This window comes from Xanthomonas sp. LMG 12460 (assembly GCF_009192895.1).
Taxonomy (GTDB): domain Bacteria; phylum Pseudomonadota; class Gammaproteobacteria; order Xanthomonadales; family Xanthomonadaceae; genus Xanthomonas_A; species Xanthomonas_A sontii.
This window is the reverse complement of the sequence record NZ_NKUH01000063.1, coordinates 1-41,203: the sequence shown is the minus strand read 5'-3', so window position 1 is coordinate 41,203 and position 41,203 is coordinate 1. Positions and strand designations below refer to the sequence as shown.

The window sequence follows — 41,203 nt, the reverse complement described above, 5'->3', positions numbered from 1 at the left end:
GCCCCCTCCGCCACCGCCCAAGCCGGAGCCCGAGCCGCCCAAGCCGCAGGAGCGCCTGCCGCCCAAGCCGCTGCAGGCCGCCGAGCCGACGCCCAAGCCCGAGGCTGCGCCCACACCGCCAGGCGACCCGCTCACCGCACCCGCCGGCCCGGGCGACAACGCCTTCGGATTGCAGGCCGGTGCCGGAGGCGGCACCCGTATCGGCGGCCAGGGCGGCGGCGGCAGCCCGTTCGCCAGCTACGCCGCCAGCGTGCAGCGCGCCGTGCAGCAGGTGCTGCAGCGCGACGAACGCACGCGCAAGGGCCGGTACACCGCCACCGTCGCGTTGTGGCTGAACCCTGACGGCAGCATCGGCCGGTTGCAAGTGCTGCGCTCGGCCGGTCGGCCGGAACTGGATGCGGCGATCGTGCGGGCGCTGCAGAACCAGCCGTTGCCGCAACCGCCGCCGCCCGCCCTGCCCCAACCCATCCAGTTGCGCATCGGAGCCCTCGCTCCGGGCTGACTTCCGCGTTTCACATCCAGGACTTCGCGCATGACGCTTCCGCTCCCTTCCCTCCGTCCTTCCCGACTGCGCATGGCGGCGCTGGCGCTGCTGCTCGCGCCCGCCGCGGCGCTGGCGCAATCGGCAGCGGCCTCGGTCGATCCTGCGCAGCTCAATCCGCAGGTCACCCTGCGCCTGATCGACCTGCTGGTGGCCAAGGGCGTGCTCACCCGCGCGCAGGCCGACGACCTGATCCGAGAGGCCGCCGCGCTGCCGGCGGCCGCGCCTGTCTCGCCCGCCGGCACGCCGGCCTACGCCACCGCACCCGGCGCGGTGGTGGTGCCGTACGTTCCCGAGCCGGTGCGCCAGCAGATCAAGGACGAACTGCGCGCCGAGGTCACGGCGCAGGCCAAGTCCGAAGGCTGGGCGGCGCCCGGGGCGCTGCCGGAATGGACCCAGCGCCTGCGCCTGTACGGCGATCTGCGGGTGCGCGGCGAAGGCGTGTTCCACCCCGACGGCAACTACGCCTTCTTCCCAGACTTCGGCGACATCAACGCCGGCTCCGGATTCGACGTGGTCGGCGCCAACAACGCGCCGTTCGTCAACACCACCCGCAACCGCAGCCGCATGCGCCTGCGCGCGCGCCTGGGTGTCAGCGCACAGATCGCCGACTGGGTCCAGGCCGATCTGCGCCTGGCCACCGGCAGCGACCGCAGCCCGGTGTCCACCAACCAGACGCTCGGCAGCGGCGGCAATCTTTCCAAGTACTCGCTGTGGCTGGACCGCGCTGCGCTGCAACTGACCCCGCTGGAGGCGCTGTCGCTGTCCTTCGGCCGTTTCGCCAATCCGTTCTGGAGCAGCGAACTGGTATTCGACAGCGACCTCAACTTCGACGGCGTGGCCGCCCGCTACGACCTGGCCGCCTCCGATCCGGACGCGACGTTCGCGCCCTGGGCCAGCGCCGGCCTGTTCCCGGTCTACAACACCGACTTCGACTTCGGTTCCACCAGCACCAGCAAGACCCGCAGCCGCGACAAGTGGATGTACGGGGTGCAGGTCGGCGCGAACTGGCGCTTCGCCGATGCCACCGCGTTGCGCGTGGGGCTGGGCTATTTCGAGTACGACCAATTCGAAGGCAAGCGCTCGTCGCCGTGCCTGGCGCCGACCTCGGCCGACAGCTGCGACAGCGACGGCTCGCGGCCGCAGTTCCAGCAGTTCGGCAACACCCTGTTCGCCCTGCGCGACATCGTCGCCGACCCGTCCAATCCCAACGGACCGCAACTGCAGTACTACGGCTACGCCAGCAAGTTCGGCGTGGCCGACCTGCACGCGCAACTGCAGTTCGCGCAATTCGATCCGGTCATCGTCTCGGTGGAGGCGGACGTGGTCAAGAACACCCGCTACGATCCCGCGCGCATCCTCGCGCTCGGTCCGGTCAACAACCTCGGCAACCAGGGCGTGTTCGAAGGCGGCGACATGGGCTACGCGCTCAACCTCACCGTGGGCCAGCCCAAGCCGATCCAGCCTGGCGAGTGGAACGTCAGTCTCGGCTACCGCTACCTGGAGTCGGATGCGGTGCCCGACGGGTTCACCGATTCGGATTTCCACCTCGGCGGCACCAATGCGCGCGGCTTCATCGTCGGCGGCACCTATGCCCTGGCGCGCAAGACCTGGCTGGGGCTGCGCTGGCTGAGCGCCAACCAGATCTCCGGTCCGCCCTACGCGGTGGACGTGCTGCAGCTCGATCTGGGCGCGGAGTTCTGACATGCGCGGTCCGTCCGACTTCCGCCTGGTCTTCGCGGTCCTGTCCGTGCTGCTGGCGATCGCGCCGGCGCAGGCCCAGGAGGGCAACGAGGCCCGCCTGCGCGACGCGTTGCGGGACACCAGCGCTCGGCTGCGCCAGGCCGAGGCCGCACTGGTGCAGCAGCAACTGGCCACCGCCGCCGCCGAGCGCGAGCGCGATGCCTTGCGCGCGACGCCGCCGCCGCGCAGCGCCGACCCGGGCCGCGAGGCGGCCCTGCAACGCCAGTTGCAACAGCTACGCCAGGAGCACGACGCGGCGCTGAGCCAGCAACGCAGCCAGCAACGCAGCCAGCAGCAGGCGCAGCAGCAGGCCGCGCAACGCGCTGCGCAGGACCAGCAGGCGCTGGCGGCGCAGCAGGCGCAATTGCGGCAGGAACGTGCGCATGCGCGCGACTGCGCCGCGGCCAGCGCGGCGCTGTACGCCAGCGCCCGCGAACTGGCCGCGCTGTACCGCGATCCGGCCTTCGTGCGCTTCGTGCGCAGCCATGGCCGCGAGTTGTTCGGGATGGCCAGGGTGACGCGCGAGAACCGGGTCCGCCAATTGGAAGACCGCCTGGCCGAACAGGACGCACAGGCCCAGGCCTGCGCAGCGCCCGCGCCGCCGCTGCCGGTCGCGGCGCAGCAGGACGCCGCGCCGTGATCCAGCGCGTCGCCCTCGGCCTGGCGCTGGCGCTGGCCGCACTGCCGGCGCATCAGGGCCTTGCCGCGCCGCCGCCGGCCACGCCGTGCGTGCAGGTGCGCGTCGGCGAGGACGTTGCCGGTCACCTGGATTGCCTGAACCAGGCGCTGCAGGCGGCCGCGACCCGCGCCCGCCCAGCGGCCTCGCCGCTGACGCGTGCGGCGACCGCGCTGGATCCGCTGCAGCGCGGCCAGCCGACCCCGGCCGCGCTGCGCCAGCGCTACGGCACCGCGTACGGCCGATCGCTGCAGCCGCAGCGGCCGCCGCCGCCCGCGTTTTCCACCCCGTTCGCTCCGGCGCATTGACGCGCCGCCACCGAGACCGCCGCCATGCCCCGCATCCACCGCCATTCCCGCCGCCCTCTGCGCCCGCTGTTGCTGAGCGTGGCGATCTCGGCCGTTCTGGTCGGACGCGCCGAGGCGCAGAGCAGCCCGTTCGTGCGTCGCGGCGCGGATCCGGGCACGCAGGCCGCGGCGGCGGCGCAGCGTCAGGGACTGCAGTCGGCGGCCGCCAGCAAGCTGGCGCAGACCTCGCTGCAGGCCTTCCAGCGCGCCGCGCAGACACGCCAGGCGCTGGATGCGGCGCAGGCGAGCGCGCGCGCCGCGGCCCAGGCCGCGCAGCACACCGGCGTGCCCGACGGCCTCGGCAAGGGCGGGCTGCAGGTGCCGGACGCGGTGGTGATCGATCCGGGTCCGGTGCGCAGCGACGACCCGCGCCTAGGCCAACGCAACATCTGGCTGGGCGCGCGCGCGCCGACCCAGCAGAGCGTCGACGGTGCCACCCAGGTCACCATCCAGCAAACGCAGAAAAAGGCCATCCTCAACTGGGAAACCTTCAACGTCGGCAGCCGTACCCACCTGCAGTTCGACCAGTCCGCCGGCGGCGCCGACGCGGCGCAGTGGATCGCGCTCAACCGGGTCAACGACCCCAGTGCCGCGCCGAGCCGGATCCTGGGCAGCATCCAGGCCCCTGGCCAGGTGTATCTGCTCAATCGCAACGGCGTGCTGTTCGGCGGCGCCAGCCAGGTCGCCACGCACTCGCTGCTGGTGTCCTCGCTGGATCTGTTCGACGCCAACCCGGCGCGCAGCGATCAGGCGTTCCTGGCCCGTGGCCTGTTCGGCAGCGCCGGCCAGAGCGGCGTGGTGCTGAGCGGTCTGGACAGCCTGGCCGCGGGCCGCACGCCCGGCGATATCCGCATCGACAGTGGCGCGCGCCTGTCCAGCGGCAGCCAGGGCTACACGCTGATCGCCGCACCGAACGTCAGCAACGCCGGCAGCGTGACCGCGCAGGACGGCCAGGCGCTGCTGGCGGCAGTGCTGGGCCTGCGCCAGTCGCAGGAACTGCAGCAACTGCTGGGCGGCGCCAGCGGCAGCGTGGCGCCGCTGGGCTTCGGCGACTTCGTCTCGCCGGTGGGCAGCGACCGCTCCGGGGTCGGCCGGCTCGACAACAGCGGCATCGTCGCCGCCACGCGCGGCAACGCCACCCTGGTCGGCTATCAGGTGCAGCAGCGCGGCCTGGTCCAGGCCACCACCAGCATCAGCCGCCCGGGCAGCGTGATGCTGCTGGCGATCGACCAGGACAACCAGTTCGGCGGCGGCGCCCTGGTCAACTACAAGGGCGGCGCCCTGGAGCTGGCGCCGGGGGCCGTCACCGCGATCCTGCCCGAACGCGACGGCGAGACCACCACCTCCAGCCCGGCGTCGGACCTGGCCTTCCTCGGGCCGAAGATGGTCCTGGCCGGCGCGCAGATGGCCCTGCGCGGTCAATCGCTGACCTTCGCCCCCGGCGGCAGCGTGGATCTGCTCGGCCTGGGCCGGGAAACCACGCTGCTGCGCGGCCGCGCCCTGCTCAACAACCGCATCCTGCTCGACAGCGGCGCGCAACTGGATGTGTCCGGCATCGCCGACGTGCAGATGCCGATGGACCGCAACCTGGTGCAGATCCCGCGCGTGGGCCAGAACGAACTGGCCGATGCGCCGCTGCAGCGCGATGGCGCGTTGCTGCGCCAGTCGCTGCGGTTCGACCGGCGCGCCAGCGGCGTGCGTGCCGACGGCCAGGCCTGGGTCGGCAGTCCGCTGTTGAACGCGCAAGGCTATGTCGACCAGGTGCCGCGCGATATCGATCAGATGCTGCTGAACGGCGGCACCATCAACATCGGCGCGCGCGACCTGGCGATCGCGCCGGGGGCGCAGGTGAGGCTGGACGGCGGTTATGTGCACATGCTCGGCGGGATCGTCGAAACCCCGCGCCTGCTGGGCGCCGATGGACGCCTGTACGACCTGGCCGATGCCGATCCGTCGATGCGCTATTTCGGCATCGCCGGCAGCCAGAGCCTGGCGCACACGCGCTGGGGCATCAGCGAGACCTTCGCCAATCCCCTGCTCGGCAGCCGCCGCTACTACGAAAGCGACTACCTGCAGGGCGGCGACGCAGGCGCGCTGAACATCGAACTCGGGCGCCATTCCAGCGGCAGCGGGCAGGAACTGGGCGTGGCCGTGTTGGCCGGCGATCTCTCCGCGCAGGCCCTGGCCGGCCGCTACCAACGCGCCAGCGGCACGTTGCCGCACGGCGGCGCCCTGCGCATCGACAGCGACGTCGGCCTCTACAACAGCGGCATCGGCGCCTCGGTGAACGGCGACATCAGCCGCGATCGGCGCAGCTGGCAGATCGTCGACAGTGCGGTCGCGTGGCCGCAGGGCCTGGATCTGCCCACGCCGGCGGCGGACCTGCCGGGCGCCACCGGCCAGGCCCAAGCGCGCGACAATCCGCTGTTCTGGTCGCAGCTGTCCACGCGCATGCTCGACGGCAGCGGCGTGCAGAGCGTGGCGATCGGCAATGCGCCGGTGATCGAGGTGGCGCCAGGTACGGCCTTGCAGGTCGTCGATGGCGGCACGCTGTCGCTGCAGGCGCAGCGCCTGCAGATCGACGGCACGCTGACCGCGCACGCGGGCAGCATCGCCCTGCAGAGCGCCGGCGGCATCGCCACCGTGCAGGACCCGCGCCAGGGCGGCAATGCCCTGCTGGGACGTGGCGACCTGCTGCTGGGTGCCAATGCGCGCCTGGACGTGAGCGGGCGCTGGGTCAACGACGACCGGCGCTTCGGCCAGGACGCGCAGGGCAGCGCCTTCGTCGATGGCGGACGCATCGCCCTGGACGCGCTGCAACTGCGCCTCACCGATCCGCTCAGCGGCACCGACAGCGACCAGAGCGGCGCGATCAGGGTGGCCTCGGGCGCGGTGCTCGACGCCTCCAGCGGCGGTTACGTCGATCGCAACGGCGCCTTGGCCATGCGCGAGGGCCGCCCGCTCGGCCATGGCGGCGACATTGCGCTGCGGACCTACGTGCGTCCGCAGAGCGAAAATCCCGGCGCACCGACCTACACCGCCGATCTTGCGCCCGGCGACGGCGCTGGGTTGCTGCAGTTCGACCCGGCCAGCCTGCGCGCGGACAGCTTCGCCGGCGGCGGCACCCTCAGCCTGCGCGCCTTCGGCATCCAGATCGGCGGTGCCGCGCCCGCCGACGCGCGCGTGCTGCAGCTCGATCCCGGGTTCTTCGCCGGCCAGGGCTTCGGCGGCTACGACCTCGCCGCCGAGCAGGACGCCACCGTCGCGGCCGGCACCCAGGTACGGGTGAGCCAACGCAATCTGCTTCCCGACCTGCAGGCCTTGCGCGGCGCCGCCAGCGGCCGCGATGTGGTCGGCGGTGCGGCCCAGCCAGGCGGCAACGGCTTCGCCACGCTCGGCACCCTGGACGCCTTCTATCGACCGGCCACCGATTTCGCGCTGCGCGGCGGCGATTTCCTCGGCCGCGTCGCCGGCGATCCCAGCCGCAGCGGCGCCAGCGGGCAAGTCCGTCTGGACCAGGGCGCGCAGTTGTCGCTGGACCCCGGCGCGACCGTGCGCGTCGGCGGTCGCGGCCAGGTCGCGATCCTCGGCGGCATCCAGGCCAGGGGCGGCGACATCAGCGTCTCCGCCGACACCTCGGCCGATGCCGGCCTGTCCGCAGCGCCGGCCGTGGACCGCGGCCGCGCCCACGCCGTCCCCGGCAGCGTCGTATGGTTGGGTGCTGAAAGCCACCTGGACGTGTCCGGCATCGCCCTGCTCGACCCGCAAGCCGCCCTGAAACCCACCGCCAGCGGCCTGCGCCAGCCGCGCAGCGGGCGCGTCCTCGATGGCGGCCACATCACGCTCAGCAACGACAGCGGCGCCATCGCGGTCGCCAACGGCGCGCAACTGGACCTGTCCGGCGGCAGCGCCTTATTCGACTTGCCCACCGGCAACAGCGTGCTAGGCGGCGGCGAGACGTTGCAGGCGCAGACGGTGGGAAGCGCAGGCGGGCGCCTCGATCTTGCTGCCGGCACCGGCCTGTTCTTCGACGGCCGCATCCGCGCCGGCGGCGGAACGGCGCAAGACCGCGGCGGTACCCTGGCATTGCAGGCGCTGCAATTGCGCGAGGGCGCCACGCCACTGCTGCCGGGCCCAAGCGGCATCGTGTTCACGCAGAACGACAGCCGCATGCCCGCCATCGCACAACCGGGGACGCCGCTGCCGGCTGCGGCCACGCCCGGCCCGCTGTATTTCGCGGCCGAGCGCCTGCGCGACAGCGGCATCGACACCCTGCTGGTCGGCGACCAGGCGCCCGGCGTGGCACCGCGCCCGCAGGTGCCGATCGGTTTCGCCGGCGACGTCGATCTGGCGGTCGCGCGGGCCATGGTGTTCAACGCGCCGCGTTATGCGCTGCTGCCAGACGCTGCCACCGGCTTCGGCGTCCTTGCCGCGAGTAGCCAGGTCACGTTGCGCGCGGCCTACGTCGGCCTCAACGGCTGGCAGTCGCCGGGCAGCGCGAACGCCCGCTTGACCGAACGGGCTGCGCCGGGCGCCACCGCGCTCGAAGTCAGCGCCGCACACATCGACCTGGGTGGCCAGTTCGCCCTGGACGGCGTCGCTGACGCGCGCCTGTCGAGCAGCGGCGCAGTGCGGTTCCACACCCCTGCGGCCTACGCGTATCTGGTCGACGCCAACGGCGTGGCCACCCCACGCGCCGGGGAACTGCTGACCGCCGGCAACCTGACCATCAGCGCCGCGCAGGTGTATCCCGGCAGCGGCGAGACCTTCCTGGTGCGCGCGCTCGGCGCGCCCGGCGCCGACGGCAGCCGCGCCGACACCCGCATCGCGCTGCAGGCGCAAGGCACGCTGCCGGCGCTGCCGCTGTCGGCCGGCGGCACGCTCGCGCTGGACGCGACCCGGATCGACCAGGACGGCCGCCTGCGCGCGCCTGGCGGTCGCCTGCTGCTGGGCGTCGCCGCGCCCGACGATGCCGCCGCACGCGCGGTGTTCGGCGACCGTGCGCTCACCGCCACGCGCGAGGTACGGCTCGGCGCGGGCAGCGCTACCTCGGTCTCGCTGCAAGGCCAGGTGCTGCCCTACGGCGCCACCGTCGACGGCAGCCAATGGCGTTACGACGGCAGCGCGCAGGGCAGCAGCACCGCGCTCACCGCGCCGCCGCAGAAGCAGATCCGGGTGGACGCGGACAGCGTGACCCTGGCGCCGGGCGCCAGCGTGGACCTGTCCGGCGGCGGCGACCTGCAGGCCAGCGAATGGGTGCCGGGCACCGGCGGCAGCCGCGACCTGCTCGCGGCCAGCAACACCAGCTATGCCAGCGGCAGTGCGGTGCAGGTCCCGCTGTATCCGGACGCACGTGCGGTCTACGCCATCGTGCCCGGCGCACAGAGCCCGGTCGCGGCCAGCGACGCCGCGTTCGAACGCAACGGTGGCGCCCCGGCGCTCGGCAGCGCCGTACATCTGAGCGGCGTGCCCGGCCTGGCCGATGGCGACTACACGCTGCTGCCGGCTAGGTACGCCACCCTGCCTGGCGCCTACCGCGTGGTCGCACGCAGCGGCAGCGACGATGCCACCGCCGCACAGAATTTGACTGCACCAGACGGCACCGCGGTGGTCGCCGGCTACTTCGTCGACACCCTGAGCGGCACTCGCCACGCCCGCAGCCAGTTGTTCGAAGTGCAATCGGCGGCGACCTGGGGCCTGTATTCGGAATACACCACGACCAGCGCCACGTCGTTCTTCGCGGCACAGGCGGCAGGCCGCGGTGCCGCCGCACCGCAACTGCCGCGCGACGGCGGACAACTGGTGCTGGCCGCCGGCAGCGCGCTCGGACTGGGTGCCAGCCTGGCCACTGCCGCGGCCAGCGGCGGCAACGCCGCGCAGGTGGACATCGCCGCGCGCGCGCTGCAGGTCCTGGGCAGCGGCCAGAGCGCGGCGCCCGGCTACGTCGGGGTCGATGCCGCCGCGCTGAACGCATTGAACGCCGGCAGCCTGCTGCTCGGCGGCACCCGCACGCAGACCGACGCCGGCCTGCGCGTGCAGGTGACCTCGGAACGGCTGCGGGTCAGCAACGACGCCGCGACGCCACTGCGCGCGCCCGAACTGCTGCTGGTGGCCGGCGGCACCGGCGATGCCGATGCCGGCCTGCGCGTGGACGCCGGCAGCATGCTGCAAGCCCAGGGCGGCAGCGGCGACCGCGATGCCGTCACGCTGTCCTTCGGCGAGACGGGCGGCGCCAGCGGCGACGGCGCGCTGCTGCGCCTGTCCAGCGTGGGCCCGGCATCGATCGTGCGCAGCAACGTGCCGAACGCGGAGCAGGCCCGCGCGCGCCTGCAGGTCGGCGCCGGCGCGCTGCTCGAAGGCGCCGCCGCCCTGACTCTCGATTCCACCGGCGACACCGCGATCGACGCCCGCGCGCTGCTGCGCGGTGAGCGCATCGATGCCAGCGCCGGACGTGTGCGCCTGGATCCACAGGCCGCCAGTGGCGCAGCCGATGGCCTGGTGCTCGGCACCGGCAGCCTGGCGCAGTTCGCGCAGGCGCGCCAGATCGGCCTGCACAGCTATGGCGACATGGAACTCGCCGGCGGCCTGGACCTGCACGTCGGCAGCGCGCTGACCCTCAGCGCCGGCCGCTTCCTCGGCGACGGCGGCGACGTCACCCTCGGCGCCGATCAGCTGACCCTGTCCAATCAGGGCGGCAGCGCCACGGCGAAGACCGCCGCGGCCGAGAGCGGACGGCTGCACCTGCAAGGCCGCGAGGTGACGTTCGCCGGCGGCGACAAGCAGCTCGGCGGCTTCGCCAGCGTTGCGGTCGATGCGACGCAGACATTGTACGTGCGCGACCGCGGCCAGTTCGACTTCGGCGGCCGCGACGTCGACCTGCGCACGCCGCTGCTGCTGGCCGACGCCGGCGCCGACCAGGCACTGCGTACCGGCGGCGCACTGCGTCTTCAACGGACGTCGGGCACCGGCAGCGCCGCGCAGCCGCTGGGCGGCAGCGTGAGCCTGATCGGTGCGACGCTCGACAGCGACGGACTGATCCGCGCCAACTCCGGCGCGATCGCGTTGCGCAGCACCACGGGCACGCTGAACCTGCACGACGGCGCCACCCTCGACGCCAGCGGGATGGCAGACACCTTCTACGGCACCGTCCGCTCGACGCCAGGCGGCACGATCGCCGTGCAGGCCGACGTCGGCGACGTGCGCGCCGACGCCTCCACCCGCCTGATCGTGAGCGCCAGCGGCAACGCCGATGCCGGCGGCGTGGCCCTGGCCGCCCCCCAAGGCCGCGTGACCCTGCCCGGCACCCTCGACGGACACGCGCAACAGGGGCACGGTGGCCGCTTCGCACTCGATGCCGCCAGCGCCATCGCCCTGGATCCCCTGTCCGCGCAACTGGCCGGCGGCGGCTTCGACGACAGCATCGACGTGCATGCGCGCAGCGGCAACCTGGACTTGAGTGCGGGATCGACGCTGCGCGCGGCGACGGTGCGGCTGACCGCCGACGGTGGCGCCGACCGTCCCGGCACCGATCCAGACGACGGCAACGTGCGCATCGCCGGCAGCATCGACGCCTCGGGCGCGGCAGGCGGCAGCATCGCGTTGTGGGGCCGCCACGGCGTGGCCGTCGATGGCCGCCTGCTGGCGATGGGCAGCGCGGCCGACCGGCGCGGCGGCAGCATCGAATTGGGCACCGGCGGCCGCTCCGACGGCACCCTCAACGCCGACTACGGTTACCAGAACGTGCAGGCCGACGGTGCCGGCCGAATCGCGCTGGGCGCCGATGCGCTGCTGGACGTCTCCGGCGGCAGCGCCGGTGGATTGTCCGGCGGCAGCGTGCAGATCCGCACGCCGCTGCTCGCCGAGGGCGAGGTCAATGTCGGCGTCGCCGAAGGCGCACGCATCCGCGGCGCGCGCGAGGTCGGCCTGGAAGCGTACGCCGTGTGGAGCACCACCGACGCCAGCAGCGACCCAGCCAAGCATTTCGACGGCATCGTCGATCCGGCCGGCTGGTACGACGCGCAGGGTGCGCTGCTGCCGGGCAGTTGGACCGACCTGGCCGGCAATGCGGTGGCTGCGCCGACCACGCCCGCGCAGGTCGCCGATTACCTCAGCCGTTATGTCTTCGTGCCCGACGCCGCCAACGCCGCGCATCGCGGCTTCTACGGCTACGCCGACGATGCGGCGGGCGCGCCCGGCACGCTGATGGGCTTCGTGCAGAAACCGGGCTTCGCATTCGAGGCGCGCCTGGCCAACCTGCCCAACCTGCGCGCGCGCCCCGGCATCGAACTGCGCAATCCCGACCCGGACATCAACGGCGGCGAGATTCGGGTGATGAGCGCCTGGAACCTGGGTTCCGGCGCCGACCGCGATCGGCTCGACTTCCGCTACAACGGCAACGCGCCGGTGCTGAGCCTGCGCGCGCAGGGCGCCGTCAGCCTCCAGGCCAGCCTCAGCGACGGCTTCTACCAGTTGCGCAATCCGTTCGGCGGCGGCGGCCCGAAGGCGCCGTACAGCAGCGCCGAAAGCGCCTACCAGGCGCTGCTGGACAACGCCTTCAACAATGCCTTCGTCAGCATCGACGGCCTGCTGCCGGCGCCAGCCTCGGATCCGGGCGCCGACCAGGACGAGGCGCAGCAGTACTACGGCCAGTACCTGCAACTGCTGAGCATGCTGCAACAGCCGCAGACCCTGGGCGGACTGCCGACCAATCTGCTGGAAGGCGTGATCTACAGCTATGCGCCCGAAAACGGCTATCCGGTGCAGGACTACCCGGATCAACCGCAGGCACCGCAGGCGCCGACCTCGCCGACCGACTATGCGACCTATCTGGCCGGCTACCAGCGCTACCTGCTTGCGCTGTTCGACTACAACACCGAACTGTCCAATGCCGGGGTGTTCGGGTTGGCCACGCTCGCCCTGCCTTCGGCGCCGGTGCTGGGGCCGCTGTTGCCGGCGGCAACCCACAATACGCCGTCGCTGCAGGCCGCGGCGGACAACCCGTTGCCGCTGGCGACCAGCAGCCTGATCGGTGGCGACAGCAGCCGCTATCGCATCGTCGCCGGCGCCGATTTCGCCGCGGTGCGGCCGGATGCGCTGCGCAGCGGCAGCGACGCCGACGTGGTGCTGGACGGCCACCAGCGCTATCAGGAAAGCGGCAAGAAGGACGTGCTGCTGCCCACGGTGGTGCGTACCGGGATCGGCAGCATCCAGATCGCCGCCGCGCGCGACCTGCGGTTCGCCGATGCCGACGCGCCGGCGAGCCTCTACAGCGCCGGCCGGCCCGCGCCCGACAGCGAGGACGCCGCGGATCTGCGCATCGTGCGCAGTGACGACGGCAGCCGCAGCGCCGACCAGGTGGTCAGCGCCCAGGCCACCGCCGAAGCCGCCGGCGACCTGCGGCTGCAGGCCGGCCGCGACATCCTGGGCAATCGCCAGGTCTTCGATCGCGACGGCAGCCGCACCGGCGTGGCCGGCAACTACGTTGGCCAGTACTGGTGGCCGTGGCTGCAGGTCGGCAACCCGCTCGGCAACGACGGCAGCACGCCGCGCGCCGGGCTGATCAACTACGGCGGCTTCGCCCAGGGCGTGATGAGCAGCGGCGGCGACGTCGCGGTACAGGCCGGGCGCGACATCCGCGAGCTGTCGGTGTCGCTGCCCACCAGCTACCGGTTGACCGCTCAGGGCCGGCAGACCTACGGCGGCGGCGACCTGCGGGTCGACGCCGGACGCGACGTGCTGGGCGGCGACTACTTCGTCGCCCGCGGCCGCGGCACGCTCACCGCCGGCGGCAGCCTCGGCAGCGCGTTCGCGCTGCAGGGACAGGGCTACGACGCCGCCGGCACGTTGCGCAGCGTGAGCAGCGCGGTGGACCCGGTGTTCGCGGTGCAGGATGGGCAGTGGAGCATCCGCGCCGGCGGCGAGGCCGACCTCGGCGCCATCGTCAACCCCAGCTACGTGATCGCCTCCGGCGGCGTCGCGGCGCTGTTGCGCGACGGCGGCCGCGCCGTCACCGACTACGGCAACGCCTCGTCGGTGGAGATCCAGTCGCTCACCGGCGACGTGCGCCTGGGCACGCTGAAGTTGCCGGCGCTGCTGTTCGGCAACGGCGAACGCGATACCGAGCGCCAGGCAGACAGCCTGATCCTGGGCGGCAGCGTGTTCGACACTGTGCTGCCGGCGCAGTTGCGGGCGATCGCGCATGGCGGTGCTGTGCAGTTCGAAGCCAGCGCCCGGCTGTCTCCTTCGGCGCAGGGCCAGCTCGAGGCGATGGCGCAAGGCGACATCCGCCTGTTCGACGACACGCTCAGCGCCAGCAAGAGCAAGTATCAGTTGGCGATGCTGGACGAGGCCGGCGGCTACGACGGCAACGACGCCGCCGCAGGCAGCGGCACGCCACTGGACCTGCACCGCGACGATGCGCAACCGGTCCGCCTGTACAGTCGCAATGGCGATCTGATCGGCGGCCACGCCGCCGACGGCTACCTGGTCGATCCGCTGACCCTGCGGGTCCCGACCGCGGCCGACATCCGCGCCGGACGCGACATCGTCAACCTCGACCTGCGCGCGCAGAACGCCAGCGCCTCGGACGTCACCCGCGTACAGGCCGGCCGCGATCTGTACTACACCCCGATTCAGGGCGGACCCCGCGATACCGGCACCGGCGGCGCGGTGCACTGGGGATGGCTGGAACTGGCCGGACCAGGCACGTTCGAAGTCGAGGCCGGCCGCAATCTCGGGCCGCTGACCTCCGCCAACGAGGCGCTCGCCGCCAATCTGCTGCACGACCGCAATGCCGGCGGCATCCGCACCACCGGCAACCGCCGCAATGCCGGGCTGCCGAGCGCCGGCGCAGACCTGGTGGTGCGCTACGGCGTGGCCAACGGCGAGGACATCGACGCCTTCGCCGCGCTGTATCTGGATCCGCAAGGCGCGCACAGCACCGCCACCTACCAGCAATGGCTGCTCGCCTTCGTGCAGGCGCAGGACGCGGCCTTCCCCGCTGCGGCGCCAACGGCCGCGCGCAGCGTCCTGGCCCAAGAGACGGGCGAGTCCGCCAGCGCCTGGCAGCGCTTCGAGCGACTGCCCGTCGACAAGCGCCGTCTGCTGGTGGAGCGCGTGTTCCTGGACGTGCTCAAGCGCGTCGGCGAGGGCTATGCGGATCCGGCCAGCGCGGACTACCAGAAGTACGCGCGCGGCTATGCGGCGATCGAAGCGTTGTTTCCTGCGCGGTTCGGCTACACCCGCAACAACCTGGAAGGCGGCAGCAACGGCGCCGCCACGCTCAGCCTGACCGGCACGCTGGACATGCGCGGCTCGACCCTGCAGACCGAACGCGGTGGCGACATCCGCATCCTCGGGCCCGGCGGCGGCCTGCAGGTCGGCAGCGTGCTGGCGCCGCCCACGGTGGTGGACAGCCAGGGCACCGTGCTGATCGGTCCGGCGCAACAGGGCATCCTGGCGGTGGGACGCGGCGACATCGGTGTGTTTACCGACGCCAGCGTGCTGCTGGCGCAGAGCCGCGTGTTCACCCAGCGCGGCGGCGACCTGATGATGTGGAGTTCCAACGGCGACATCAACGCGGGCAAGGGCAGCAAGACCAGTGCCGAGCGTGCCCGAGTGCGCTACCTGTGCGACCAGGACCAGTACTGCATGCTCGATGCCAGCGGCCAGGTCAGCGGCGCCGGCATCGCCACGCTGCAGGCGTCGGTCGACGATCCGCGCGGCAACGCCGTGCTGGTGGCCCCCCGCGGCACCGTCGATGCGGGCGACGCGGGCATCCGTGCCAGCGGCAATCTGATCGTGGCCGCACAGTTCGTTGCCAATGCGGACAATATCCAGGTCCAGGGCGACGCGGTCGGCGTGGGTAGTGCGCGCAGCGTCAACACCGGCGCGCTGAGCGCGGCGTCCAACGCCGCAGCGGCGGTCTCCGATGCGGTCGGCGATCTGGCCGCACGCAGCGCTCCCGGGCCAGGCGAAGCGCCGGCGATGATCACCGTGCAGGTGCTGGGCTTCGGCGATTGCGCCATCGACGATCCGCGCTGCCAGCCGCATCCTTGATCCGGATGCGGCATTGCCGACGCGCCAGTCAGGGCGGCAACGCGCGGCCGATCCAGGCCGACCGGATTTGGAAACGATGCCGGCTGCCGGACAGCACGGTGCGATCGCGGGGCCGGTATCGCATCGCCCCGCAAAAATCAGCGACGACCATCGCGACCGCCAACGTGCATGACATCTGCACGACATGCTTCGCCGTCACGCACCGCGCGGCGTCCCGCATCGCGGTCGATGGTGCATTCCGTATACATGGAACGCGCACAATCAAAATATCAGAACCTAAATCGTCATTTTCTTCTAGTTCATTATTTCATAAAGGTGATACGCCGCTATTTGCAGAATGCGCATCACAGGTAAGGAAATGTTCCCTGGAATGTCGCCACCGCAACATCTGCGCCGCACATGCTGATCTCGCGCCAGGAAGAAGGCGCAAGCACGCAAGGTAAAGAATTCCCCCGGATTCATTCCGTCGTTTTCTCAACCAAGGAGAACAGCAAGTGCGCAATCTCACCCTTTCCCGTTTCAGCGCGATCGCCGTGGCGATCGCGGCCATGTCCACCGGCTCAGCGATGGCCGCCGAGAACCTGTATGGCGGCGGCGCGACCTTCCCGGCGCAGCCGTACGTCGGCAACACCTACACCGCGGTCACTCCGAACGCGCGCCTGTCGACCAATGCCGGCAATACCGCCGGCAGCGGCTCTACCACCGCCGCCCTGGGCAGCGGCTCGGTGTTCCTGACCTACAGCAACGGCAGCAGCAACAAGGTGTCGTATTGCCAGACCGGCAGCGGCTTCGGCAAGAACACCCTCGCCGGCAGCACCGCCGCCAACCAGGCCTGCAACGACTTCAGCACCTCGCCGCTGGGCCTGAGCGCCGCGGCCTCGGCGCCGGACTTCATCGGCACCGATGCGCCGTACAGCACCTCCGACTACAACGCCTTCCTCAATGGCGGCAACGCCGCCGGCCGTGTCGGCATCGTCCAGGTTCCGACCCTCGCCGGCGCCATCGCACTGCCGCAGAGCACCCCGACCGCCAGCTTCAACCTCACCGCGGCGCAGGTCTGCCAGATCTATTCCGGCCTGGTCAGCGACTGGAGCAGCGTGTCCGGCAGCGGCACCAGCGGCCCGATCAAGATCGTCTACCGCACCGACGGCAGCGGCACCACCTTCGCTTTCACCAGCTACCTGGCGCGCACCTGCAACGGCACCAGCAACGTGCCGTCGGGCTTCACCTTCACCCCGAACCAGACCTTCAACTCGGCGCTGCCGGGCGGCGTCAGCGGCGTGTACGGCTCGCGCGCGATCGGCGCCAGCGGCAACAACGGCGTGGTGACCTCAGTGCGGGTGACCAACAGCAACGCGCTGGGCTATGCCGATGTCGGCGAAGTGCTGCTGCAGGCGGCCCGCTACGTCACCGTGGCCGGGTTCGATCCGAAGAACTTCGGCAAGGACTCCAGCGGCAATCCGGCGCCGGTGACGCTGGCGGCGTCGGCCCTGCTGAGCGGCCGCGTGCTCGACGGCGCGACCGTCAACGCGGTGCCGGGCAGCGGCTCGACCGCGGTGAAGAACTGCGTGCGTCTGGTCAACCCCAGCGCCGCGATCACCAACGCCTACCCGATCGCGGCGATCACCTACCTGGCCGGCTTCACCAGCGGCAACGGCAGCACCGCGCATGTGCAGGCGGTGAAGGATCTGTTCAACATCTTCTACAACACCAGCACCCGCCCGGCGCTACCGGATGGTTTCGCCTACCTGGGCGGCATCACCGCCTCGGCGCAGAACACGGTCAATACCTGCGTGCAGTAATCGCGCAGCGCAACCGAGCGCATGCGCAGCCGGTGGGCCTTCGTGCCCGCCGGCTTTTGCGTGCGCGTTGCGCCTGCGGCAACTCCGGCGGATGTCAAAACCCGTGCGGCAGGCGCACCCGCGCGCACAGCCCGCCGCCCGCGCGGTTGGCGAACTCCAGCGTGCCGCCGTGGGCCTGGCAGATGGCCGCGGCGATCGACAGGCCCAGTCCGCTGCCGCCGGAATGGCGTGCCCGCGAATCGTCGGCGCGCCAGAAACGGTCGCCCATCCGCGCCAGCGCTTCCTCGTCGACGCCAGGACCGCGATCGGCCACGAGGATCAGCACGCCATCGGCATCGGCCTGCGCCTCCAGCGCCAGTTCGCCGCCGGCCGCGGCGTAGCGCAGCGCATTGTCGATCAGCACCGACAGCACCTGGCCCAGGCGGTCACGGTCGGCGCTGATGTGCAACTGCTCCGGAATGCGCACCTGCACCTGCATGCCGGCCTCCTGCAGCGGCTGCGCCGCCCAGGTCAGGCGTTCGCGGACCAGGGCGCCGAGTACGAACCGCTGCGGCTCCAGCATCAGCTGGTTGGCGCGGGCCATCGACAGCAGGTGCAGGTCGCCGACCAGGCGATTGATCTGCTCCAGCTGGCGCTGGACCATACGCAACTGCTCCTCGCTGCTCGGGAACACCTGGTCGAGCATGCCCTGCACCCGCCCCATCGCCGCGTTGAGCGGGGTGCGCAGTTCGTGCGCCAGCATCGCGCTGGACTCGCGCACCTCGCGCTCGTACCGCTGCAGCTGCGTGCTCATGCCATTGAAGTCGGTCGCCAGCCCGGCCAGCTCGTCGGGGGCGCCAGGCACCACCCTGGCGCGCGCGGCGAAATCGCCATCGCTGATCCGCCGCGCCGCCTCGGCGACGTTGGAGAACTGCCGCGACAATGGCCGCGAAGCGAGCAGACCGCAGACCACGATCACCGGGATCGACGCCAGCACCATGCCGGCCAGCAGCCACCAGTCGCGGCTGGCCAGCCCGGGCAGGAAGTCGGCCACGTCGTAATAGGTTTCGAACAGCTCCCACAGGCGCCGCGCATTGCTGTGCGGATCCTCGCGCAATTGCAGCATCTCCTGCCGCGCCTGCGGCGGCAGGCGGCTCAGGGTGGAGACGTCCCAGATCGCGAAGCGCAGCACCATGCCCAGCGCGATCGCGATGATGGTCAGCACCGCCAGCGCGCTCATGCGCAGGCCTACCCATTGCCACAGCGGCGCGTGGCGCTTGCGGCGGAACCAGGCCCAGTTCATCGGAAGCGGTAACCGATGGCGCGCACCGTCACCAGCAGCCCGGTGACCTGCTCGTGTTCCAGCTTCTTGCGCAGGTTGTGCACGTGCGCATCCACCACCCGCTCCAGCGCATCGCTGTCGGGCAGGCAGATCTCCAGCAGTTCGCTGCGGGTGAAGGCCTTGAACGGCGTCTTCATCAGCGTCGCCAGGATGTTGAATTCGGTCGGGGTCAGTTCCAGCGCCACCTCGTGGCCGTCGGGATCGCGCACCGTGGCGCGCACCGCCGCGGTGTCCACGGTGAGGCGCTCGTGGCGCAGCGGCTCCTCGCTGGCGCGCGCCGGCCCGGCGCGGCGCAGCACCGCAAACACCCGCGCCACCACTTCCTTGGGGCTGTACGGCTTGACCACGTAGTCGTCGGCGCCGTAACGCAGCGCGCCGAGCTTCTCCGGTTCGTCGCCCATCGCGGTGACCATGATCACCGGCGTGTCGCTGCTGCGGCGGATCGTGGACAGCACCTCGGTGCCGCTGAGCCGCGGCAGCATCACGTCCAGCAGCACCAGATCCGGCTTCCACTGCGCATGCACCGCCACCGCCTTCTGCCCGTCCTCGGCGATGGTGACCTCGAAGCCGTCGCGGCGCAGGTAGGCCTCGAGGATGCTGGCGCTGTCGGCATCGTCTTCGACCAGCAGGATCTTCTTCGCGTGCATTGCCCGGTGCCCGTGTTTGGCGTCTTGATGGAATCTTGAAGATTCCTAGAAGGCGGCTTGAACATGCCCGCCGATGCTGGCAGTCGAGTTCGATCACCCGACCGTTGCCATGATTCTACCGTCCCTGCCGCTTCACCCGTGTCGCACCCGCGCCCTGCTCGGGCTTCTCGCACTCGCCTTGGGTGGCTGCTCTTTGGCGCCGGTCTACCAACGCCCGCAACCGGCCCTGCCGCCCACCTTCGGCGCGACCAACGCGACCGCGGCCGCCGCACCTGATCGCGGTGAGAGTGCGCTCACCGACCAGGAACAGCAGTTCGTGCGGACATTCTCGCCGCAGCACGACCTGACCCCACTCGTCACCCTGGCGCTGGCCCACGATCCGGACTTCCGCAATGCCGTGCTGACCGTGCAGCAGGCGCGCGCCCAGTACCGCATCGAACGCGCGCAGCAGCTGCCGCAGCTCGGCCTTGATGCCCAGGGCACGCGTCGCAGCTACGACGACGCGGCCACGCAGGCGCGCTATGGCCAGAAGCTGAGTACCGTCGCAGTCGGCGTGGATGGCTTCGAACTGGACCTGTTCGGCAAGCTGGCCTCGCTGTCGGCGGCGGCGCAGCAGCGTTACCTGGCCTCCGAAGACGGCCGCCAGGCGGCGCGCGGTGCGCTGATCGCCGAGGTGCTGCGCGCCTACACACTGGAGCGTGCTGCCCTGCAGAGCCAGCAGCAGGCGCAGACCATCGCCGAGCGCAGTGCGGCGCTGCTGGCGATCGCCACGCGCCAGCAGGCGGTCGGGCTGATCTCCCGCGATGCGCTGGACCGCCAGCGCCACGACGACGACCAGGCGCAGGCGCGCGCGCAGCAGGTCACCAGCGATCACGCCGCCGCTCGCCGCGCCCTGCAACTGCTCGCGGGCTACGCCACGCCGGACGGCGCCGGCACCTTGCAGGACCTGCTGCCGGGTGCCGGGCAGGACGATGGCCGCACCTGGCGCGACCTCGACTCGCAGTTGCTGCTGCAGCGCCCGGACATCCGCCAGGCCGAGGCCGAACTGCGCGCGCGCAATGCCGACATCGGCGCCGCACGCGCTGCCTTCTTCCCGTCGATCCGCCTGAGCACCTCGCTGGGTACCGCCAGCGAGGCATTGAACGGCCTGTTCATGCCCGGCAGCCGCACCTGGAGCTTCGTGCCGCAACTCGTGCTGCCGCTGTTCGACGGCGGCCGCAACCGCGCCAACCTGGATCTCGCGCAATTGCGCAAGGACGGCGCGGTGGCCGACTACGAGAAGACCGTGGAAGCGGCGTTCCGCGAGGTCGCCGATGCGCTGGATGCGCTGCCGGCACTGCAGCAGCGCGAGCGCGGCGAACGCACCAATCTCGAGCGCGAACGCCAGCGCGTGGCGCGCCTGCAGCAGCGCGTGGCGCAAGGTCTGCAGGACCGCCCCGAGCTGCTGGCCGGCGACATCCAGGCCGCGCAGGCCGAACTGGCGCATCTGCAGGCGCGCCAGGACCTGTTGCTCGATCGCATCGCGCTGTTCCGCGCGTTCTACGGCGTGCCGCTGCCGCACGCGCCCTGATGACCTTTCCCCCGCACGAGGTTGCTCCGATGAAACATCTCCTGTCCGTTCTGTCGCCCACGCTGACCGTGGCGGTGCTGGCGCTGCCGCCTGTCGCGCACGCCGCAGACCCCGATCCGGCTCCCAGCGCCGGCCTGTTCGGCGACCGCACCCAAGTGAGCGTGGGCGCCGGCGCCATGCTGACCCCGCGCTATGCCGGCTCCGCCGACGATCGCGTGCAGGCGGTGCCAGTGCTCTCGGTACAGCGCGGCATCCTGTTCGCGGACACGCTGCGCGGCGCCGGCGTCCAGTTCCAGAACGCGCACGGCTTCTCCGCCAGCCAGTCGTTCGGCTACGACCTGGGCCGCCTGCAGCGCAACAGCAGCTGGCGCCCCGGCTCCAAGCGCCTGGCCGGCATGGGTGACGTGCCCGGCGCGATCACCGCACGCAGCCTGGTCATGCAGCAGCTCACCCCGTACCTGGCGCTGGACGCCGAGGCGGAGTTCGCGCTGAAGGACGGTGCGCGCCGCAACCGCTACCGCGCCGGCGCGCGCTTCACCCTGATGCAGGCGGCGGCCGACAACGTGACCCTGGACCTGGACGCGCACGTCGGCGACCGCCGCTTCAACCAGGCGTACTTCGGCGTCACCGAGGCGCAAAGCCTGACCAGCGGATTCCAACCGCACCGCGCCGATGCCGGCGTGTACGCCTACACCGTCGGCGCCGAATGGGATCACACCCTGTCGCCGCACTGGACCGCCTCGCTGCTGCTCAACGCCACCCGCTACGTCGGCCCCGCCGACGGCAGCCCGGTGGTGCGTCGCCGCGCCGCTGCCGGCGGCGGCGCCACCGTCACCTACACCTTCTGAACTTTCTCGGGACACCGCCGATCATGACCCTGCGCCCCACCCTGCTTCTCACGCTGTGCCTGCCGCTGGCCGTGCTGGCGCTGTCCGGCTGCGGCCGCGAGGCCGCACCGCCCGCCGACGCGCCGCGCGCGGTCAAGCTGGAAACCGTCGGCAGCGATGCCGCGCGCGACAGCACCCGCTACCTCGCCCAGGTGCGCCAGCAACAACGCGCCGATCTCGGCTTCGAAGGCGGTGGTCGCATTGCCGCCATCGCCGTGGACGTGGGCGACCGCGTCCACGCCGGCCAGGTGCTCGCACGCCTGGACCCGGAACCGAACAGCCTGCGCCTGCAGCAGGCCGAGGCCGGCGTCGGCATCGCCGCGGCAGACCTGCAGCAGCAGCAGACCCAGCTCGCCCAGCAGCAGGCCATGTTCGACGACGGCGCCGCCTCGGCCGCGACCCTGACCGCGGCCAAGAGCGCCTTCGCCGCGGCGCAGGCGAAGGTCCGCAGCGCGCAGTCGGACCTGGCGCTGGCGCGCCGCGCGGTGCGCCAATCGGAACTGCGCGCACCGTTCGACGGCAGCGTGGTGGCACGCCTGCAGCAGCCCGACAGTCTTGTGAGCGCGGGCCAGCCGGTCCTGCAACTGGACGGCGCCGATCGCGCGCAGGTGCTGGCGACGCTGCCGGCCGATCGCGCTGCGGCACTTCAACCGGGCCAGAGCGTCCTCGCCTACCGCAGCAGCGCGCCGCAGCAGGCGCTGCCGCTGCGCCTGCGCAGCGTGTCCGAACGCGTGGACGGCGGGGCCACCGTGCAGGCGCTGTTCGACAGCACCGGTGCCGACGCGGCGCAGCCGCGCAGCGGCGAATCGCTGCTGCTGGCCCTGCCCGACAGCGCCGCCGATCAGGCGCCGAGCGTGCCGTTGAGTGCGCTGATCCCGAGCATGGCCGACGGCCAGACCATGCTGTTCGTGTACCGCCAGGACAGCGGCAGCGTGCGCCGCCGTCAGGTCGTCACCGGGCACGCCGAGGGCGGCCGCGTGCAGATCCTGCGCGGCCTGGCTCCGGGCGAGCGCATCGTCGCCGCCGGCGCCGCCTTCCTCCACGACGGCCAGCACGTCGTGCCGTTCCGTCCCACCACCCGCCTCGGCACCACCTCGCCATGAACCTGACCCGCGCCACCCTGCAATCGAGCCGCCTGGCGCTGTTCAGCGCCGCCCTGATCCTGATCGGCGGCATCGTCACCTTTCTCGGTTTCCCCTCGCAGGAGGAACCCAGCGTGACCGTGCGCGATGCGATCGTGCAGGTCGGTTACCCCGGCATGCCCAGCGAGCGCGTGGAGAACCTGCTCGCGCGTCCGCTGGAGGAACGGCTGCGCGAGGTCAGCGGGCTGAAGAAGATCGTCACCACCATCCATCCCGGCAGCGCCATCGTGCAGGTCACCGCGCAGGACAGCGTCAAGGACCTGCCGGCGTTGTGGCAGCGGGTGCGCAGCAAGGCGGCCGAGGCCGGTGCCGAGCTGCCCGCGGGTACGCAGGGGCCGCTGGTCGACGACGACTTCGGCCGCGTCGCCATCGCCTCGATCGCGGTCACCGCGCCCGGCTTCAACACCGCCGAGATGCTCGGACCGCTGCGGCAGATGCGTGCGCAGCTGTACGCCGTGCCGGGCGTCGAGCGGGTCACCTTCCACGGCCTGCAGGACGAGCGCGTCTATGTCGCCTTCGACCGCACCAGGCTGGGCGAGGCCGGCCTCACCCCGGCCGCGGTCGCGCAGCAACTGCGCGCGCAGAACGTGGTCGCCGGCGGCGGCCTGGTCGCCGCGTCGGGCATGGCGATGACCGTGACAACCTCCGGCGAGGTGCGCGATCTCGACGACCTGCGCAATGCCCCGATCGCCACGCAGGGCGCCGACGGCCCACGGCAGATCCCGCTGGCGCAACTGGCGCGGATCGAGCTGATGCCGGTGGATCCGCCGGACGCCGGCGCCATCTACCAGGGCCAGCCGGCGGTGGTGGTGGCGGTGTCGATGGCGCCGGGCAACAACGTCGCCGAGGTCGGTAAGGCGCTGCGCCGCACCCTGGGCGAGACCGCCAAGATGCTGCCGGTGGGTTTCGCACAGCACGTGGTCACCTTCCAGGCCGACGTTGTCGAGCGCGAGATGGGCAAGATGCATCACGTGATGGGCGAGACCATCGTCATCGTGATGGCGGTGGTGATGCTGTTTCTCGGCTGGCGCACCGGCCTGATCGTCGGCGCGATCGTGCCATTGACCATCCTCGGCGCGCTGATCGCGATGCGGGTGCTGGGCGTGGAACTGCAGACCGTGTCCATCGCCGCGATCATCCTGGCGCTGGGCCTGCTGGTGGACAACGGCATCGTCATCGCCGAGGACATCGAGCGGCGCCTGGCCGCCGGCGAGGAACGCCGCGCCGCCTGCGAGGCCGCCGGCCGCAGCCTGGCGATCCCGCTGCTGACCTCTTCCCTGGTGATCGTGCTGGCGTTCTCGCCGTTCTTCTTCGGCCAGACCAGCACCAACGAATACATGCGCTCGCTGGCGATCGTGCTGGCGGTGACCCTGCTCGGCTCGTGGCTGCTCAGCATCACCATCACCCCGCTGCTGTGCATGTACTTCGCCCGCGCGCATGTCGCGCCGGCCGATGGACATGGCGACAGCTACACCTCCAAGCCGTACCGGCTGTACCGGCGCACGATCGAGGCGCTGCTGGCGCACAAGGCGCTGTTCCTGGGCAGCATGCTCGCCCTGCTCGCCCTGGCGGTGACCGTGCTGGCCTCGGTGCCGTACAGCTTCCTGCCCAAGTCCGACCGCCTGCAGTTCCAGATGCCGGTGACCCTGCAACCGGGCAGCGATGCGCGCGAGACACTGCGCACCGTGCAGTCGATCAGCCAGTGGCTGGCCGACCGTCGGCAGAACCCGCAGATCGTCGACAGCATCGGCTACGTCGCCGACGGCGGCCCGCGCATCGTGCTCGGGCTGAACCCGCCGCTGCCGGCGGCCAACATCGCCTACTTCACCGTCAGCGTGCGGCCGGGCAGCGACATCGATGCGCTGATCGCCAAGGTGCGCTCCCACCTGCGCCAGGCCTACCCGGCGGTACGCGCCGAGCCCAAGCGATTCTCCCTGGGCTCGACCGAATCCGGCGTGGCGATCTACCGGGTGATCGGCCCGGACGAAACGCAACTGCGCCGGATCGCCGCCGGCATCGCCGACGCCCTGCGTGCCCTGCCCGGCACGCTGGACGTCAGCGACGACTGGGACAGCCGCATTCCGCGCTACGTGGTGCAGGTGGACCAGGCCAAGGCGCGCCGCGCCGGCGTCGCCAGCGAGGACATCGCCCAGGCGCTGCAACTGCGCTATGGCGGCGTGGACGCCTCGGTGATCCACGACGACGGCAGCTCCGTGCCGATCGTGCTGCGCGGCGACAGCGACCCGCATGCACGCGGCGGCAATCCCGGCGACACGCCGATCTACCCGTCCTCCGGCGCCGCGCCGCTACCGCTGGCGGCGATCGCCGACATCCAACTGAGTTCGGAACCCTCGACGATCCAGCGCCGCAACCTGAGCCGCGCCATCACCATCACCGGCCGCAACCCGGACCTGACCACCGACCAGGTGGTGGACGCACTGGCCGACAAGGTCGCGGCGCTGCGCCTGCCGCCGGGCTACCGCATCGAGATGGGTGGCGAACTGGAGGACGCCGCCGAAGCCAACCAGGCGCTGCTGCAATACATGCCGCATGCGCTGGGCGCGATCCTGCTGCTGTTCGTGTGGCAGTTCAATTCGTTCCGCAAGCTGTTCATCGTGGTCGCCAGCATTCCGTTCGTGTTGATCGGCGCCACCCTCGCCCTGCTGGTCACCGGTTATCCGTTCGGCTTCATGGCCACCTTCGGTCTGCTCGCGCTGGCCGGCATCATCGTCAACAACGCGGTGCTGCTGCTCGAACGGATCGAGGCCGAACTGGCCGATGGCCTGAGCCGGCACGAGGCGGTGATCGCCGCAGCGGTCAAGCGCCTGCGCCCGATCGTGATGACCAAGCTGACCTGCATCGTCGGCCTGATCCCGCTGATGCTGTTCGCCGGGCCGCTTTGGACCGGCATGGCCATCACCATGATCGGCGGCCTGGCCCTGGGCACGCTGGTGACCCTGGGGGTGATTCCGGTGCTGTACGACCTGCTGTTCGCACGCCGCGCCGGCAAGCCGGCGAAGGTCGCGGCATGAAGCGGCGGCGCTGGCACCGCGCGATCCTGGCCTGTGTCGTGCTGTGCATGGCGCTGTGCACCGGCGGCTGTGCCAGCATCACCCTGCAACGCGTGGATGCGGCGCGCTACATCCAGGCCAAGCGCGGCGACGCGCTGAGCACCGCGCGCCCCAGCGATGCCGCGCTGCAGACGCTGAACGTGGCCGGCCTCGACGCGGCGCGCTGCACGGCGACGGTGCCGCCATGCATCGACCGGTTGCTCGGCAATGCCGACATGGACCAGGAGCGCACTCTGGCGACGGCGGCGGAACTGTCGCTGCTGGCCGCGCAACGTGCCGCCAGGCAGCACCCGGCCAGCGATGCCACGCTGGCCGCCTGGCTGCAGACCGCGCGTTACGCCTACGCCTACCTGTTCTTCAGCGCACGCACGCCAAGCGAACGCGCTTTCGAGGAACGCCAGACCCAGGTGCGCGACTACTACAACTACGCCGTGCAGCAGTCGGTGACCGCGTTGTTCGCCCGCTACCGGCGGCATCCGCCGGCCACGCACGAGGCCGGCGCGCAGATCGCCGCCCTGCCCGACTGGACGGTGACGCTGGATGCCAGCGGCGTCGGCAACCCGCAGGACATGCCGATGCCCGAGACGATGCTGGCGGCCAGCGGCCTGCGTTTCGACGGACTGCGCAGCGTGTATCGGCGCGATGGCTTCGGCGCGGAGATGGTCGCGGTCCTGCCGCAGCCGGCGGCGGAGGCCATCCGCAGCACCGACGCCACTCCTGTCTACAGCGACATGCCCACCCCCAACCTCACGGTATTGCTGCGTTTCGATGGCCGCACGCTCAAGCAGGTGCTGGCCAGCCACAGCGCGCACGTGGAAGTCCACGACCCCTCGCTCGGCGATCGGGTCACGATGGGCGGTGTCGACGTGCCGCTGGCGGCCAATTTCAGCGCCGGCTACGGCGTGTGGATGGCGCGCGCCGGTTTCGCCGCGCAATCGCTGCGCACCCTGCTCGGCCTGGGGCACGGCATCGACCGGCCGCACGTGTTCCTGACCCAGCCCTACGATCCGAACCGGCGCGTGCTGGTGCTGCTGCACGGGCTGGCCAGCAGCCCGGAAGCCTGGGTCAACTTGGCCAACGACCTGCTCGGCGATCCGCAGGTCCGCGCGCGCTATCAGATCTGGTTCGTCTACTACCCGACCAACCTGCCGATTCCCTACACCCACCTGCAGGTTCGCAACGCCCTGGAGCAGACGCTGGACCAGTTCGATCCGCAACGCCGCAGCGTCTCCGCACATGACATGGTGCTGATCGGACACAGCATGGGCGGCGTGCTGGCGCGCTTGATGGTGTCTTCCAGCGACGGCGAGCGGCTGTGGCGAACCCTGTTCGACGGGGCGGCGCTGGATCCGCAGGCGCGCCAGGCACTGCACGCCAGGCTCGGACCGATGCTGCAGTTCGCGGCGATGCCGGAAGTGTCCGAGGCGATCTTCCTGGCCACCCCGCAGCGCGGGACGCCCGAAGCCGCCGGCACGGTGGGCGAACTGGCACGCGCCGTGATCGGCCTGCCACGGCGCGTGCTCGACCAGTTCCAGGACATCGCGGGCAAGAACATGCTCGACGGGCTGCCCAACAGCATCGACAGCCTCAGCGACCACGACCCTTTCATCCTCGCCGCGGCGCAGTTGCCGATCTCACCACAGGTGACCTATCACTCCATCATCGGGCAGGAGGATCCGCGCGTGCCGCTGGCGCAGTCCAGCGACGGCATCGTGCCGTACTGGAGCGCCCACCTGCCCGGCGCCGCCTCGGAAACGGTGATCGTTTCCGGGCACAGCGTGCAACGCACGCCGCAGGCGATCCTGCAGATCCGCCGGCTGCTGCATTGAACTGGCGCAGCGCTAGCCCCTCATCGATGCAGCAACAGCCCCACTGTCCCTAAGGGAGAAGGAACCAAAAGCCCCTCTCCCACCGGGAGAGGGGTTGGGGTGAGGGTACGGGGCGCGCAGCGCCTGCACCAATCTGCCCATGCGAGGCGACGCCCGGACCCTCATCCGCCCCTACGGGGCACCTTCTCCCGGAGGGAGAAGGGAGCAGCCAAAGCCCCTCTCCCCTCGGGAGAGGGGTTGGGGTGAGGGTACGGGCGCCGCTTCGCACACCCCGGATGCAGGCATGAAAAGAACAGCAGCACCACTCGCTCGAAGAAGCCAGCGATCCACCCGGCTTCCAGCGCATGCTTGCCGCATCTCGCAGCCACCGCACGCATAAAAAAACACCCGGCAGTGCCGGGTGTTTTCGAAAGTGGCGTCCCCACGGGGATTCGAACCCCGGTCGCCACCGTGAAAGGGTGATGTCCTAGGCCTCTAGACGATGGGGACGCGGATAACGATGTTGCTTTGCGGACGGCCTATGTCCGAAAAGTTGGTGGAGCCAGCCGGGATCGAACCGGCGACCTCTTGCATGCCATGCAAGCGCTCTCCCAGCTGAGCTATGGCCCCACGTGTACTGGCAGAAGCGGAATCTTACCCGACTTTCTTCCGATGTACAAACCCCGCACTAAGTGCGTTCGGCAGAGCCGAACCCGGATGCGCGCGAGGAATTCCTGCGAAAAATGGCGTCCCCACGGGGATTCGAACCCCGGTCGCCACCGTGAAAGGGTGATGTCCTAGGCCTCTAGACGATGGGGACGCTGTGTAACGATGTCGCCTTTGCGGACGGCCTATGTCCGAAAAGTTGGTGGAGCCAGCCGGGATCGAACCGGCGACCTCTTGCATGCCATGCAAGCGCTCTCCCAGCTGAGCTATGGCCCCACGTGCTGCGAGGAGCGGAATATTAACGATCGTGATCGGCACACGCAAGCGTTTTTTTCGGAACGTTCGCGACGCCGCACACGCCCTCGCAACGACCGGCTGCATCCGCGCGCACGCCTGCATTGCGCGACGTCTGCGCCTCACGTCCAACGATGGAGGCGACCTGCGGAACTCGCCGCACACGGCGCCAATCCGCCTCCGCAGCCCTCCGCCACTCGTGTCGATGATTGCCGATATCGGCACAACGGGTGGATTTGCGCGCCCCTTGCGCGGTCGGCAGGAACCGAATGCTTCGCCTAACGTGCGACCCACATATAGAGATGTGCTCGGGAAGTACCCATGGCCACTGCCATTCCCCCCGCCTCCTCCAACGACGGCAAATGCAGATGCGCTGGCGGCGCGGCCGAACTGTCGGCTATACTCCGCGGCCGCGCCGAAGTGGCGGAATCGGTAGACGCAGCGGACTCAAAATCCGCCGCCCTTAAAAGCGTGTGGGTTCGAGTCCCACCTTCGGCACCAGGACTGACGGCAGCTTCGGCTGCCGTTTGTTTTTTGCGTGACCGCCGCGGCGCGCGTCGACGTCGATCACAGGTAAACGCTTCATCTTCCTGCGCGCGTTTGTCTAGGCGGTGGCAGTGACGGTCCCGCTATACTTTCCGTTCCCAAACCTTAACGAGCAAGCGATGTCGGCATTGCGGGGCCTGCGTATCCTGGTGGTCGAGAACGACGAAATGAACGCCACGCTGCTGGAGTTGCAGCTTGCCCAGGCCGGTGCCGAGGTGGTCGGCATCGCCGCATCCGTGCAGCAGGCCCTTGCGCTGATCGACAGCGAGCGCCCGGACCGGGCGGTGCTCGACTTCCGCCTCTCCGCCGGCGAGACCAGCGAACCGGTCGCCCGGGCGCTGAGCGAGCGTGGCACCCCCTTCGTACTGGCCACCGGCGTGGCCGCCGACGCGCTCCCTCCCGGTTTCGCCGCCGGCGTGGTGCTGACCAAGCCCTACCTGTCCGAGCAGCTGATCAAGGCGTTGCAGGACGCTCACGCCAAGACGACCGCACGCCCCTGAGAATCTTCGGTCGTAAGCCCGCCGCCTGGCGGGAACGCTTCGAGGAACTCCGCCATCAACGTCAAGGACTGTTCGCCGCCTCCTGTCCGGTTTCCCGCCGGCAGCGCCACGGGGGCCTTGCTGCGCGCCATCGATTGGCGTGAGCACGAACTGGGCCCGATGGAGCACTGGCCGCGGAGCCTGCTCACCGCACTGTCGATCTGCCTGAACTCGCGGTTCCCGATGGCGGTGCGCTGGGGCGAGCGCCAGTTCAACCTGTACAACGACGCCTACGTGCCGATCCTCGGGTTGCGACACCCGCAAGGGTTCGCGCGGCCGATGGAAGAGGTATGGCCGGACGTCTGGCCCGAGGTGCGGGCGCAGGCCGACCAGGTGATGGCCAGCGGCGAATCGACCTGGAACGAACATATTCCGTTGACGATGATGCGCAACGGCTACGGCGAGCAGGTGTATTTCACCTTCTCCTACAGCCCGCTGTTCGACGACGAGGGCCGCATCGCCGGCGTGCTGTGCGTGTGCACCGAGGACACGGCGCGGATCACCCTGGCGCGCGAACGCGACACGCTGCTGAAGGCGCTGGACGCGCAACGTGCGCAGATGGCCGATGCCTTCGAGCAGTCGCCGGCGGCGCTGGCGATCCTGCGCGGCCCGGATTACGTGATCGAGACCGTCAACCGGCGCTACCAGCAGCTGGTCGGACCGCGCGAGGTGGTCGGCCGGCCACTGACCGAGGCCATCCCCGAAATCCAGCAACAGGGCGTCATTGGCCTGCTCGACAACGTCCGCACCAGCGGCGTGCCGTTCATCGACGAGTCGATGACCTTCCAGCTGTGCCGCAGTCCGCACGAAGCGACCTCGGACACCACGCTGGAATGCGTGTACCAGCCGATGCACGACGCCGAGGGCCGGGTCAGCGGAATCCTGGTGCATGGCATCGACCGCACCGAACAGGCGCGCGCGCAGGCGCACGACAGCTTCCTGCTGATGCTCGAGGACACCCTGCAGAACCTGCACAGCACCGAAGCCATCTGCGAGACCGGTGCCGCCCTGCTCGGCCAGCACCTCGGCGCCAATCGCTGCGCCTACGCGATCGTCGAGGCCGACGAGGACGAGTTCGACGTGCGCGCCGACTACGTCGACGGCGCCTCGCACCTGACCGGGCGCTCGCGCTTCAGCGATTTCGGCAGCGACCTGCTGGACTGCATGCGCGAAAACCGGCCGTGGGTGGTGCAGGACACCGAGACCCACCAGCCGCCGATGCGCCTGGACGACCAGAACTACCGTCGTCTAGGCATGCGCGCCGTGCTGACCGCACCGCTGCACAAGGCCGGCCGCCTGGTGGCCGCGATCGGCGTGCACCAGGCCCAGCCGCGCGTGTGGACCTCGGCCGAGATCGAGCTGGTGCGGCTGGTGGCGGCGCGCTGCTGGGAATCGATGCAACGCGCGGGCGCGCAAAGCGCACTGGCCAGCAGTGCCGCGCGCCTGAGCGAACTGGCCGATGCGATGCCGCAGATCGTGTTCACCGCCATGCCCGACGGCCACGTCGACTACTTCAACCGCCGCTGGTACGAGTACACCGGGCTGCCGGTCGGCGAGGCCGGCTACGACAGCTGGCGCCATGTGCACACCGAGGAAGGCCTGGCGCGGGTGATGGAGGTGTGGCCGGAAGCGCTGCGCAGCGGCAAGCCGTACGAGATCGAGTACCCGCTGCGCCGCCACGACGGCGAGTACCGCTGGCATCTCGGCCGCGCCCTGCCGATCCGCGACGACAGCGGCCGCATCGTGCGCTGGATCGGCACCAACACCGACATCCACGACCGCCGTCTGGTCGAGCAGCGCCTGCAGGAAAGCGAACTGCGCTTCCGCCAGCTGTGCGACAACGCGCCGGTGATGATCTGGATGTCCAATGCCGACGGCGACTGCGAATACATCAGCCGCCAGTGGTATCTGTTCACCGGGCAGAGCGAGCAGGAGGCGCTGGGCAGCGGCTGGCAGGAAATGATCCATGCCGACGACCTGGCCACGGTCGGCCGTACCCTCGCGCGCGCCTGCGCCGACCGCCGCGCCTACACCGTGGAATACCGCCTGCGCCGCCACGACGGCGAGTACCGCTGGTGCGTGGACACCGCCACGCCGCGCTTCAGTTCGTCCGGCCAGTTCCTGGGCTTCATCGGCTCGCTGCTGGACATCGCCGAGCGCAAGCGCATCGAGAATGCCACCACCGCCGAGCGTGCGGCGCTGGAGATGATCACCACCGGCAAGCCGCTGAGCACGGTGCTGGAGGCGATCGCGCGCGGCATCGAGTCGCAGAGCGATGTCGGCCTGCGCTGCACCATCATGCTGGTCGACGAGCACCGCCAGTGCCTGCTGGAAGGCGCCGCGCCGAGCATGCCGCCCGCCTTCCGCAAGGCGGTGCAGCGCCTGCCGATCGACCCCAACACCGGCTGCTGCGGGCGCGCCGCCTATCTGCGCCGGCAGGTGCTGTGCAGCGACGTGCGGGTGAACCCGCATTGGCAGGCGTATCTGGCGACCGCCCTGGAGGCGGACATCGTCGCCTGCTGCTCGACGCCGATCCTGGCCAGCAACGGCGAAGTGCTGGGCGTGGTCGCGCTGTACTACCCGTTCGTGCACTACCCCAACCCGCACGAACAGGATCTTGCGCGCTCCGCCTCGCACCTGGCAGGCATCATCATCGAGCGCCGCGGCACCGACCTGCGCCTGCAGCAACTGCTCGCCGCCGAGCAGAGCGCGCGCAGCGAGGCCGAACGCGCCAGCCGCATGAAGGACGAGTTCCTGGCCACGCTCAGCCACGAGCTGCGCACGCCGCTGAACGCGATCCTGGGCTGGTCGCGGCTGATGCAGGACGATGCGGTGCGCCAGAAGGACCTGACCAAGGGCCTGGAGGTGATCGAGCGCAGCGCGCATTCGCAGGCGCAGATCATCGACGACCTGTTGGACATGAGCGCCATCCTGTCCGGCAAGGTCCGCCTGGAGGCCGGCGAGCTGGACCTGCGCGCACTGCTCAGCGAGACCATCGATGCGGCGCGCCCCGGCGCGCAGAACAAGGGCATCGACATCGTGCTGGTCGCCGACGAAGCGACCGCCCTGCCCTATCTGGGCGATCGGGTGCGGCTGCAGCAGGTGCTGACCAATCTGATCGGCAACGCCATCAAGTTCACCCCCAGCGCCGGCACGGTCACGGTGACCCTGGACAGCACCAGCACCCACGTCCGCATCGCCGTCGGCGATACCGGCATCGGCATCGACCCGGCGTTCCTGCCGCACGTGTTCGACCGCTTCCGCCAGGCCGACGCGAGCAGCACGCGCAGCGCCGGCGGCCTCGGCCTGGGCCTGGCGATCGCCAAGCAGCTGGCCGAACTGCATCAGGGACAGTTGTCGGTCAGCAGCGACGGCGTCGGCCTCGGCGCAACTTTCACCCTGCTACTGCCGCGCAACGACGTGCAGAGCCTGGATCCGATCCGCCGTGGCAACGACGTCGCGCTGTCCGGCGGCATGCTGCGGCGCGACGGCATTCGCCTGGATGGCGTGCGCGTGCTGGTGGTGGACGACGACATGGATTCTCGGGGCGTCACCCAGCGCTTCCTGCAGGAAGCCGGTGCCGTGGTCGAGGCCGCGGTCTGCGCCGACGATGCCGAAGCGCTGCTGCGCGAACGGCCGTATGCGCTGCTGGTCAGCGACGTCGGCATGCCGCGCCGCGACGGCCACAGCCTGATCCGCAGCATCCGCGCCCGTGGTGCCGGCGCAGCCAGCCGCATCCCGGCCATCGCGCTGACCGCCTACGTGCGCAGCGAGGATCGCGCGCTGGCCCTGGAGGCCGGCTTCGACGCGCACCTGGGCAAGCCGGTGGATCCGGTCAAGCTGCTCGGGCTGGCCGCATCGCTGGTGGCGCCGGTACCGGCCGCGCTCGCCACCGACCAGAGCCAAAGCGCCGAATCGGCCTGAGTCGGCGCTGCGCGGCCGCACCGTGTGGCCGGCACTGGATGCACCGGCGCGAGCGCGCCGGATTTTTTCTGCTGGAACCTCAGCTGCGCTTGGCGCGCGCGAACGCGTCGGCCAGCGCGCTGTTGACCGGCGCCGCGGCAGCCGGCCGCGGCTTGGCATTGCCGCCGCCCGCATTGCCACGCCCGTCGCGCTCGCGCCGCGGCGGGCCGCCGGCGCCACGTGCGTCGCGGTCGCGGTCGGCCGGACGCGCCGGCGCCGGCGTGTCGTCCAGGCGCCGGGTCAGCGCGATGCGCTTGCGCGCCACGTCCACTTCCAGCACCTTGACCTTGACGATGTCGCCGGCCTTGACCACGTCGCGCGGATCCTTGACGTAGCTGTCCGAGAGCGCGGAGATGTGCACCAGGCCATCCTGGTGCACGCCGATGTCGACGAACGCGCCGAAGGCGGCGACGTTGCTGACCACGCCTTCCAGCACCATGCCCGGCTTGAGGTCCTTGATGTCCTCCACGCCGTCGGCGAAGCGCGCCGCCTTGAACTCCGGGCGCGGGTCGCGGCCCGGCTTTTCCAGTTCCTTGAGGATGTCGCGCACCGTCGGCAGGCCGAACTTCTCGTCGGTGAACTGGTCCGGCTTGAGTCCGCGCAGGAAACCGCCATCGCCGATCAGCGCCTTGATCGGCTTGCCGGTGGCACCGACGATGCGCTCGACCACCGGATAGGCTTCCGGGTGCACCGCCGAAGCGTCCAGCGGCTCCTCGCCATCGGCGATGCGCAGGAAGCCGGCGCATTGTTCGAACGTCTTGTCGCCCAGCCGCGGCACCTTGAGCAGGTCCTTGCGGCGCTTGAACGGGCCGTTGTCGTCGCGGTGGCGCACGATGTTCTCGGCCACGCTCGACGACAGCCCGGACACGCGCGACAGCAGCGCCGCCGAGGCGGTGTTGACGTACACGCCGACCGCGTTCACGCAATCCTCCACCCTGGCGTCCAGCGCCCGCGCCAGGCGGTACTGGTCGACGTCGTGCTGGTACTGGCCCACGCCGATCGCCTTGGGCTCGATCTTGACCAGTTCCGCCAGCGGATCCTGCAGGCGCCGCGCGATCGACACCGCGCCGCGCAGCGACACGTCGAGCTGCGGGAACTCCTTGGCGGCGAACTCGGACGCCGAATACACCGAGGCGCCGGCTTCGCTGACCACGATCTTTTCCAGCTTCAGCTGCGGGTTCTGCTTGATCAGGTCCGCGGCCAGCTTGTCGGTCTCGCGGCTGGCGGTGCCGTTGCCGATCGCGATCAGTTCGACGCCGTGCTGCGTGCACAGCTGCCGCAGCGTGTGCAGCGACTGGTCCCACTGCCGGCGCGGCTCGTGCGGATAGATGGTGTCGGTGGCCAGCAGCTTGCCGGTGGCGTCGACCACCGCGATCTTGCAGCCGGTGCGGATGCCCGGGTCCAGGCCCAGGGTCACGCGCGGCCCGGCCGGCGCCGCCAGCATCAGATCCTGCAGGTTGTCGCCGAACACCGCGATCGCCTCGGCCTCGGCCTTTTCGCGCGCCTGGTTGAACAAATCCAGCAACAGGTGCATGTGCAGCTTGGCACGCCAGGTCAGACGACAGGCATCCAGCAGCCAGCGGTCGCCCGGGCGGCCCTGGTTGGCGATGCCGGCGCGCAGCGCGACGCGGCCTTCGGCGTACTGGTGGCCGGCTTCGGCCTCGCTGCCGGGATCCAGCTCCAGATACACGATCTCCTCGCGACGCGCGCGGAACAGAGCCAGCAATCGGTGCGAAGGAATCTTGGCTAGTGCTTCGGCGTAATCGAAGTAGTCGCGGTACTTGGCGCCTTCCTGCTCCTTGCCCTCGGCCACGCGGGCGCGGATGACGCCCACCTCGCCCAGCCAGGTGCGCAGTTCGCCGACCAGTGCGGCATCCTCGCCCCAGCGCTCCATCAGGATTGCGCGCGCGCCTTCCAGCGCGGCCTTGACGTCGGCCACACCCTTGTCGGCATCGACGAAGCCGGCGGCGAAGGTTTCCGGCACCTGGCTCGGATCGGCCAGCAGGCCGTCGGCGAGCGGTTCCAGCCCGGCCTCGCGGGCGATCTGCGCGCGCGTGCGCCGCTTGGGCTTGTACGGCAGGTACAGGTCTTCCAGTCGCGACTTGGTGTCGGCTGCGACGATCTCCGCACGCAGTTCGTCGCTGAGCTTGCCCTGCTCGGCGATGCTGGCGAGCACCGCGGCGCGGCGCTCTTCCAGTTCGCGCAGATAGGTCAGGCGCACTTCCAGGTTGCGCAACTGGGTGTCGTCGAGCCCGCCGGTGACTTCCTTGCGGTAGCGTGCGATGAACGGGACGCTGGCACCCTCGTCGAGCAAGGCGATGGCGGCGCGCGCCTGCGCCGGCTGCGCGCCGATCTCGGCGGCGATGGTGTTGGCGATCTGCTGGGCGAGCTGAGTGTCGTGCATTGCGTCCGGCCGAAGCCGCCTTGCGGAAAACCCGCATTTTCGCAGTGCGCGCGCCGCCGGGGAACCCGTTGACAGGCGCGCGCCAAGCTGGCGGCGTCAGGTGACGCCGTTCGGCCCGTCCAGCACCATGCGCACCTTGCGGATCAGTTCCTGGCGGTTGTACGGCTTGGCCAGCACCTCGAACTCGTTGCCGCCGGCATCGGTACGCTCGATCGAGGACTCGGCATAGCCGGTGGTCAGCAGCACCTTGATCTTGGGCCGGCGCCGCCGCGCCTCGCGCGCCAGCATCACCCCGTTGAGGCCGCCGGGCATGATCAGGTCCGAATACAGCAGGTCCACGTGCACGCCGGTGTCGAGCAGCTCCAGCGCCTCGCGCGCGTTGTACACCACGTGCGTGGCATAGCCCTGGTCGCCCAGGAACAGCCGCGCCAGTTCGGCGATGTCCGGCCGGTCCTCGACGATCAGGATGGTCTCGTCGCCTTGGCGATCGAACGGACGGCGCGTGCGCGAATCGCGCGGGGCCATGTTCTCGACGTTGTCGTCGATCGGGAAGTACAGGCGCACGGTGGTGCCGTGGCCCTCCTCCGAATACAGGCGCACCGCACCGCCGGACTGCTTGGCGAAGCCGTAGACCATGGACAGACCCAGGCCGGTGCCCTTGCCCTCTTCCTTGGTGGTGAAGAACGGATCCAGCACGCGCGCCAGCACCTCCGGCGGCATGCCGCTGCCGTTGTCGGTGATCGACACGCACACGTAGTGGCCAGGCAGCAGGTTGTCGTAGGTGGTGGGTTCGTCCGCGCGCACCGAGACGTTGCGGGTCTGGATCACCAGACGCGGCGCCGCCTGGTCGGCCATCGCATCGCGCGCATTGATCAGGATGTTGAGCAGCGCCACTTCGGCCTGTGTCGGGTCGATCCGGCAGTTGCGCAGGTCCGGCGACAGTTCCAGCGAGAACGCGATGCCGTCGCCCAGCGTGCGCTCGGCCACATCGCTCATCCCGGCCACCAGGGCATTGAGATTGAGCACGCGTCCTTCCAGCTTCTGCTTGCGCGCGAACGCCAGCAGCTGCTGGGTCAGGCGTGCGGCCTGACCAGCCGCATCGCGTGCGCGGTCCACGCTCTTGCGCAGCAGCGACGGATTCAGCGGGTCGCTCTCGACCGCGTGCTCGATCAGTTCCAGATACCCGGACATGACCTGCAGCAGGTTGTTGAAGTCGTGCGCGATGCCGCCGGTGAGCTGGCCCAGCGCCTCCATCTTCTGCGCCTGGCGCAGCGCGTCCTCGGCATCGCGGCGGCGGCTCACGTCCAGCTGCGAACCGAAGAAATACACCAGCTCGCCACGGTCGTCATACACCGGAGAGATATACAGCGCGTTCCAGAAGCTGGAACCGTCCTTGCGGTAGTTGAGGATCTCGACCGCCACTTCGTCATGCGACTTGATCGCATCGCGGACGCTGCGCACCGTCTCGCGATCGGTGTCCGGCCCCTGCAGGAAGCGGCAGTTATTGCCGATCAATTCCTCGCGACCGTAACCGGTCATTTCCAGGAACGCGCGGTTGACGAAGATGATCGGATTGTCCGGCTGCCGCGGATCGGTCACGATCATCGGCATGCGCGTGGTCTGCACCGCAGCGAAGAAAATATCGCTGCGCTGGTTGGACATGTCGGTGGGGGCGTTCGGGTCGACGGTCGTCGGCGGCGCCGAGGTGTTGCTGGTTTCTGGTGCGGGCATGGTCGGTGGCAGGTCGATGCGAACCGTCGCTGGCCCGCCTAGGCGAGCGGCCACACCGGGGTTCGCACGCCGGCGTCAACGCGAATAATACCTGTGCAAGCGTTCTACCACGATATCGTCCTGCAGCGACTCCAGCGCCATGATCCGCACCTGCCGATCGCTCAATGCCAGCACGCGCTCGACATAGATCTCCGGGCCTGCCTCGGTTTCCTTCATGGACTTGCGGAACCCGTAGGGCACGACGCCCTTCTCTCCGTCCTTGCTGCCACCGATATACAGAACGACCGACATGACGCTTCCTCTGCAGGGAATTCGTGGAACTGGCGCGCACCATACACAGCGCCATGTGAGGGACTTCTGCACCGAGATTAATCGCGGCTGTTTGCCCGAACATGACGTCCGCGGCGGCTCACGCGGACTTAACCGGACCTGCGCCTAAGTCGCACATCCTTTCTGCGCCGGGGCGTCATGGATCTCAAGAGCGGTTATCCCTTCTGGTCGGTCCGCAACGGCCTGATGCAGAGCTTTCCGCAGCTGCGCGACGACGTGCGCTGCGATGTCGCGGTCGTCGGCGGCGGCATCACCGGCGCCTTGATCGCCGAGGAACTGAGCGCGCACGGGCATGCGGTGACGGTCCTGGAGCAGCGCGACATCGGCTGGGGCAGCACCGCGGCCAGCACCGCCCTGCTGCAGTACGAGATCGACACCCATCTGATCGATCTGGCCAAGCGCTATGGCGAACCTGCCGCCGCCCTCGCCTACGGCGCCTGCGCGCAGGCGCTGGAGCAGTTGCGCGACCTGGTCCGGCCGCTGCGCGATGTCGACTTCGGCTGGAACGACAGCCTGTACTACGCCAGCAAACGCCGCCACGTGCGGGTGCTGCTGGAAGAGCTGGAAGTGCGCGCGCGACACGGCCTGGACGTGGAATGGCTGGACGCGCAGACGCTGGACGCGGACTACGGCCTGCAGGCGCACGGCGCGATCCTCAGCCACCAGGCGGCACGGGTGGATCCGTACCGCCTCACCTATCGCCTGCTCGGCCGCGCCTTCCGACGCGGCGTCGGCGTCTACGACCGCACCCGCATCGCGCGGATCGTGGTCACTGGCCGCGGCGTGACTCTGCACACCGATCAGGGCGCGCAGGTGCGCGCCGGCCATGTGGTGATGGCCGCCGGCTACGCCAACCAACACTGGCTGGATCAACGCGTGGCCCGCAACCGCAGCAGCTATGCCTTCGTCAGCGACCCGCTAGAGCCCTCCGTCCTCGGCCCATTGCGCGACACCATGATCTGGGAAAGTGCGCGGCCGTATCTGTACCTGCGCAGCACCGGCAACGGCCGCATCGTCGCCGGCGGCGAGGACGACAGCGTGGACGTGCCGGCGCGCCGCGACGCGCGCGTGGACAGCAAGGCGCGCACGCTGTCGCGCAAGATCGCCAAGGTGATGCCGGGACTGGAGCTGCAGCCGACCTTCGCCTGGGCCGGCACCTTCGCCGAGACCGAGGACGGCCTGCCGTTCTTCGGCCCGCACCCGCAGCACGGCCCGCGCGTGCAGTTCGCCATGGCCTACGGCGGCAACGGCATCACCTACAGCATGATCGGCGCCGGCCTGCTGCGCGCCCAGATCGAGCGGCATGCGCACCCGCTCAAGCGCCTGTTCGGTTTTTCCCGGCTCGACTGACCCGAGCCACCAACACGCGCCACTGGTACATCCGTACGAGTGGCTTCAGCCGCGACCGGGGCGTTCCCGGGAACGCCCGTCGCGGCTGAAGCCGCTCCTGCGCGGCAACGTCGTGCATTGCGAAAGCAGCGGTTTGCGGACGCCACGCGTTCAACCCGTCCCCGGCCACCAACCCCGACCGTACAGCGCATAGCGATCGGCGGCGCGTTCCAATGGATTGCGCACGCTGACCCCGCCGCAGGCCAGGTACACCGGCAGGAACAGCGGCCCGAGCAGCATGTACTGCAGCACGTGCGCACGTTCGTGGTCGCCGAGCCGTACCGCAGGATGCCGGCAGCGACCGGCAGCGTGTTCGTAGGTGGCGCAGGCCACGTCCAGATCGTCTGCGCTGAGCAGGATCACGTTGCCCAGCGTCATCGCCCCGCGTGGCCGCATCGGCACGCGTTCGAACACCAGCGCCAGTTCGCGTCGGCTGAAGCGCAGGCGCGCACCGAAGGCCAGCGCGATGGTCCCGACGAGCATGCCCAGGACAGTGTTCGGCGAGGTCCAGAGAACGCCGACGGCGATGCCGGCACGGCGCCAGACCCGCGACAGCGGCCGCGTCAATCGGCTTCGTTGGGAATCAGCAGCCACAGGATCAGATAGACCAGGATGCCGGGGAAGGCGGCCGAGACGATCGACCCGACCACGTACAGCACCCGCAGCAGAGTTGCATTCCAGCCGAAGCGGTGGGCGATCCCGCCCATCACGCCCGCGATCATGCGGTCGTTCAACGAGCGCGACAGCGAACGGGGTTGCGACATGGCAGCGGCTCCAGCGACGGCGGCCGGCTCACTCTACGCGCGCCGGCGCGGGCGCGGCGTGACGGCGCAATGCCGCCAATTGTTGCTCGAACCAGGCCGCCGCCTCCTGCTCCGGCCGGCCAGGACAGGCGACACGGTAGGCGCTTCCGCTGACGCTGCTGCGGCTGGCGCCTCGCGCGATGAACTGCTCGGCGCTGTCCACTAGGTCGCGCGAACGCAGTGCCGCATACTTGCGCTGCAGATGCGCCTCGGCCTCGCGACCGGAGTACCAGGTCCCGTTGCGTTGGAACCGGCACGGCGAGGACTGCAACGCCGCCAGCAGTCCGCGGATTTCACGGTCGGCCGCGGCCGCAGGCGCAGCGATGCCGCGCTCCACGCTCAGGCAGGCCAGCGCCACCGCCAAGACGACGCCAGCAAGACGCGCCCCTGGCGGCACGACGCGTCGCCGCTGGCGCTCAGTGCCCGCCATCGCGCTCGGCCAGCCACTGATGCAGCGCCGCCGGCACTTCGCGTTGGGCGCGGCCGGAGACGTAGATACCGATATGGCCGCCGCGGAAACTCAGTTCGGCGTAGTCGCGGCTGCCGACCACGCCGCGCAGCGCCCGCGACGCGTCCGGCGGCACCAGGTGGTCCTGCTCGGCATAGACGTTGAGCACCGGCATGGTGACCCGACCCAGGTCCACCGTGTGCGCACCGATGTGCGCGCGCCCGTGCATCAGCGCGTTGTCCTGATAGAACTGCTTGACGAACTCGCGGAAGGTCTCGCCGGCCAGATCCGGCGAATCGAAGATCCATTTCTCCATGCGCAGGAAGTCCTCCAGCGCCCGCGGATCGTCGAGGATGTCGAGCAGGCCGACGTACTTCTGCAGGTTCAGGCGGAACGGCTTGAGCATCAGGTAGCTGACGTTCATCAGGTCCGCCGGCACGTTGCCCAGCGTGTCCACGAACAGGTCGACGTCGACCTG

The 41,203-nt window shown here is 70.4% G+C and carries 22 protein-coding genes, 5 tRNA genes and 1 pseudogene; 15 read left to right on the top strand and 13 right to left on the bottom strand.

Going from position 1 to position 41,203, the window contains the following annotated elements:
* The 6 genes from CEK66_RS20800 to CEK66_RS13525 form a co-directional block, all read left to right on the top strand.
* Positions 1-502, top strand: a 502-nt coding sequence (locus tag CEK66_RS20800; RefSeq protein ID WP_152237255.1) for a TonB family protein, incomplete at its 5' end; no start/stop codon positions are given.
* Between the two features lie 30 nt (positions 503-532).
* Positions 533-2,245 carry a putative porin gene (locus CEK66_RS13545; protein ID WP_152237254.1) on the top strand — a complete coding sequence of 571 codons (1,713 nt, stop codon included), beginning with the start codon at positions 533-535 and terminating at the stop codon, positions 2,243-2,245.
* A 1-nt stretch (position 2,246) separates the two neighbouring features.
* A complete protein-coding gene (locus tag CEK66_RS13540) occupies positions 2,247-2,924 on the top strand; it encodes a hypothetical protein (protein ID WP_152237253.1) in 678 nt (225 codons plus the stop codon).
* Complete coding sequence (locus CEK66_RS13535; protein WP_152237252.1) at positions 2,921-3,268, top strand: hypothetical protein; 348 nt, start codon at positions 2,921-2,923, stop codon at positions 3,266-3,268. The genes CEK66_RS13540 and CEK66_RS13535 overlap by 4 nt, the downstream gene beginning before the upstream one ends.
* 24 nt (positions 3,269-3,292) lie before the next feature.
* Positions 3,293-15,364, top strand: a complete 12,072-nt coding sequence (locus CEK66_RS13530) for a filamentous haemagglutinin family protein (RefSeq protein ID WP_152237251.1) — start codon at positions 3,293-3,295, stop codon at positions 15,362-15,364.
* A 494-nt stretch (positions 15,365-15,858) separates the two neighbouring features.
* Positions 15,859-17,166: a substrate-binding domain-containing protein gene (locus tag CEK66_RS13525; RefSeq protein ID WP_152237250.1), complete on the top strand. Its 1,308-nt coding sequence runs from the start codon at positions 15,859-15,861 to the stop codon at positions 17,164-17,166.
* 94 nt (positions 17,167-17,260) lie between these two features.
* On the opposite strand, the gene CEK66_RS13520 is transcribed toward CEK66_RS13525, so the two are convergent.
* Both CEK66_RS13520 and CEK66_RS13515 read right to left on the bottom strand, forming a co-directional pair.
* Entirely contained in the window at positions 17,261-18,448 is a 1,188-nt protein-coding gene (locus tag CEK66_RS13520; protein ID WP_152237249.1) for an ATP-binding protein, read from the bottom strand.
* Positions 18,445-19,134 carry a response regulator gene (locus tag CEK66_RS13515; protein WP_152237248.1) on the bottom strand — a complete coding sequence of 230 codons (690 nt, stop codon included), beginning with the start codon at positions 19,132-19,134 and terminating at the stop codon, positions 18,445-18,447. The genes CEK66_RS13520 and CEK66_RS13515 overlap by 4 nt, the downstream gene beginning before the upstream one ends.
* 73 nt (positions 19,135-19,207) lie before the next feature.
* Here CEK66_RS13515 and CEK66_RS13510 point away from each other — a divergent pair, with 73 nt between their 5' ends.
* The 5 genes from CEK66_RS13510 to CEK66_RS13490 are packed head-to-tail and all read left to right on the top strand — an operon-like array spanning position 19,208 to position 27,633.
* Complete coding sequence (locus CEK66_RS13510; RefSeq protein WP_152237247.1) at positions 19,208-20,704, top strand: efflux transporter outer membrane subunit; 1,497 nt, start codon at positions 19,208-19,210, stop codon at positions 20,702-20,704.
* Positions 20,705-20,733: 29 nt separating this feature from the next.
* Positions 20,734-21,552, top strand: coding sequence for a MipA/OmpV family protein (locus tag CEK66_RS13505; protein ID WP_152237246.1), 819 nt, complete (start codon positions 20,734-20,736; stop codon positions 21,550-21,552).
* A gap of 23 nt (positions 21,553-21,575) precedes the next feature.
* Entirely contained in the window at positions 21,576-22,694 is a 1,119-nt protein-coding gene (locus CEK66_RS13500) for an efflux RND transporter periplasmic adaptor subunit (protein ID WP_152237245.1), read from the top strand.
* Positions 22,691-25,765 (top strand): efflux RND transporter permease subunit, encoded by a 3,075-nt coding sequence (locus CEK66_RS13495; RefSeq protein WP_152237244.1) that lies wholly within the window; start codon positions 22,691-22,693, stop codon positions 25,763-25,765. The genes CEK66_RS13500 and CEK66_RS13495 overlap by 4 nt, the downstream gene beginning before the upstream one ends.
* Positions 25,762-27,633: an alpha/beta hydrolase gene (locus CEK66_RS13490; RefSeq protein ID WP_152237243.1), complete on the top strand. Its 1,872-nt coding sequence runs from the start codon at positions 25,762-25,764 to the stop codon at positions 27,631-27,633. Before CEK66_RS13495 ends, CEK66_RS13490 begins: the two co-directional genes overlap by 4 nt.
* Positions 27,634-28,046: 413 nt before the next feature.
* On the opposite strand, the gene CEK66_RS13485 is transcribed toward CEK66_RS13490, so the two are convergent.
* The 4 genes from CEK66_RS13485 to CEK66_RS13470 all read right to left on the bottom strand — a co-directional run bounded on the left by CEK66_RS13485 (position 28,047) and on the right by CEK66_RS13470 (position 28,554).
* Positions 28,047-28,122: transfer RNA gene (locus tag CEK66_RS13485), tRNA-Glu, on the bottom strand.
* A 44-nt stretch (positions 28,123-28,166) separates the two neighbouring features.
* Positions 28,167-28,242, bottom strand: a tRNA-Ala gene (locus CEK66_RS13480).
* 114 nt (positions 28,243-28,356) lie between these two features.
* Positions 28,357-28,432 (bottom strand) — tRNA-Glu (locus CEK66_RS13475).
* 46 nt (positions 28,433-28,478) lie between these two features.
* Positions 28,479-28,554, bottom strand: a tRNA-Ala gene (locus tag CEK66_RS13470).
* Between the two features lie 432 nt (positions 28,555-28,986).
* Here CEK66_RS13470 and CEK66_RS13465 point away from each other — a divergent pair.
* The 3 genes from CEK66_RS13465 to CEK66_RS13455 all read left to right on the top strand — a co-directional run bounded on the left by CEK66_RS13465 (position 28,987) and on the right by CEK66_RS13455 (position 33,581).
* Positions 28,987-29,073, top strand: a tRNA-Leu gene (locus CEK66_RS13465).
* Between the two features lie 164 nt (positions 29,074-29,237).
* Positions 29,238-29,618, top strand: a complete 381-nt coding sequence (locus CEK66_RS13460; protein WP_017909846.1) for a response regulator — start codon at positions 29,238-29,240, stop codon at positions 29,616-29,618.
* Between the two features lie 159 nt (positions 29,619-29,777).
* Entirely contained in the window at positions 29,778-33,581 is a 3,804-nt protein-coding gene (locus tag CEK66_RS13455; RefSeq protein ID WP_226978605.1) for a PAS domain-containing protein, read from the top strand.
* A 79-nt stretch (positions 33,582-33,660) separates the two neighbouring features.
* Here the strand turns inward: CEK66_RS13455 and CEK66_RS13450 are convergent, their stop codons facing one another.
* From CEK66_RS13450 to CEK66_RS13440, 3 genes are all read right to left on the bottom strand, one after another.
* Positions 33,661-36,024 carry a Tex family protein gene (locus tag CEK66_RS13450; RefSeq protein ID WP_152237241.1) on the bottom strand — a complete coding sequence of 788 codons (2,364 nt, stop codon included), beginning with the start codon at positions 36,022-36,024 and terminating at the stop codon, positions 33,661-33,663.
* 96 nt (positions 36,025-36,120) lie between these two features.
* Positions 36,121-37,755 (bottom strand): hybrid sensor histidine kinase/response regulator, encoded by a 1,635-nt coding sequence (locus tag CEK66_RS13445; RefSeq protein WP_152237240.1) that lies wholly within the window; start codon positions 37,753-37,755, stop codon positions 36,121-36,123.
* A gap of 75 nt (positions 37,756-37,830) precedes the next feature.
* Positions 37,831-38,046, bottom strand: a complete 216-nt coding sequence (locus CEK66_RS13440) for a hypothetical protein (RefSeq protein ID WP_017907884.1) — start codon at positions 38,044-38,046, stop codon at positions 37,831-37,833.
* 177 nt (positions 38,047-38,223) lie between these two features.
* Here CEK66_RS13440 and CEK66_RS13435 point away from each other — a divergent pair, with 177 nt between their 5' ends.
* Positions 38,224-39,435: an FAD-dependent oxidoreductase gene (locus CEK66_RS13435; RefSeq protein WP_017907885.1), complete on the top strand. Its 1,212-nt coding sequence runs from the start codon at positions 38,224-38,226 to the stop codon at positions 39,433-39,435.
* A gap of 150 nt (positions 39,436-39,585) precedes the next feature.
* On the opposite strand, the gene CEK66_RS13430 is transcribed toward CEK66_RS13435, so the two are convergent.
* From CEK66_RS13430 to CEK66_RS13415, 4 genes and pseudogenes are all read right to left on the bottom strand, one after another.
* On the bottom strand, positions 39,586-40,041 hold the full coding sequence (locus tag CEK66_RS13430) for a hypothetical protein (protein WP_017913022.1): 456 nt from the start codon (positions 40,039-40,041) through the stop codon (positions 39,586-39,588).
* Entirely contained in the window at positions 40,038-40,238 is a 201-nt protein-coding gene (locus tag CEK66_RS13425; RefSeq protein WP_026144177.1) for a PspC domain-containing protein, read from the bottom strand. The genes CEK66_RS13430 and CEK66_RS13425 overlap by 4 nt, the downstream gene beginning before the upstream one ends.
* 28 nt (positions 40,239-40,266) lie before the next feature.
* The gene (locus CEK66_RS13420) at positions 40,267-40,641 is read right to left on the bottom strand and encodes a DUF5329 family protein (RefSeq protein ID WP_152237239.1); all 375 of its coding nucleotides are present in this window, start codon (positions 40,639-40,641) and stop codon (positions 40,267-40,269) included.
* 52 nt (positions 40,642-40,693) lie between these two features.
* A pseudogene (locus CEK66_RS13415) lies at positions 40,694-41,203 on the bottom strand (class III poly(R)-hydroxyalkanoic acid synthase subunit PhaC); the annotation flags it as partial.

What these genes read in the sequence shown, in the direction of transcription:
- CEK66_RS13460 (WP_017909846.1), top strand. Translation starts at nt 29,238, where the DNA reads ATGTCGGCATTGCGGGGCCTGCGTATCCTGGTGGTCGAGAACGACGAA.
- CEK66_RS13495 (WP_152237244.1), top strand. Translation starts at nt 22,691, where the DNA reads ATGAACCTGACCCGCGCCACCCTGCAATCGAGCCGCCTGGCGCTGTTC.
- CEK66_RS13505 (WP_152237246.1), top strand. Translation starts at nt 20,734, where the DNA reads ATGAAACATCTCCTGTCCGTTCTGTCGCCCACGCTGACCGTGGCGGTG.
- CEK66_RS13445 (WP_152237240.1), bottom strand. Translation starts at nt 37,755, where the DNA reads ATGCCCGCACCAGAAACCAGCAACACCTCGGCGCCGCCGACGACCGTC.
- CEK66_RS13515 (WP_152237248.1), bottom strand. Translation starts at nt 19,134, where the DNA reads ATGCACGCGAAGAAGATCCTGCTGGTCGAAGACGATGCCGACAGCGCC.
- CEK66_RS13530 (WP_152237251.1), top strand. Translation starts at nt 3,293, where the DNA reads ATGCCCCGCATCCACCGCCATTCCCGCCGCCCTCTGCGCCCGCTGTTG.
- CEK66_RS13425 (WP_026144177.1), bottom strand. Translation starts at nt 40,238, where the DNA reads ATGTCGCAACCCCGTTCGCTGTCGCGCTCGTTGAACGACCGCATGATC.
- CEK66_RS13545 (WP_152237254.1), top strand. Translation starts at nt 533, where the DNA reads ATGACGCTTCCGCTCCCTTCCCTCCGTCCTTCCCGACTGCGCATGGCG.
- CEK66_RS13435 (WP_017907885.1), top strand. Translation starts at nt 38,224, where the DNA reads ATGGATCTCAAGAGCGGTTATCCCTTCTGGTCGGTCCGCAACGGCCTG.
- CEK66_RS13440 (WP_017907884.1), bottom strand. Translation starts at nt 38,046, where the DNA reads ATGTCGGTCGTTCTGTATATCGGTGGCAGCAAGGACGGAGAGAAGGGC.
- CEK66_RS13520 (WP_152237249.1), bottom strand. Translation starts at nt 18,448, where the DNA reads ATGAACTGGGCCTGGTTCCGCCGCAAGCGCCACGCGCCGCTGTGGCAA.
- CEK66_RS13540 (WP_152237253.1), top strand. Translation starts at nt 2,247, where the DNA reads ATGCGCGGTCCGTCCGACTTCCGCCTGGTCTTCGCGGTCCTGTCCGTG.
- CEK66_RS13500 (WP_152237245.1), top strand. Translation starts at nt 21,576, where the DNA reads ATGACCCTGCGCCCCACCCTGCTTCTCACGCTGTGCCTGCCGCTGGCC.
- CEK66_RS13490 (WP_152237243.1), top strand. Translation starts at nt 25,762, where the DNA reads ATGAAGCGGCGGCGCTGGCACCGCGCGATCCTGGCCTGTGTCGTGCTG.
- CEK66_RS13510 (WP_152237247.1), top strand. Translation starts at nt 19,208, where the DNA reads ATGCTGGCAGTCGAGTTCGATCACCCGACCGTTGCCATGATTCTACCG.
- CEK66_RS13455 (WP_226978605.1), top strand. Translation starts at nt 29,778, where the DNA reads ATGGAGCACTGGCCGCGGAGCCTGCTCACCGCACTGTCGATCTGCCTG.
- CEK66_RS13450 (WP_152237241.1), bottom strand. Translation starts at nt 36,024, where the DNA reads ATGCACGACACTCAGCTCGCCCAGCAGATCGCCAACACCATCGCCGCC.